The following is a 51,695-nucleotide window of genomic DNA, read 5'->3' on the forward strand; positions in this document are numbered from 1 at the left end:
GGCCCTGCGCGGATCCGCGCAGGGCGCCTTCTCGATGCGGGCTTGTCGTGCGAGCTACTGGGACGACCCCGGCGTACGGATGCCCAGGGCCTGCGTGGTCTCCCGGTTGACGAGCAGCACCAGCGCGCCGATCGACACGGCGGCGAGCGCGATGCCGCCCCCGATGGCCATGCTGTCGGCCTGCAGCAGCGTGTAGGCGACCGGCAGCGCCATGATCTGCGTGATGATCGCGGGGCCGCGGCTCCAGCTCTTGCGGGCGAGCAGTCCGCGCGCGGCGAACAGCGGCAGCAGCGCGAGCACGATGAGCGTGACACCGCCGGTGACGGCCTGCTCCGGGTTGTCGGGGTGCCCCGCCAGACCGGCGATCAGCATGTAGGCGCCGCCCACGACGAGCGCGAGCCCTTCGAGCCCGGCGAGGGCCGCTGCGGCGGTCAGCCGGCCGGGACGCGGGGCGTCGTCTTCGTCGGGCTCGGGGGCGGGGTTCTGCTCTGAGGTCACCTTTGCAGCGTAGCCGCCCGCCGATGCCGCCCCGAAGCCCGGACCCCGCGCGGAATCCGTGTGAACCCTCACCCGACGCCCACCTCGGTCTGGGCGCGATCAAGGGCGCTGGGTACGCTGCCTTGCATGCGTGCACTCCTCGTGGTCAATCCGGCGGCAACCACCACCAGCGCGCGCACGCGTGACGTGCTGATCCACGCGTTGGCGAGCGAGATGAAGCTCGAGGCCGTCACCACCGAGTACCGGGGCCACGCGCGCGACCTCGGCCGGCAGGCCGCGGAGAGCAAGGACATCGAGCTGGTCGTCGCCCTCGGCGGCGACGGCACGGTCAACGAGGTCGTGAACGGGCTGCTGCACAACGGGGTCGACCTCGACCGCCTCCCCGGCCTCGCCGTCGTCCCCGGCGGCTCCACGAACGTCTTCGCGCGCGCCCTCGGCCTGCCGAACCACCCCGTGGAGGCCACGGGACAGCTCCTGGACGCCCTGCGCGAGGGCCGGCGGCGCACGGTGGGCCTCGGCCTCGCCTCGGGCACCGCGGGCACGGAGGACGAGGGTGTGCCGTCCCGCTGGTTCACGTTCGCCTCGGGCCTCGGCTTCGACGCGGGCGTGGTCGGCCGGGTCGAGCAGCAGCGGGAGCGCGGCAAGCGTTCGACCCATGCCCTGTACGTGCGACAGGTGGTGCGGCAGTTCCTCGGCGAGGCCGACCGCCGGCACGGCACGATCACGCTCGAACGGCCGGGCGAGGATCCGGTCACCGATCTCGTGGTCTCCATAGTCAGCAACACGTCGCCGTGGTCCTTCCTGGGCAACCGGCCGCTGTACCCGACGCCCCAGGCGTCCTTCGACACCGGCCTTGACGTGCTGGGACTCAAGAAACTCTCGACTCCCGCGGTGGCCCGCTACGGCACCCAGCTGCTGGCTTCGACACCCGAACGCGGCCCGCACGGAAAGAACGCGGTCACGCTCCACGACCTGACCGACTTCACCTTGCATTCGAAGGCGCCCCTGCCCCTTCAGATGGACGGTGACCACCTGGGACTGCGGACCAGCGTGACGTTCACAGGCGTACGCCGTGCACTGCGTGTGATTGTGTGAGTGGAAGGGACTAAAGTCCTTCATCTCGAACGTTTGGGCTGGCATCCACCCCATGGAAGTACGGCTGTGACCTAGCCGACACCGAGGAATCAAAAAAAACTTTCCAGAAGGGGTTGTATCCGCCGCCGAGGTTTGCGAATCTCTACATGGCGCTCGGGACGGCCCGAAACATCGGCCCCACAGAGAGCCCGAATCCCCTCCCCAAAGCAACGGACACCCGTCGCAGATGTGACGTTCGTCCGGTTCATTTGTTGAGGGATTCGTGAAAGCGTTCACATTCACAAGCAACTTGCACGTAATACCAAGGAGAGGTAGCAGCCATGGACTGGCGTCACAACGCCGTTTGCCGCGAGGAAGACCCCGAGCTCTTCTTCCCCATCGGCAACACCGGTCCTGCGCTGCTGCAGATCGAGGAAGCCAAGGCCGTCTGCCGCCGCTGCCCCGTCATGGAGCAGTGCCTGCAGTGGGCGCTCGAGTCCGGCCAGGACTCCGGCGTCTGGGGTGGCCTCAGCGAGGACGAGCGCCGCGCGATGAAGCGCCGCGCCGCTCGCAACCGGGCCCGTCAGGCCTCCGCCTGATCCCCCACCCCGTTCGAGCCTGAGCCCGGCGGCGCGTACATCGAGTACGCATCTCCCGCCCCCGAGCCGCAGCGCGCAGTACCCCCGATGCTCCCCCAGGCTCAGCCCGGGACATGACCCGAGCAACGCGAGCAGTGAGCCCCGGACCGTACGACGGTCCGGGGCTCACTGCTGTTCGGGCATCGTCGGCCCGCGTCACCGCGCGTGCCGCGTACGGCTATTTGCTGCTGCGTACGGGGATGTCGAGGATGACCTGGGTGCCGCGCTCCGGTGCGGGCACCATGTCGAACGTTCCGCCGAGTTCGCCCTCCACCAGGGTGCGTACGATCTGCAGGCCCAGGTTCCCCGCGCGCTTCGGGTCGAAGTTCTCCGGCAGTCCTACGCCGTCGTCCTGGACGGTGACCAGGAGGCGGGCCTCCTTGCTGGTGCCGCCGCGCACGGCCGACACCTCGACGGTGCCGGTGTCGCCCTGCCGGAAGCCGTGCTCCAGCGCGTTCTGCAGCACCTCGGTGAGGACCATGGACAGCGGGGTGGCCACCTCGGCGTCGAGGATGCCGAAGTGGCCGGTGCGCCGGCCCACCACCTGACCCGGTGAGATCTCCGCCACCATGGCGAGCACCCGGTCGGCGATCTCGTCGAACTCCACGCGCTCGTCCAGGTTCTGGGAGAGCGTCTCGTGCACGATCGCGATGGAGCCGACCCGGCGGACCGCCTCCTCCAGTGCCTCGCGTCCCCGGTCGGAACCGATGCGGCGGGCCTGGAGACGGAGCAGGGCCGCGACCGTCTGGAGGTTGTTCTTCACCCGGTGGTGGATCTCCCGGATGGTCGCGTCCTTGGTGATCAACTCGCGTTCGCGGCGACGCAGTTCGGTGACGTCGCGCAGCAGGACCAGCGAACCGATGCGCGGCCCCTTGGGCTTGAGCGGGATCGCGCGCAGCTGGATCGAGCCCTCCTCGCCCTCGATCTCGAACTCGCGCGGCGCCCAGCCGCTGGCCACCTTGGCGAGCGCCTCGTCCACCGGGCCGCGCGACGGGGCGAGTTCGGCCGTCGTCGTGCCGAGGTGGTGGCCGACCAGATCGGCCTGGAAGCCCAACCGGTGGTACGCGGACAGGGCGTTGGGCGAGGCGTACTGGACCACGCCGTCCGCGTCGAGCCGGATCAGGCCGTCGCCCGCGCGCGGGGAGGCGTCCATGTCGACCTGCTGGTCCGGGAACGGGAAGGTGCCCGCCGCGATCATCTGCGCCAGGTCGGAGGCCGACTGGAGGTAGGTCAGTTCCAGGCGCGAGGGCGTGCGGACGGTCAGCAGGTTGGTGTTGCGCGCGATGACGCCGAGGACCCGGCCCTCCCTGCGTACGGGGATGGACTCCACCCGCACCGGGACCTCCTCGCGCCACTCGGGGTCGCCCTCGCGCACGATGCGGCCCTCGTCGAGCGCGACGTCCAGCATGGGGCGGCGGCCGCGCGGGACGAGGTGGCCGACCATGTCGTCCTGGTAGGACGTCGGACCGGTGTTGGGCCGCATCTGGGCCACGGAGACGTATCGCGTGCCGTCGTGGGTGGGGACCCACAGGACGAGGTCGGCGAAGGAGAGGTCGGAGAGCAACTGCCACTCCGAGACCAGCAGATGGAGCCACTCGAGATCGGAGTCACCGAGGGCGGTGTGCTGGCGGACGAGATCGTTCATGGAGGGCACGAGCCGAGCTTAACCGGCGGGGCGCGGGGGCCCGAAAAGCTCCGGGAGCCGAAGACTCCGGGGGCCGAAAGCTGCGGGGCCCGGAAAGACCGACGGGCCGCGGCGCCGGGGGTCGGGACCCTCAGCCCTTTCCCTGGCACCGCAGCCCTTCAGGTGCACCGGCTTCCAGGTGTGCGGTCCCGGCTGCCGATCGAGGATCCGACGCGGTCAGGGCAGAGAGCGTCGGTTCCTCTGTCCGTCCTCCTGTGCGGGGAGGGCGGAAGCCTCAGTTACGCATTGTGGACTAGACCATTCTCGTATGTCCATGCGTCTGCAGAGGTTTGTTCTCCGCATCCGCACTTGCTCAACGTACGACCTACCTCACGAGTGCCGGGCCGATTCGGTTCACCTGGTCTCCGTCACCTTCGCGAGGGCGCGCGGGGCGTCGGGGTCCTGGCCGCGGGCGATGGTCACCTCGTAGGCGAGGAGCTGGAGCGGCAGGATCTCGAGCACCGGCTGCACCTCCTCCGCCACCCCGGCGGTCGGCAGCACGAAGCCGGCGGAGGCGCGGGTCACCTGGGCCTCGGGGCCGACCACCATCAGATCGGCGCCGCGCCCGCGCAGCCGGTCGAGCACGGGCTGCAGGGCGTCCCCGCCCCGGCCGTCGGTGACCACGGCGATCACCGGAGAGATGTTGTCGACCATGGCGAGCGGGCCGTGCAGCAGATCGGCGCCGGAGTACGCGAGGGCGGGGATGTAGCTGGTCTCCATCAGCTTGAGGGCCGCTTCCTTGGCGGTCGGATAGCCGTAGCCGCGGGAGGTGATCACCATGCGCCCGGCGAAGCGGTAGCGGGCCGCGAGCGTGCGAACCTCGTCCTGGCGGGCCAGGATCCGGTCGGCGTGGTCGGGCAGCACGGCCGCGGCCGCCCCGTCGCCGCCCCGCAGGCCCTCCACGAAGAGGTACAGGGCGAGCAGCGAGGCGGTGTACGTCTTCGTCGCGGGCAGCGCCTTCTCGGGCCCGGCCATGATGTCGATGTGGTGCTCGGAGACGGCGGCCAGCGGGGAGTCCGGATTGTTGGTCACGGCGAGGGTGATCGCGCCGGCCTCGCGGGCGGCCTTCGTGGAGGCGACCAGGTCGGGCGAGCCGCCGGACTGGCTGACCGTGATCACGAGGACGTCGCGGAGATCGGGGCGGGCGCCGTAGGCCGTCGTGGTGGACATCGAGGCGAGGCCGCAGGGCAGACCGAGGCGGATCTCCAGCAGGTACTTGGCGTAGAGCGCGGCATGGTCGGAGGTGCCGCGGGCGGTGAGCAGGACGAAGCGGGGGGCGCGGTCGGCGACGCGGCGGGCCACGTCCTGGATGCGCGGGGCGCCGTCGGCGAGGAGGCGCCGCAGCACGTCGGGCTGCTCGTGCATCTCCCGCGTCATGATCCGGCCGGGGCGCTCCGGGACGGGCGGGGTGGCGGTCATACGGGCACCTCCGGTGGGGCGACGGGGGCCGGGCCGGATTCCGGGTCCCGGGCACCTTCCACTGTGGCCGCACCGTGCCCGCGCCGCCCACCGGACGCTTCGAGGTGCCGGGCCCCGGCGCAGCGCCGAGCATGGACGAAGAGGTGTGGTGAAGGGCCTGACCGGCGGGGTCGCGCTCTGTTAGATTGGTCTATACCACATGTCATCCCGTCTCCTCTGACCAGAACGGCAGGCCCAGCGTGGAAGTTGTGATCGTTCCGGACGCCAAGGCAGGTGGCGAGCTGATCGCCGAGGCCATGGCCCAGCTGCTGCGGCGCAAGCCCGACGCACTGCTCGGTGTGGCCACCGGCTCGACTCCGCTGCCCATCTACGAGGCATTGGCGGACCGGGTGAGCGCCGGTGCGGTCGACGCGTCGAAGGCACGGATCGCCCAGCTCGACGAGTACGTGGGGCTGCCGACCGGGCACCCCGAGTCGTACCGGGCGACCGTGTTGCGGCAGGTCGTCGAGCCGCTCGGGCTGAGCGAGGCGGCTTTCATGGGCCCCGACGGCAGCGCCGCCGACGTGCAGGCCGCATGCGAGGCGTACGACAGCGCGCTCGTCGAGGCCGGGGGCGTGGACCTGCAGCTGCTCGGGATCGGCACGGACGGGCACATCGGGTTCAACGAGCCGTGTTCCTCGCTCGCGTCGCGGACCCGGATCAAGACGCTGACCGAGCAGACCATCGCGGACAACGCGCGGTTCTTCGACGGGGACCTGAGCCAGGTGCCGCGGCATGTGATCACGCAGGGCATCGGGACGATCCTGGAGGCGCGGCACCTGGTGCTGCTCGCCACCGGTGAGGGCAAGGCGGACGCGGTGGCCGCGACCGTCGAGGGGCCGGTCGCCTCCGTGGTGCCGGCCTCCGCGTTGCAGCTGCACCCGCATGCGACGGTCGTGGTCGACGAGGCGGCGGCGTCGAAGCTGAAGCTCGCGGACTACTTCCGGCACACGTACGCCAACAAGCCGGAGTGGCAGGGGCTGTAGGCCCCGCCCCCCCCTACGTGACGGTGCCGGTCACCCCTTTTTCGGGGTGACCGGCACCGTTGCGTGTGCCCGGGAGGCGGGGTGGGCGCCCGTCGAGGGCGCTGGCCGCGCCGGGGTGCCGCCTTGCCCACCCAGCCGCCCAAGGCGGCAGATTGCCCAAGGCGGCAAGGCGGCAAGGCGGCAAGGCGGCAAGGCGGCAAGGCGGCGGATTGCCCAAGGTGGCGGGGCGGGGCGTCAAGCTCCGACGATCGCCTCCGCCGCGGCGACCCCGCAGACCCGCGCCGCACCGTGCGTCGCGATGTGCAGTGCGCCGCGCGGTGCGGCCTGGGGGACTCCCATCTCCACGACGACCGTGTCCGGGCGGGCGGCCAGCAGGTCGTCCAGGGCCCGGGCCATCCACGGGTGCCGGTGCTCGTCGCGGACCACCGCCACCACACGCCGCTCCCCCGCGGCGGCCAGGGCGGCGGAGCCCGCGTCGGGGCCGGTGTAGGAGCCGGTCGTGGTGCCGGGCAGCAGGCGTTCGAGCTCGGCGGCGACGCCCCAGGGGGTCTCGTCGCCGACCGCGATGTTGGCGACGGGCGTGAAGGCCGCGACGTGCACGGGCCCCGTCGCCGCGGCCGTGTGCTCCCCGCGCGTCACCGTGACCGCTCGGCGCGCCGCGTCGAGCCCCACCTCGGGGTTGCTCTCCACGGCCCCGGTACGGGCCGAGGCCGTCGCCCACTTCGACAGCGCGCGGACCCGCGCCGCCGCGTCCGCGAGGCGCTCCTCCGGCAGCTCACCGGAGCGCACCGCGCCCACGAGGGCGTCGCGCAGCCGCAGCACCGTGTCGTCGTCGGCGAGTCCGCCGCCCACACAGATCGCGTCGGCGCCCGCGGCGATGGCGAGGACGCTGCCGCGCTCGATCCCGTACGTGGCGGAGATGGCCTGCATCTCCATGCCGTCCGTGACGATCAGGCCCTCGTAGCCGAACTCCTCGCGCAGCAGGCCGGTGAGGATGCGACGCGACAACGTTGCCGGGTACTCCGGGTCGAGCGCGGGCACCAGGATGTGCGCGCTCATCACGGCCCGCGAGCCCGCCGCGATGGCCGCGCGGAACGGGGCGAGGTCACGGGCGTGCAGCACGTCCAGGCCGGCGTCGATGCGCGGCACGGAGTGGTGCGAGTCGACCGCCGTGTCCCCGTGGCCCGGGAAGTGCTTCGCGCAGGCGGCGACGCCGGCGGACTGCAGGCCCTCGACGTACGCGGCGGTGTGCCGGGCCACCAGGGCGGGGTCCGCGCCGAAGGAACGTACGCCGATCACCGGGTTGTCCGGGTTGGCGTTGACGTCTGCGGAGGGCGCCCAGTTGAGGTTGACCCCGCACTCGGCGAGGCGGCGGCCGAGCTCGGCGGCGACCGCGCGGGTCAGCGCCGCGTCGTCGACCGCGCCGAGCGCGTGGTTGCCCGGGAAGGAGGAGCCGGTGCGGACCTCCAGGCGGGTGACGTCGCCGCCCTCCTCGTCGATGGCGACCAGGACGTCGCCGCGCTCGGACCGCAGCTGGGCGGTGAGGGCGGCCAGTTGCTCGGGAGTGGCGATATTGCGCCCGAACAGCCCGACCGACGCGAGTCCCTCGCCGAGCCGGCGCAGCAGCCAGTCGGGCGCCGATGTGCCGGTGAACCCGGGCTGGAGGACGGTCAGGGCGTCGCGCGTCAGAGTGTCGGTACCACGTGTCAATGTCGTCATCTGGTGGCGTTATCCCTTCACGGCGCCGGAAGTGAGTCCCGTGGCCATCTTCTTCTGGATGAACATGAAGAAGACCACCACCGGCAGAGCGATCATCGTGGACGCGGCCATCAACGCGCCGTAGTCGGTGCCTCGTTCGGTCGTGAACGTCATCAGCCACACGTTGAGCGTGTACTTCGAGTCCTCGTTCATCAGGATGTACGCGAACAGGTACTCGTTCCACGCGTTGACGAGGGCGAAGATCGAGGAGGCGGCGAGGCCGGGGGCGAGCAGCGGGAAGACGACGCGGCGGAACGCGGCCATGCGCGTACAGCCGTCGACCATCGCCGACTCCTCCAGCTCCACGGGGATGTTGACCACGAAGCCGCGGATCATCACCGTGGCGAAGGGCAGCGTGGAGACGAGATAGACGACGATGACGCCCCAGTACTCGTTGAGTCCGCCCATCGCGTTGAGCTGGGTGTAGATGGGGATGAGCATCGCGGTCGGCGGCAGCATCTGGACCAGGATCATCGCCATGAGCAGTGCGCGCCGGCCGGTGAAGCGGAAGCGGCCGATGGCGAGCGCGGCGAGGGTCGCGATGACCATGCCGCCGACGACGGCGGTGATCGAGATGATGAGGCTGGACTCGATCGCGGTGCCGAAGTTCGGCTGCTTCACGGCGCGGGCGAAGTTGTCGAAGGTGATCGACGACGGCCACAGCGTCTGGTCGTAGGACCGGATCTCGTGGTTGGGGCGCAGTGCCGAGATGATCAGCCAGTAGACCGGGAAGGCCATCACGACGGCGATGACGAGCCCGAGGACGTTGAAGCCGAGCCTGGTCTTCTTGCGGTCGGGGCGCAGCCCCTCCTTGACCGGTGCGGTGGAGGCGCTCATTCGACCTCTCCTGTCTTCATGAGCTGGCGCAGGTAGTACACGGCCACCCCGGAGAGCAGCAGCACGGTGATCAGGGCGATCGCGGTGCCCTGGCTGAAGGACGTCGAGGTGAACGCCTTGGAGAAGGAGTAGAGACCGAGGGTCTCGTAGTCGGGTTCGGGCTTGTTGCCGCGCAGCAGCCAGATCTGCCCGAAGACGTTGAAGTCCCAGATCACCGAGAGCGTGGTGACCATGATGAAGACGGGCTTGATGACCGGCCAGGTGACGAAGCGGAAGACGCCGATGGCGGTGGCGCCGTCGAGCTGGGCCGCCTCCTCCAGCTCCGCGGGGACCTGGGTGAGGGCCGCGTACAGGGTGATCACGACGAACGGGACGGCGCCCCAGATGACGAGCGCGGCGATGATCGAGAAGCCCTGCAGGGGGTCGAGGAACCAGTTGTGGCCGAGGAAGTCCTCGCCGGCGACCTTGGCGATGAGCGTGTTGATCAGGCCGTAGTCGGAGTCGGCCAGCCAGCGGAAGATCGACGAGGCGACGAGCAGCGGCATCGACCAGGCGGCGATCAGGGCCGTGGTGAGCGTGAGCCGCACCCAGGTCGACAGGCGCAGCATCAGCAGGGAGATCAGCAGGCCGATCGCCATGGTGAGCGCGACGCAGACCACCATGAAGACCACCGTGCGGACGGTGACCTGCCAGAACTCGGCGTCGCCGAGGATGTTGGTGAACTGGTCGAGGCCGACCCACGGCGGGCTGTCACCCGTCCACAGCTCGCGGCGCCCCATGTCCTGGAAGGACATGAGCACGGTCTTGACCAGGGGGTACGCATAGACGGCGGCCAGCGCGACGATCGCCGGCAGGATCAGGAGGTAAGGGAGCGACGCCCCCTTCTTCCGCGGGGGGCGGCGGCCGGGGCCGCGGGGGCCCTTGCTGCCCTTGATGCCTTTGGTGAGCACGTCCCCTTCCGGGGTGCCCGCCGCGAGGGGCGGTGGCCCGGCGGCCTTGGTGTCGGCGGCAGTCACGTGGCTGACCTTTCTCGTTCTCTGCGAAACGGAGAAGAGGTGGAACGGCGGGGCCGGTCGGTGCCGGCCCCGCCCCTCGCTCCGGAGCCCCGAAGGCTCAGGACTCCTTGTTGATCAGCTCGTCGATCTTGGCGTCGGCCGCCTTGGTGGCCGTGGCGACGGACTTGCCCTTGAGGATGTCGAGAAGCATGTTCTTCAGGACCTCCTCCTTCTCGATCGCGGTCCAGCCCGGGGCGATCGGCGTGAACCAGGCGCTCTCCACCGCGTTGGCCGCGGCCTCGGTCTCCGCCTTCTCCTTGAGCGGCTGCAGCTGCTTGGTGTTGCTCGGCAGCACGTTCTTGGAGGTGAGGACGGACTGGGACTTCTCGCTCGTGAACATGGAGATCCAGTCCTCGGCGAGGTCCGCGTTCTTCGACTTCTGCGTCACCGCGAGGTCGGAGCCGCCGACGAAGGACGGCAGGGTCTTGCCGTTCGGGCCCGGCATGGAGGCGACGGCGATCTTGTCCTTCAGCTTCGGGTTGCCGTTGGCCTTGCCGTCGACGACGGAGCCGGCCTCCCAGCCGTTGCCGTACAGGACGCCGGCCTTCTCGTTGGCCATCACGTTGGCGTGGTCCTGCTCGTCCTTGGTGATGTCGCCCTTGTTGTACTTCTTCACCAGGTCGATGAAGTGCTGGATGCCCTCCTGCGACTTGGCGTCGGAGAGGGTGCCCTTCCACTTCTTGGAGGCGTCGTCGTACGAGGCGATGCTGCCGCCGTACGCCTCGACGTAGGACATGGCGGCGTACCAGTAGCGGCCCGGCAGGTACAGCGACGAGAAGCGCTTGTCCTTCGCGCCCTGCTTCGCCGTCTCCTTGTCCATCGCCTTGAGGAACGCGGCCTCGTCGGTGGGCAGCTTGTCGGAGCCGGTGGCCGACTTCAGCAGGTCCTTGTTGTAGATGGCGACGCGCGCGCTGGAGTAGTACGGGACGCAGTACATCTTGCCCTCGAAGGAGCAGGTGTCCTTGAGGCCCTTGATCCAGGTGTCGCTGTTGTCGTACTTCTTCGGGTCGATCTCGGCGAGCGCCCCGTTGAGGATGTACTGCATGGTCTCGGTGTTGCCGAGCTCGACGACGTCCGGGAACTTGTCGCCGCCCAGGGCGGTGTCGAGCTTCTTGGCCTTGTCCGCCCACTGCTGGTACGAGACGTTGACCTTGACCTTCGGGTACTTCTTCTTGAACTGCGCGTTGACGTCCTTGACCAGGCCGGGCCAGGTGCTCTGCGCGTCCACCATCAGCCAGACCGTGACGTCGCCGGTGCGGTCCTTCGGGTCCTTGCCGGCGTCGCTGCCGCCTTCGCCCCCGCACGCCGCGACCGCGGACATCATGGCCGCGACACCAACGGCCGCTATGAGCTTGCGCTTCATGTCACCCTCCTCAGGGATGCCTGCAACCCCCCACCCACAGCGATGACATACGGCGCAAACGCATCTGCGTACGCGGATACGGCTGATGGGACTGGGACCTGATCTTTAATGGTGTAGACCAGTACGGGGAGCTTGGCCCAGACCAATAGGGCTGTCAAGGGTCGGCGGGAACGGGCTCCGCGTCCGTTATCGGAACGACACCCGGCAGGCGGGACACGGCCGTTGGGCCCTTCGGGCAACTCCGGCGGGTGGACTAGACCAGACGGTCACCGGGCGGTATAAGAAGGGATCACGGTGCGTGCGAGAAGGCTCAAAGGGAGTTCCTCCGAGCGAGCCGTGCCACGATGTGAGCCGTGGCCGACGGGGGCGAAAAGGTCGCATCGGCACCGGAGCCGGGAAGGCGGAGCATGAGCACCGACGTCAGCAGTGTGGAGAACGAGAGCGGGGCGCCCGTCCGCACCGCACGCGTGCCCAAGTACTACCGCCTCAAGAAGCACCTGCTCGACATGACGGAGACGCTGCCGCCCGGCACCCCCGTACCGCCGGAGCGCACGCTCGCCTCCGAGTTCGACACCTCCCGCACCACCGTCCGCCAGGCGCTCCAGGAGCTCGTCGTCGAGGGCCGGCTCGAGCGGATCCAGGGCAAGGGCACCTTCGTCGCCAAGCCCAAGGTCTCCCAGGCGCTCCAACTCACCTCGTACACCGAGGACATGCGGGCCCAGGGCCTGGAGCCGACCTCGCAGCTGCTCGACATCGGCTACGTCACCGCCGACGAGACGCTCGCCCACCTCCTCGACATCACCGCGGGCGGCCGCGTCCTGCGCATCGAGCGACTGCGCCTCGCCAGCGGGGAGCCGATGGCGATCGAGACCACGCATCTGTCGGCCAAGCGCTTCCCGGCGCTGCGCCGCAGCCTCGCCAAGTACACCTCCCTCTACACGGCGCTCGCCGAGGTCTACGACGTGCACCTCGCGGAGGCCGAGGAGACCATCGAGACCTCCCTCGCCACACCGCGCGAGGCGGGCCTGCTCGGCACGGACGTGGGCCTGCCGATGCTGATGCTCTCCCGCCACTCGATCGACGGCTCGGGCCAGCCGGTGGAGTGGGTGCGGTCGGTGTACCGCGGCGACCGGTACAAGTTCGTGGCGCGCCTGAAGCGGCCGGCCGACTAGCCGTCGCAGTGGACCCAACCCCCTTGCCCGATAACGGAGTAGACGCTTTCCGGCACGCGGTGTAGCGCAGCTCACACCCACTGGCTTACGGTCCTCCCGTCGTCGCATGGACGGGGAGGACAGATCGGTGCGTACCGCGTCTCCTAGAACCATCGTTTTGTGGACCGTCGTCGCCCTGGTGGGCGCGGCCGGCTGGTCCGTACTCGCGCTCTCCCGCGGCGAGGAGGTCTCCGCCGCCTGGATGGTGGCCGCCGCCCTCGGGACGTACGCCATCGCCTACCGCTTCTACGCGAAGTTCATCGCGTACAAGGTCCTGAAGGTCGACGCGAAACGGGCCACGCCCGCCGAGCGGCTCAACAACGGCATGGACTTCCACCCCACCGACCGGCGGGTGCTCCTCGGGCACCACTTCGCGGCCATCGCGGGGGCGGGCCCGCTGGTGGGACCCGTGCTCGCGGCACAGATGGGGTATCTGCCGGGCACCATCTGGATCATCGTCGGCGTGATCTTCGCGGGCGCGGTGCAGGACATGGTCGTGCTGTTCTTCTCGACGCGGCGCGACGGGCGCTCGCTCGGGCAGATGGCGCGCGAGGAGATCGGCCCGTTCGGCGGGGCCGCGGCCCTGGTCGCCGCCTTCGCCATCATGATCATCCTGCTCGGGGTGCTCGCCCTGGTCGTGGTGAACGCGCTGGCCGAGTCGCCGTGGGGCACCTTCTCCATCGCGATGACCATCCCGATCGCGCTGCTCATGGGCTTCTATCTGCGGGTGCTGCGCCCCGGGCGGGTCACCGAGGTCTCGCTCATCGGCGTCGCGCTGCTGCTGATCGCGCTCGTCGCGGGCCGCTGGGTCGCCGAGTCCTCCTGGGCGGACACCTTCACGCTCGCGCCGTCCACGCTCGTGATCTGGATGGTGATCTACGGGTTCGTGGCCTCGGTCCTGCCGGTGTGGATGCTGCTCGCGCCGCGCGACTACCTGTCCACGTTCATGAAGCTGGGCACCATCGGGCTGCTCGCCATCGGCGTCGTCGTCGCGCTGCCGACCATGAAGATGGACGCGGTCACCGACTTCGCCTCGCGCGGCGACGGCCCGGTCTTCGCGGGCTCGCTCTTCCCCTTCGTCTTCATCACCATCGCGTGCGGCGCGCTCTCCGGCTTCCACGCGCTGATCTCCTCCGGCACGACGCCGAAGATGATCCAGAAGGAGACGCAGGTCCGGATGATCGGCTACGGCTCCATGCTCATGGAGTCGTCCGTGGCCGTGATGGCGCTCGTCGCCGCGTCGATCATCGACCCCGGCCTGTACTTCGCGATGAACGCGCCCGCCGGAGTCATCGGCGACAGCGTGCAGTCCGCGTCCCAGGCCGTCGCGGGCTTCGGGTACTCGATCTCCCCCGCCGAGCTGGCGCAGGCCGCGAAGAACGTCGAGGAGTCCAGCCTGCTGTCCCGTACGGGCGGTGCGCCGACGCTCGCCGTCGGCGTCTCGGAGATCTTCTCGCAGGTCACCGGGGGCGGGCTGCGCTCCTTCTGGTACCACTTCGCGATCATGTTCGAGGCGCTGTTCATCCTGACCGCGCTCGACGCGGGCACCCGCGTGGGCCGCTTCATGCTCCAGGACATGCTCGGCAACGTCTACAAGCCGTTCAAGAACATCAGCTGGAAGCCGGGCCTGCTGATCACCAGCGCGATCGTCGTCGGCCTGTGGGGCTACTTCCTGTGGGTCGGCGTGCACGAGCCGCTCGGCGGGATCAACCAGCTCTTCCCGATCTTCGGCATCTCCAACCAGCTGCTCGCCGCGGTCGCCCTCGCCGTCTGCACGACGCTCCTCGTGAAGTCGGGGCGGCTCAAGTGGGCCTGGATCACCGGGGTTCCGCTGATCTGGGACACCGTCGTGACGCTGACCGCGAGCTGGCAGAAGGTGTTCTCCTCCGACCCGCGCGTCGGCTTCTTCCAGCAGCGCTCGAACTACCAGGACGCCATCGACGCGGGCAAGATCCTGCCGCCCGCCAAGTCCATGGACGACATGCACACCGTGGTCACCAACTCCACGGTGGACGGCGTCCTTTCGGCCGCGCTCGCCCTCCTCATCGTCGTGGTGGTTCTCGACGCGCTGCGGGTATGCGTGAAGCACGTACGGAACCCGCAGTCCTCGAAGCTGAGCGAGGCGCCGTACGTCGAGTCCACGCTGGTGGCACCGGCCGGGCTCGTCCCCACGCAGCAGGAGAAGGCGGAGGCGCGCGATGCCGGCGTCGGCAGTGCTACGGGTGGCTAGGTATGTCCGCTGGTTCGTCCGGGAGTTGACGGACGAGAGCGCGTACGAGCGGTACGTGGCGCACGTCGGGGAGACCCACCCCGGTGCGCCCGTGCCGTCCCGGCGCGACTTCGAGCGCATGCGGACGGACCGGCAGGAATCGGATCCCCGGCAGGGGTTCCGCTGCTGCTGAACCGGGTTGGGGGCACGTCCGTTATCCGGACGGGGGTTCCGTAGATCAAGACTCTCGCTTAGATTTCCCGCACGTTAAGCATGAGATAAGTGGGATCTCTGATGAGCGAGGGGAACGGAACCGCGAATGTCCGATGCGCCTGAAGTGAAACAACCGGTGGTCACGCCGGTACGCGTGATCATTGCACTCTGTCTGGTCGCACCGTTCGTCGCGATGCTCTGGGTCAGCTCGTACGCCAAGGTCGAACCGGCCCTCATCGGCATCCCGTTCTTCTACTGGTACCAGATGCTCTGGGTGCTCGTCTCGACCGCGCTCACGATGATCGCGTACAAGCTGTGGCAGCGCGATCAGCGCGCCCGTAAGGCCACTTCGGCCACTTCGGAAGGGGCGGGCGCGTGAACGGCGGCGTCAACGGTGTCGCGCTCACCGTCTTCATCTTCTTCTTCGCGGCCGTCACGGTCATGGGCTTCCTCGCCGCGCGCTGGCGGAAGGCCGAGAACGAGGCGTCCCTGGACGAATGGGGCCTGGGCGGCCGCTCGTTCGGCACCTGGGTCACCTGGTTCCTGCTCGGCGGCGACCTCTACACCGCGTACACCTTCGTCGCCGTCCCCGCGGCGATCTACGCGGCCGGTGCCGCCGGCTTCTTCGCGGTGCCGTACACGATCCTCGTGTACCCGCTGATCTTCACGTTCCTGCCGCGCCTGTGGTCGGTCTCGCACAAGCACGGGTACGTGACCACCTCCGACTTCGTGCGCGGGCGCTTCGGCTCCAAGGGCCTCTCGCTCGCGGTCGCCGTCACCGGCATCCTCGCCACCATGCCGTACATCGCGCTCCAACTGGTCGGCATCCAGGCCGTCCTGGACGTGATGGGCGTCGGCGGCGGCGAGGACACCAACTGGTTCATCAAGGACCTGCCGCTGCTGCTCGCCTTCGGCGTGCTGGCCGCGTACACGTACTCGTCCGGCCTGCGGGCGCCCGCGCTGATCGCGTTCGTCAAGGACGGACTGATCTACCTGGTGATCGCGGTCGCCATCATCTACATCCCGATCAAGCTCGGCGGCTTCGAGCAGATCTTCTCGGCGGCGGGCGACAAGTTCGACGCCGCGAACGAGGCGGCGGGCAAACCGGTCGCGGGGCTCGCACCCGGTTCCTCGGGCACCTGGACGTACGCGACACTCGCGCTCGGCTCCGCGCTCGCGCTGTTCATGTACCCGCACTCGATCACGGCGACGCTGTCCTCCAAGAGCCGCAACGTGATCCGCCGCAACACCACGATCCTGCCGCTGTATTCGCTGATGCTGGGCCTGCTCGCGCTGCTGGGCTTCATGGCCATCGCGGCCGGGATCAAGGTGCAGAACGGGCAGTTGGCGATCCCGCAGCTGTTCGAGGACATGTTCCCCGACTGGTTCACGGGCGTCGCGTTCGCCGCCATCGGCATCGGCGCGCTGGTCCCCGCGGCCATCATGTCGATCGCCGCGGCGAACCTGTTCACGCGCAACATCTACAAGGACTTCATCAAGCCGGACGCGACGGCCGCGCAGGAGACCAAGGTCTCCAAGCTGGTGTCGCTGCTCGTGAAGGTGGGCGCGCTGGCCTTCGTCCTGACCATGGACAAGACCGTCGCGATCAACTTCCAGCTGCTCGGCGGCATCTGGATCCTCCAGACCTTCCCGGCCCTCGTCGGCGGCCTGTTCACCCGCTGGTTCCACCGCTGGGCGCTGCTCGCCGGCTGGGCGGTCGGCATGGTGTACGGCACGCTCGCCGCGTACGGCGTCGCGTCGCCGACGCAGAAGCACTTCGGCGGCTCGTCGGCGGAGATCCCCGGCATCGGCCAGATCGGCTACATCGGCATGACGGCGTTCGTCCTCAACGTCGTCGTCACCGTCGTCCTGACCTTCGTCCTCAAGGCGTTCAAGGCCCCGGAGGGCGTCGACGAGACCTCGCCCGAGGACTACACGGCCGACGCGGGCGACAAGGGCGTCCAGGTCGACCTGCCGAAGGTCGGCGCGCAGGCGTCGGGCCACTAGGCACATACCGCTGAACGCTTCGGGCCCCTCCATCGCGGAGGGGCCCGAAGCATTTTCCGGAAACCGTTGCGACCACGGCCGGACGTCGCGTAACGATGGCGTCGTGATCAGAACAGTGCGCCCCGATGAGTACGCCGCGCTCGGCGAGTTGAGTGCCCGCGCCTACCTGGGCAGTGGCCTCCTCGCGTTCGGCGAGGACGACTGGTACGCCGCCGAACTGCGCGACGTCGAGAAACGCGCGCGGCAGGCCGAGGTGCTCGTCGCCGAGGGGCCGGAGGGCCGGGTCCTCGGCGGCGTCACCTACGTCCCCGCGCACGACCAGCCGTACGCGGAGGTCTCCCGCGCCGGCGAGGCCGAGTTCCGGATGCTCGCGGTCGACGTCGAGGCGCGCGGCAAGGGCGTCGGCGAGGCACTCGTGCGGGCCGTGATCGACCGGGCCCGCGCGGCGGGCAAGTCGGCGGTGGTGCTGCGCACCCAGCCGCTCGCGACCGCCTCGCACCGCCTCTACGAGCGGCTCGGCTTCACCCGGATCCCGGACCGCGACTGGGCCCCGATCCCGGAAGTGACGCTCCGCGCGTACGAGTTGAAGCTGGCGGCCGACTGAGACGGCGGGTGCACCAGAGGAACGCCGACACAACATATGGGGCTGACGCGAAAGCCCGACACAACATGTATGCTCGCTCTCGCTGTCACCACAGGGGAATCCGGTGCGAATCCGGAACTGTCCCGCAACGGTGTGCGTAGGCGTACAAAAACGCCCGCGCGAGTCCGATGACCTGTCGACGGCACGCCCGAGCCGTCCGGCCCGGGCGTCGACGACGTCCGGGCCTCGCGGAAAGGGCCGGTGGACGAGGGCCCGCCTTCGCGCGCCCGCGCTGCCACCTCCTCCCCGCAGGCCCCGAGCCGAGCGAGGGAGAGCCTCCACGTGACCATCGCGCCCGCCGAACCGGTCTCAGCCACCCCCCAGGACGGCCCGGGTGCAGCCCTGCTGCGCACCCTGACCGAGCTGACCGCCGACCTCCCCGACGCCGACCCCGGCAGAATCGCGGCGGCCGCGCTGCGCGGCCGTTCGGCGCGGGCCGATGAGGCGGAGCTGCGCGATCTCGCCACCGAGGCCGCGGCCGGGCTTATCTCCGAGGACCCCGCCTACTCCCGGCTCGCCGCCCGCCTGCTCACCCGCGCCATCGCCGCGGAGGCCGCCTCGCAGGGCGTCACGTCCTTCACCGAGTCGGTCGCCGTCGGCCACCGCGAGGGCCTGATCGCGGACCGCACCGCCGAGTTCGTACGGGTGCACGCGGCGCGCCTCGACGCGCTGATCGACGTCGCGGGCGACGACCGCTTCGGCTACTTCGGCCTGCGCACCCTGCACAGCCGCTACCTGCTGCGCCACCCGATCACCCGGCACGTGATCGAGACCCCGCAGCACTTCATGCTGCGCGTGGCGGCGGGCCTGGCGGAGGACGACTCCGTGCGCGCGCTGAAGGAGGTGGAGGCCCTCTACGGCCTGATGAGCCGCCTCGACTACCTGCCCTCCTCCCCCACCCTCTTCAACTCCGGCACCCGGCACCCCCAGATGTCGAGCTGCTACCTGCTCGACTCCCCGCTCGACGAGCTCGACTCGATCTACGACCGGTACCACCAGGTCGCCCGCCTCTCGAAGCACGCCGGCGGCATCGGCCTCTCGTACTCCCGTATCCGCAGCCGCGGTTCGCTGATCCGCGGCACGAACGGGCACTCCAACGGCATCGTCCCGTTCCTGAAGACGCTGGACGCCTCGGTGGCGGCGGTGAACCAGGGCGGCCGCCGCAAGGGCGCGGCAGCGGTCTATCTCGAAACCTGGCACTCCGACATCGAGGAGTTCCTGGAGCTGCGCGACAACACCGGTGAGGACGCGCGCCGCACCCACAACCTGAACCTCGCGCACTGGATCCCGGACGAGTTCATGCGCCGGGTGAACGCGGACGAGCCGTGGTCGCTGTTCTCCCCGGCCGACGTGCCCGAGCTGGTCGACCTGTGGGGCGCGGAGTTCGACGCCGCGTACCGCAAGGCCGAGGCCGACGGGAAGGCGCAGCGGACCATCCCGGCCCGCGATCTGTACGGCCGCATGATGCGCACCCTCGCCCAGACCGGCAACGGCTGGCTGACCTTCAAGGACGCCGCCAACCGCACCGCCAACCAGACGGCCGAGCCGGGCCACACGGTCCACTCCTCGAACCTCTGCACGGAGATCCTGGAGGTGACGGACGACGGGGAGACGGCCGTCTGCAACCTGGGATCCGTCAACCTCGGCTCATTCGTACGCGACGGCGACATCGACTGGGAGCGGCTCGACGAGACCGTCCGCACGGCCGTCACGTTCCTCGACCGCGTCGTCGACATCAACTTCTACCCGACCGACCAGGCGGGCCGCTCCAACGCCCGCTGGCGCCCGGTGGGCCTGGGCGCGATGGGCCTCCAGGACGTCTTCTTCAAGCTGCGCCTGCCGTTCGACTCGGCGGAGGCGAGGGCCCTGTCCACGCGGATCCAGGAGCGCATCATGCTCGCCGCGTACGAGGCGTCCGCCGACCTCGCCGAGCGCAACGGACCCCTTCCCGCCTGGGAGAAGACCCGTACGGCGCGCGGCGTGCTGCACCCCGACCACTACGACGTACAGCTGACGTGGCCGGAGCGCTGGGCCGCCCTGCGGGAACGTATCGCCGACGTCGGCATGCGCAACTCCCTGCTCCTCGCCATCGCGCCCACCGCCACGATCGCCTCGATCGCCGGCGTCTACGAGTGCATCGAGCCGCAGGTGTCCAACCTGTTCAAGCGCGAGACGCTGTCCGGCGAGTTCCTCCAGATCAACGGGTACCTCATCGACGAGCTGAAGAAGCTCGGCGTGTGGGACGCCCAGACCCGCGAGGCGCTGCGCGAGTCCAACGGCTCGGTGCAGGGCTTCACCTGGATCCCCGACGAGGTCCGCGCCCTGTACCGCACGGCGTGGGAGATCCCGCAGCGCGGCCTCATCGACATGGCGGCGGCGCGCACCCCGTTCCTCGACCAGGCCCAGTCCCTGAACCTCTTCATGGAGACGCCGACCATCGGCAAGCTCTCCTCGATGTACGCGTACGCCTGGAAGTCGGGCCTGAAGACGACGTACTACCTGCGCTCGCGCCCGGCGACGCGCATCGCGCGGGCGGCGGGCAACAGCACCGTCCCCGTACAGGCGGCCGACCCCGAGGCCGTCGCCTGCTCCCTGGAAAACCCCGAGTCCTGCGAGGCCTGCCAGTAATGACTGCTCCTACCGAGAAGAACCTGCTCGACCCGGGCTTCGAACTGACCCTGCGCCCCATGCGCTACCCGGACTTCTACGAGCGCTATCGCGACGCCATCAAGAACACGTGGACGGTGGAGGAGGTCGACCTCCACTCGGACGTCGCCGACCTCGCGAAGCTGTCGCCGGGCGAGCAGCACATGATCGGCCGCCTGGTCGCGTTCTTCGCGACGGGCGACTCGATCGTCGCGAACAACCTCGTGCTCACGCTCTACAAGCACATCAACTCCCCCGAGGCGCGCCTCTACCTGTCCCGCCAGCTGTTCGAGGAGGCCGTGCACGTCCAGTTCTACTTGACGCTGCTCGACACCTACCTCCCCGACCCGGAGGACCGGACGGCGGCGTTCGCGGCGGTGGAGAACATTCCCTCCATCCGCGAGAAGGCCCAGTTCTGCTTCAAGTGGATGGACTCCGTCGAGGAGATGGACCGCCTGGAGACGCAGGCGGACCGCCGCCGCTTCCTCCTCAACCTCATCTGCTTCGCGGCGTGCATCGAGGGCCTGTTCTTCTACGGGGCGTTCGCCTACGTCTACTGGTTCCGCAGCCGCGGCCTCCTGCACGGCCTGGCCACCGGCACCAACTGGGTCTTCCGCGACGAGACGATGCACATGAGCTTCGCCTTCGACGTCGTGGACACCGTCCGCAAGGAAGAGCCGGAACTCTTCGACGACGCGCTCCAGCAGCAGGTCACCGACATGCTGAAGGAAGCGGTCGAGGCCGAGCTGCAGTTCGGCCGTGACCTGTGCGGCGAGGGCCTGCCGGGCATGAACACCGACTCGATGCGCCAGTACCTGGAGTGCGTCGCCGACCAGCGCCTCCAGCGCCTCGGCTTCCCGCCGGTCTACGGCTCGGAGAACCCGTTCTCCTTCATGGAGCTCCAGGGTGTCCAGGAACTGACCAACTTCTTCGAGCGCCGCCCCTCTGCGTACCAGGTGGCGGTCGAGGGCTCGGTCGGGTTCGACGAGGACTTCTGACCGGGCCGGCCGGGGTGCTTCGGTGGGCGACGCATATTGAGATGCGCCGCCCACCGGCCCTTCGTCAGACTTGCGGGGCATGACAGCACCCCAGGTCGCAGACGAGGTCCTCGCCTACTACTCCACCCGCTTCGACGAGCACGCCCGGCTGGCATCCTCCGCCGCGGGCGTGCTCGAACTCGTCCGTACGCGGGAGCTGTTGCGGCGGCACCTGCCCGCCGCTCCCGCCTCCGTCCTCGACGTCGGCGGCGGACCCGGCGCACACGCCCGCTGGCTGGCCGGGGACGGGTACCGCGTCCATCTCGTCGACCCCGTGGAGCGGCACGTACGGGAGGCGGCGCACGCCGGGTGCACGGTCGAGCTGGGCGATGCCCGGGCGCTGAGCTGCGCCGACTCCTCGTGCGACGTCGTGCTGCTGCTCGGGCCGCTGTACCACCTGCCCGAACGGGCGGACAGGGAGCGGGTGTTGGCCGAGGCGATGCGGGTCGTGCGGCCCGGCGGGCTCGTCGTGGCCGCCGGGATCCAGCGGTTCGCGGCGCTGTTCGACCACGCCTCACTGGGGCGGCTGCACCTCGACGGGCGCGAGGAGCGGTCGGGGCGGGTGCTCGCGACCGGGAGGAACGAGGGGCGGGAGTTCACCTTCGCCTACTTCCATCGTGCCGAGGAGCTGGCGGCGGAGGTGCGGGGCGCCGGGTTCGCCGGCACCCGGCTGTACGGGGTGGAGGGGCCCGCCGACTCGGTGCTGAAGGCCGCCGAGGCCGCCACCGGGCGGCAGGTCCCCGAGGAGTCCGAGCTGTTCGCCTCGGCGTTGGCGGCCGCGCGGCTCGCCGAGGCGCATCCGGAGCTGGTCGTCGCCAGTTCGCATGTGCTGGCCCTCGGGCACAAGCCCGGTCAGGCCGCCTTCTCGTAGCGGGTGGCGCGGCCCTGCGGGTCGCGGGCCGCGGCGGCCTTCAGCTGCCGGTCGATGCGGCGGTCGTGGACCATCCCGTACAGGGACGGGGCGGCCAGGAGGAGGAAGACGAAGAGGACGGCGAGGTAGTTCAGTGCTGTGTTCATGCCCTCTACTGTCCGCCGGTTCGGCGGCACGCGGCAGTGGCAGGACTGACACTGACCCTCGAATTGCTGCCACGTCTGCGGCACACTGGCAGACATGCTGAAAAACGTGGCCGCCGTGCTGCTGGACGGCGTGCATCCCTTTGAACTCGGCGTCGTGTGCGAGGTGTTCGGCCTCGACCGGAGCGACGCCGGGCTGCCCGTGTACGACTTCGCTGCCGTCTCCACCGAGGGGCCCTCGCTCACCACGCACGTGCCCGGCATGACGGTCTCCACCCCGTACGGCCTCGAACGGCTCGCGGAGGCCGACCTCATCACGATCCCCTCGGCGGGGCGGCGGTTCGGCCAGTACCCGCCGGAGCTGCTCGACGCGCTGCGGCAGGCGGTCGACCGGGGCGCGCGCGTGCTCAGCCTCTGCGCGGGGGTGTTCGTCCTCGGCGAGGCCGGGCTGCTCGACGGCCGCCGGTGCGCGGTGCACTGGCGGTACGCGCGCGAGCTCGCCGTCAGCTATCCGCGCACCCGCGTCGACCCCGACGTGCTGTACGTCGACGAGGGCCCGGTCATCACCTCCGCCGGCACGGCCGCGGGCATCGACGCCTGCCTGCACATCGTGCGGACCGAGCACGGCGCCGAGGTCGCGAACGCCATCGCCCGCCGGATGGTCGTGCCGCCGCACCGGGACGGCGGGCAGGCCCAGTTCGTGGAGCGCCCGCTGCCGGCGACGCGCTGCGACACCGTGGGCGAGGTGCTGTCCTGGATGGAGCGGCACCTGGACGAGCCGGCCACCGTGGAGGAGCTCGCGGCGCGGGCCCACATGTCGCCGCGTACCTTCGCCCGGCGCTTCCAGCAGGAGACGGGCACGACGCCGTACCGCTGGCTGCTGCGCCAACGGGTGCTGCTCGCGCAGGAGTTGCTGGAGCGCACGGACGAGACGGTGGACGCGATCGCCGCGCGCGCCGGGTTCGGCAACGCGGCGGCGATGCGCCACCAGTTCATGAAGGCGCTGGGCACGACGCCCAACGCCTTCAGGAGGACGTTCCGGGTGCGGCTCGCCTCCTAGGAGCCGGACCCCGGAGGTCAGCCGCGGGCCCGCACCCGCAGGTTCCCGTTCTTGGGCCCGATGGTGATGCCCAGCTTCGCCACCGACTCCGTCTCGGGGACCTGCTCGAACCGCCACCGGGACACCAACGTGCCCAGGATCAGGGAGAGTTCGACCATGCTGAAGTGATCGCCCGGGCACTTGCGGTTGCCGGTGCCGAACGGCTGGTGCGCCACGCTCGCCACGTCCGTGACCCGCCCCGGCAGCCACCGGTCGGGGTCAAAGACGTCCACGTCGTCGAAGGAACGCGGGTCGTGCTGCATCGCGTACGGGCTGTAGACGATGTCCGTGCCTGCCGGAATGCGATACCCGCCGAGCTCCGTATCGGCCGCCGATATGCGCGTGAATATCCACACGCTGGGACGAATACGCATCGACTCGGTCAGGAGATTCCGCATATATGCGAGTTTCCCGAGGTCACCGAAAGCCACCTGCCTGCCACCACCGGTAGCGGATTCAACCTCTTCGTACAACCGGCTTTCGTGGTCGGGGTGTTCCGCGAGCAGTCCGAGCGTCCATGCCAGCGTCTTGGAGACATTCTCGCCGCCGGCCAACAGGAGGGCCAGAACCTGATCGTGGATCTCTTGGTCGGTGACCGCTTCACCGTCATCGTCGTGCGCCTCGAGCAATGCCGCGAGAAGGTCCCCGGTGTCGATTCCCTCGGCCGCCTGAGCCCTTCGCTCGACGATGATCTCGTCGACCATGCGGTGCAATTCGGCCATCGCCCGCTCGAAACGCCGATTGGCCGGCAGCGGCAGCCGGTACAGCGGCCCGAAGGACAGGATCATCCGCCGGTACATGCCCGCGAAGACCGTGCCCATCGTCTCGCCGAGGCGGTCCGAGCGGTCGTCCTCCGCGTCGATGTGCAGCATGGCGCGGGCCGTGATCCGGGCCGCCAGGCGGAACATCTCGGCGTTGATGTCGACGGTCTGCCCGTCCTGCCAGCGGTCGGCCGTCGCCTGTGCCTCCTCCGCCATCAGCGTGGCGTAGTCGGCCATCCGCTCGGCACGGAACGCGGGCTGGATGGCGCGGCGCTGGCGCCGGTGCTTCGGCCCGTTGCTGCTCGCCACGCCCTCGCCGAGCAGCACCTCAAGGGCGTCCCACATCGCGCCGCCTATGAGGAAGTCCGGGCTCTTCAGGAGCTTCTCGACCAGTACGGGGTCGCAGACCGCGAAGACCGTCTTGGGGCCGAGCTTCAGCCGGACCACGTCGCCGCCGTCCCGCAGCCGGGTCAGGAAGGCGAGCGGGTCGCGGAGCATCTGGGGGGCGTGGCCGAGCAGCGGCGCGCCGCCGGGCGCGAGCGGCGGCAGCGACGCTCCCGCCTGGCCGGGCGCCGGGGGCGGCAGCGTGGATTCCACGGTCATGCGCACTCACCTGCCTGTTCGGGGACCCCGTCGGGGATCCGGTGGGGGGCCTGCCTCGGGACGCGGCCCGCGCCGGGCCCGGCATCGATGCCGACCGGCTCGTCGCTGACGTACGGCGGATTGCTGCGGTCCTCCCAGTCGTCGACCTGATAGCGGCCCGATTCGTGGTGGAACCAGTAGACGGAACTGAACCAGTTCCGCATGTTCTCCAGACATGACCTCATGGCGACGGAGAGGTCCTTGCCCTTTTCTCCGAGCGTCTCCACGCCGTTCGCGATGTTCTCGACCTCGATTTCCGCCTCAAGGAAGTCGTCGACACATCCGATTACCCGCCGCCGCACTTCCGCGGCGGCTTCGTCGACGGAAAGCCCCTCGTGTTCGATGAGGCTTATCCCGAGGTTGTGGAATTCGTTGCCCGCGAGTTCCTTGGGGAGCGAACACAGGTCGTTGTACCAGGCCGAGAAGTCCTGCACGGCAAGTGCCGCGCGCATGAACGCCGGCGTTTTCCGCACCCATGCCGGGAGTTCGTACTGCGCCGTCGCCTCGAGCAGGTCAATCCAAATCCAGTGCGCGAAGGTCTGCCGGCGCAACTCTATGTACGCGTCGACGCCGGGCACGGTCCCCGTCGTCCGGTTCCTGAACTCCTGGTCGTACGCGTCGATCACCGGGTGGAAGTGCCGTGCGAACCGCACGTTCCAGCTCCGGCTCAGCGAGCCGTAGAACCGCTGGAGGCAGTCGGCGAACCCCGCGACCAGCGGATCCCTGTGGTCCAGATGGAGCTCGGGCGCCTCGGTCGCCGCGTGCAGCTGGGCGACGAGCCGCCGCCAGTTGTCCGCGCGGCCGTGGATCACGTCGCGGTCGTGCCGGTCGTCCCAGGCGAAGAACCACGCGCTGTAGTCGCTGATCGTCGCGAGCAGTTCGTCCGGCGCGCCGATGTAGTAGCCCGCGACCAGGTCCGAATAGCAGAGATCGTCGGCATACTTGGCCACCTTGTCGGGCGGCATGAGCCCCATTTCCAGGAGCCAGGACCTGGTCCTTCCCTGGAGCTTCGGCCAATACGGGTGCAGCCGACGAGGAAACCCACCCTCGATCACCGGAAGCGCCACAGCCGCCGGAACCGACGTATGTGAGAAAGCAGGCACGTAGTAACCCCTCTCTGTGGCCTGCGGCGCGCGCCTCCCGCTGTGCCGGTCGCGCGCCGTCGTGTAACCCCGCGCTTTCTATTCAGCACCATAACTGACCGCCGTGGGAACGGATTTGCTCCCCTCACTACCCCACACTTCCCGATTCTTCACGCGCATGACCGGATTCGGGCGGTACGCGACCGGGCCCCGCGCCCCCTGCCCGCACATGCGAACGGCGCCCGGACGGAGGTCACTTCCGTACCGGACGCCGCTTGACGCCTCAACTCCCCCACGGGGGAGGTCAGTTGCTCAGGCGTTGGGGACCACCGGGTAACGCGGCGTCCCCTCCTCCATCTGCTTCAACGCGCCCTTGCGCTCCCGCTTCGACAGCCGGTCGATGTAGAGGTACCCGTACAGGTGGTCCGTCTCGTGCTGCAGGCAGCGCGCGAAGTAGCCGGTGCCGCGCACCGTGATCGCGTTGCCCTTCTCGTCCCGGCCGTCGACCACCGCGTAGTCGGGGCGCGCGAGTTCGGCGTACGCCGTCGGCACGGACAGGCAGCCCTCGTTGGAGTCGTCGAGGCGCCGCTGCTCGGCGGGCAGCTCGCGCAGGACGGGGTTGCAGACGACGCCGGTGTGCCGCACGCCGTCGTCGTCCGGGCAGTCGTACACGAAGACCTTCAGGTCCACGCCGATCTGGTTCGCGGCGAGGCCCACGCCCTCGGCGGTGTGCTGGCTGGCGAACATGTCGTCGACGAGCTTCGCCAGCTCGTCGTCGAACGCGGTGACGTCCTTGCACTCCTTGTGCAGCACCGGGTTCCCGACGACGGTGATCGGCCGCGACGTGCCGCGCTCCCGGTACGCCGCCTCCCGCGCCTCACAGTCCTCGCTGTCGACGACAAACCCCTCGTCATCCACGGGAAGCACGCCGGCGTGCTGCTGATCGGTGTCCTGCTGAGCCATGGGGGACGAAAGCCTTCCTGGGAAACAAGGGGGTCGAACCCTTACAGGGTACGGGGGCCCCTAGGGGCGCGGGGAACTGCGCAATCTTTTCGGGGGGTCTGGGGGCGCAGCCCCCAGGGACGGGACGGGAAGGGGCGGAGGGGGCGACCCCAAGAACGCACCCCGCGCCTAACAGACCTCTTCGAGATCCCGCCAGTCACGGGAGTCCGGCGAATCCGCCACCCACCCGTCGAGCAGCCCCCGCACCAGAGAGGCCGGCGCAGCCACCCCGCACTCCCGCTCCGGCACCCACAGCTGCCCGTCGGTCCGGTGCCCGAGCGGCCCCGGATGCCCCGGCTCGCTGTGGTCGTGCGGGTCGAGGTGCGTGCCGTCCCCCTCGTCGGACGGCATCCGCGACTCCGAGCACGTCCGGCAGAGCAGCCGTACGGAGGACGACCAGTCCTCGGCGGCGAAGCCCGCGTCGGCGGCGAGCCGCTCCAGCGCGTCCCGGTCGTCCTCGGTGGCGGCCTCGAGGAGCACCACCCAGGTGGGGACCGGCGAGGGCGCCCACAGCTCGATCTCGTCGAAGACCGGGTACGAGTGCCCGGCCGCCGTGGTCCGCTCCCCGTGCGGGACGCCGTCGTGCAGCACGACCTCGCCCCAACGCCGCCCGGACGACGGCAGCGGGATGGAGAGCAGCTCGATGCGCGCGGGGTCGAGTCTGCGCCCCCACACGACCTCCGCCTCGCCCTCCGGGGAGAGCCGCACGGCGGCGCTCCCGAGGTCCATCCCGGTCGGCTCCCCGGCAGCGGCGGCGCCGCCGGGCACCTTCAGCCCGTACGCCTGCCAGGCCCTGCGGGCGAGCGGCCAGTCCTGGAGGGCGGTGGCCGCGATGCCCACGTTCCACCAGTCCGGTGCCCCGCCCTCCTTCTCGAGCAGGGCGACGGCCCGCAGGCCCGTGGTGCGGGCCTGCTCCCAGTCGTGCCGGAACTTGTGCAGCAGCGCGAGGTTGAACCAGGACTCCGACAGCCAGGGCTCCAGGTCGGCGGCCCGCGTGAGCAGCGCTCCCGCGTCCTCGTACCGGCCGTCGCCGATCAGCGTGAACGCGCGATCCGTGGCCTGCCGCCAGGAGGCGGAGGGCCGGTGCCGTCCCTTGCCGAAGATCCTCACGATTCCCGCCTGCCGATACTCGAGGCCTGTGCCCCCGGACGCCGAGTCTTCCGCGTGCCTTGCATGTACTGCCCTGCGTTTTCTGCCTTGCTTCGCATCCAACCACGTACGGTCGCAACGCCGCTCATTACCCATGGGTTACCCAACCGACCCTAGGCTCAGACCGGGCGTGCAGACCACTCTGGCCAGCGCTTCCACGACCTCCGGCTGGTAGTCCCTGCCCGTGGCCAGACGCAGGCTCTCCAGGGCCCTGAGCGGCCCCTGTGGTCCCTGTTCCCTCGCCATCTCGTCGTACGCGTTCGCTGTCCGCACAATCCGGGCGGTGAGCGGCTGCTCGCGGTACGGGTCGGCCTGCCGCTCGACCACCACGGCCACCTGGGTGTCCACCCCGGTCTGGCGGACGACGGCGCCGCCGAGGAGGGCTATCCGGCGCTGCTGAGCGGGCGGCAGCGCGGCGGTGGCGCCCTCGGCCACCGGGTCGACGAGCGAGAGCTGCCCGATGTCGTGCATCAGCGCCGCGTACTCCAGGACCGACAGGTCCGGCTGGGAGAGCCCCAGGTCGCGGCCGACGGCCCGGCTGAGCGCGGCGACCCGGCGGGCGTGCCCGTGCGGGGTGTAGCCGGCGATCTCGGTGGCGCGGGCCAGTGAGGTGATGGTCTGCCGGTACGTGGCCTTGACCACGGCGTACCGGCGGAACGCCAACTGGGTGAGCAGCAGCGGCAGGCTGATCAGGGGCAGCGCCCACAGCCCGGCGACGGCGACGGCGAGCGCCATGACGGCCCCCGTCGCGCACACGGCCGAGCCGATGCCGAGCATCGCCCGCAGCTCGTCGCGCAGCAGCGGGCCGAACGGCCAGCGCGTCCTGGCGTGCGCCATGGCGGCGGCGAGCACGGCGTCGCACAGCGCGGTCAGCACCAGGAGCGCGACGATCAGCAGCGCGTAGGAGGCCCCGTCCCCGAACCACTTCGCCAACACGCCTTCGTTGTAGAGCGGTTGGAAGCAGACGGCGGCGAACGCGACGGTGAGCACGCGCCGGGCCACATGGTCGAGCGAGGCACCCTTGCCGCGTGCCACGTGCGGTATGCAGCCGACGAGCGTGCCCGCGACGACGATCGCGACGACCTGCAAGGTGCCGTGGTGCGTGGGCCGCCCCGCGACCTCCCCGAGCAGTGCGTACGCGAGCGCCCCCGCGGCCCCGAGCGGCGCGGCCTCCCGGTCCTCGGCGCCGCCCCACCGGGCCAGCTCCCCCACGGCGACGAGCACCCCGAACGCCAGCGCGTTCCCCCGGTCGACGACGCCGTGCCACACGGTGTCCCCGAGCGCCACGGAGGCGACCGCCACGGCGGTCCCGAACACCACGACGAGCAACCCGGGCACCCGGCGCGCCCTGGGCGGGCCGGCCCTTTCGGCGCGGTGCTCCGGATCGGCCCCCGTCACCGGGACGCCGCCGGCGGGACGGCGACGCCCTGCGGACGAGGCGCGGGCACCACCGCCTCGTCCGCCGTCACCACGGGATGCCACCCGTCCCGCTCAAGGACCTTCACCAGCGCTCCCACCATCACCGGGTCGAACTGCGATCCGGCACACCGCTCCAGCTCCGCCAGCGCCACCGGGACCGGCCGCGCCCGCGAATACGTACGCGTGGACGTCATCGCGTCGAACGCGTCCGCCACCGCCACCACCCGAGCGAACTCCGGAATCTGCGCCCCGGCGAGACCGTACGGGTATCCGCTCCCGTCGAGCCGCTCGTGGTGGTGCAGGATCGCCGCCCGCGCCTCACCGAGGAACGCGATCCCGCGCACCATCTCGTGCCCGTACTCCGGATGCAGCTGAATGACCTCGCGCTCCTCGGGTGTCAGTGGCCCGTCCTTCCGCAACAGCCGTGTGGGCACGCCGAGTTTCCCCACGTCGTGCAGGATCCCGGCGAACCGCAAAGCCTCCACCCGCTCGCCCGCCATGCCGAGCTCGCGGGCGATCAGCATCGACGCCTGCCCGACCCGCTCACTGTGCCCGCGCGTGTACCCGTCCTTGATGTCGACGGCCTGCACGAGCGCCCGGATCGTGGCCTGGTGGGCCGAGCTCTCGCGCTGGTACTGGGCGAACACCCAGCAGGAGATGTACATCGGCAGAAGCACGAGCAGGGCGGCGATCGGGCCGTACGAACTCGTCCACATCGTCGCCATCACCAGACCGGCGAGCCCGTGCGCGGCCACCGGCGCCAGCATCCGCAGGAAGAGCCCGCGCCAGGCGCTGCGCGGCGGCACCCGCTCCGCGGTGGCGAGCACGCCCCCGTCGAGCACGGTGAGGACGGCGCAGAACGCGAGGACCGCGGCGCCCGCGGGCGCGAGCGCGTACGGGAACCGGGGATCGGCGACCGCGGCGGGGCCGCCGAGCGCGCCGAAGACCCGCGCCGCGGCCCAGCAGGCGAGGGCGAGTTGGGCCGCGCGCCACACCTTGCGCAGCCATGCGGGCCGCCGCTCGACGGAGGCGAGCAGGGCACCGGGCAGGGCGACGAGCGCGGCGGCGGCCGGCGGCAGCAGAAACGCCCCGGCGAGCAGGACGGGAAAGAAGGTGCCCATTCCCCTGGGCGCGCGCCGCCCGACGAGCCGGCAGCGGCCGAGCTGCTCACACCCCGCGTAGAGGAGCGCGAGCAGGGCGACACCGGGCCACCAGGTGGCGGCGGAGAAGGCGGGCGCGGCGCAGACCGCGGCGACACCGGCGGTCAGGAGCACATACGCGCGGGCCACAGGCGGAACCGACCGCATGCCCCAACTCCCTCCCCAAGGCGTCCAGTTCAGGGAGGATAGGACGTGCGGGAAGGCGCTCGCGGGGCATCGCGGGGATTGCCGGGGCCGCGGGCCCCGGATTCGCACGATCGGGTGAACGGGGCCTCGAAGTGCCCCGCCGACCGGCTCAGGCGAGCGGGTTGCCCATGCCCTCTTCGGGCGTGGCCTGGCCGGAGCGGATCACTTCGATCCGGCCCATGACCTTGGCCCGCAGATCGGTGGGCACGTCGTCATGACCGCAGCACCGCTTCACCAGCTTCTTCACGGCCTGCTCCAGGCCGTACTTCTCCAGGCACGGGGAGCACTCCTCGAAGTGCACCTCGAACTTGGTGCAGTCGCTGTCCGGCATCTCGTGGTCGAGGAACTCGTAGAGATGGTCGAGGACTTCACTGCAGTCCGTCTCGTGCGGCTCTCCGCAGCTCATGAGCCCGAGCCTTTCGCTTCGTTCGCCTGACCGGCACCGGCCGGGACGAGCCCGCGGTCACGGGCGTAGTCCTCGAGCATGCCGCGCAACTGGCGACGGCCACGGTGCAGCCGGGACATCACCGTACCGATAGGTGTTCCCATGATGTCCGCGATCTCCTTGTACGCAAAGCCCTCTACGTCCGCGAGATAGACCGCGATGCGGAATTCCTCGGGGATCGCCTGCAGCGCCCGCTTCACGTCCGAGTCGGGCAGGTGGTCGAGCGCCTGCGACTCGGCGGAGCGCAGACCGGTCGACATGTGCGACTCGGCCCGGGCCAGCTGCCAGTCCTCGATCTCCTCGGCGGCACTGCGCTGGGGCTCGCGCTGCTTCTTGCGGTACGAGTTGATGAAGGTGTTGGTCAGGATCCGGTAGAGCCACGCCTTGAGGTTCGTGCCCTCACGGAACTGGTGGAACGAGGCGTACGCCTTCGCATAGGTCTCCTGCACCAGGTCCTCGGCGTCGGCCGGGTTGCGCGTCATGCGCAGGGCCGCCGAGTACATCTGGTCGAGGAACTCCAGCGCGTCCCGCTCGAAGCGCGCGTTGCGCTCGGTGGCGCTCTCCCCGTTCCCGGGGCTCTCGGGGCGCTCCTCCGCCTGGCCGTGCTCGGTCCCTGCGTCGGTCCCTGTGACCGGACCCACCTCCTCAAGCGATGTCGCGGGGACGAACGAGACCCCGCTCGAATCGGAGGATAGACGACGATCCGGTCCGCCCGCCGCCCGAACAGAAGCGGTCTTGGCCGCGCTCAGCACGCTCCACTCCAGGTCAGGAGCGGTGGCACGGCTGGGGCAAGCGACTGAACCCATGCGGCGGACTTCCTCTCGTACGAACTCTGTGCACCGACAGTCCGCACAACAGCAGTCCCGGCCTCAACATTCCCGGCCCCTGGACAAGTGATCCGGTCCACTTAGACGAGTGATCCGGTCCACTTCGTGACCGCGTCGGTGATGACGGCGAGGGCCTCGTCCTGGGTGATGTCCGCGCGCTTCGGAACGGCGAAGCCATGGTCCCCGAAGGGGACTTCGACGAGCTCGTACGCGCCCCGCTCCGGGAACTCCGCGGGCTTTCCGAACGGGTCGTTGCCGCCCTGGACGACGAGGGTGGGCACGCCCGCGCCGAGGAGTTCGTCCGCACGGGACTTCTCCGGCTTGCCGGGCGGGTGCAGCGGGAAGCTGAGCGCGAGGACGGCGGCGGCGCCGAGCTCCCCCGCGGTGCGGCAGGCGACGCGGGCGCCCGCGCTGCGGCCTGCGGCGATCACCGGGAGGCCGGGCTTCTCCAGGGCGGGCCAGATCCCGCGCCACCCCGTGTCGAGCGTCTTCGGCGCGGGCGCGAGCTTCTTCCCCGCGACGCGCCAGGGCTGCTCGACGAGCGCGACGGTCACTCCGTGGGCGGGCAGGGCGGCGGCGAGGGCCTGGAGGTCGCGGGCCTCGATACCGCCGCCGGCGCCGTGGCTCGCGGCCAGGACCAGTTTCGGCTTCTTGGCGGCGTGCCAGGTGATGCGGGCGTCGCCGGTTTCGGTGGGGACGAGTTCAGTGGTGCTGGTCACCCGGCCATCGTGCACCGTGGGCGCCGCCTAGAACAGCGTCCCCTCCTCGGGTCCCTCCAGTTCCTTGAGCAGCTCGGGACCGTTGTTGCGCACATTGCTCACCGCCGTGGACACGGGATACGCCCGCATCAGCCCCTCCGGAGGAGGGGCCAGGAGCGTGCGCAGGTCCTCGACGTCCGTGCGGGCCGGGTCCAGCCAGTCGTCCCACCGGTCCGGCGTCAGCATCAGCGGCATCCGGGGGTGGATGTCGGCGAGCGTGCGCGGACCGTCCTGCGGGGCGACACCGAGCGGCGCGGTCTCCGCCTCCGTGGTGATCACGGAGCACGTCACCCACCAGGCGAGCGGGTGCTCGTCCGGGAGCGTGCGGTCGTGCCAGAACTCGTAGAGCCCCGCCATCGCGAAGACCGAGCCGTCCGCGGGCGTCACGAAGTACGGCTGCTTGCGGGGCCGCTTCTTCTTGCCCTCGACCTCCAGGTCGCGCTCGGCGGCCGCGGTCACCCACTCGTAATAGCCGTCGGCGGGCAGGATGCAGCGCCGCGTGGTGAAGGCCCGGCGGTACGAGGGCTTCTCGTGTACGGTCTCGGCCCGCGCGTTGATCATGCGGGCGCCGCCCTCCGGGGTCTTGGACCACGACGGGACGAGGCCCCACTTGAGCTTGCGCAGCTGGCGAACCGGACGCCGGTCGTCGGCGTCTTTCACCGGGCGGTCGAGGACCGCGTAGACCTCCTTGGTGGGAGCCACATTGAAGTCGGCCTCATAGGCCTCCTCCGGCTCCCACTTCTCGATCTCAAAGATTCCTGCGAGATCCTCGGGCCTGCGACTCGATGCATAACGTCCGCACATACGTGCCACAGTGCCAGATGCCGACCCGCCACCGAACCCGAACGGGAGCAGCCGAAACACATGGACGCCAGCCTCTGGGACCGGATCTTCGGGACCCAGTCCGACCCCGACCAGTGGGTGACGATCGCCACGGCCGTCGTCGCGCTCGCCGCGATCGTCCCGCACACCGTCTGGCGGCTCACCCGTAACGCCATCACGATCGCCCACGAGGGCGGCCACGGCCTGATCGCGCTCCTCATGGGCCGCAAGCTGGACGGCATCCGGCTGCACTCCGACACCAGCGGCCTCACGGTCAGCCGGGGCAAGCCGACCGGGCTCGGCATGGTCCTCACCGCGGCCGCCGGGTACACGGCCCCGCCGCTGCTCGGCCTCGGCGGCGCGGCGCTGCTCTCCGAGGGGCACATCACCCTGCTGCTGTGGCTGGCCACGGCGCTGCTCGTGGTGATGCTGGTGATGATTCGGAACGCGTACGGGGCGCTGACCGTGGTCGTCACCGGCGGCGCCTTCGTCCTCGTCTCCTGGCTCACGGGTCCGCAGGTCCAGGCCGCCTTCGCGTACACGGTCGTCTGGTTCCTGCTCCTCGGCGGCGTACGCCCCGCCTTCGAGCTGCAGCGCAAGCGCCGCAGGGGAGGCGCGGGAGACTCCGACGCCGACCAGCTCTCGCGCCTCACGCACGTCCCCGCGGGCATGTGGCTGTTTTTCTTCCACGCCGTCTCACTGTGCTCACTGATCGGCGGGGGCCGCTGGCTGCTGGGGCTGTGAGCAGGTGCCTTCCCGGGGGCCGACTAGAGTTGGGGCATGACCACGAACCCGGCCCACACCGCCCTCTGGCCCGCCCCTCTCGCGAGCGGAGCCGTCGACGCGACTGTTCAGGTGCCGGGGTCCAAATCCGTCACCAACCGGGCGCTCGTGCTCGCCGCGCTCGCCGCGGAGCCGGGCTGGCTGCGCCGCCCGCTGCGCTCCCGCGACACGCTGCTGATGGCCGCCGCGCTGCGCGAGATGGGCGTGGGCATCGAAGAGGGCGTGGGTCCCGACGGGTCCGGTGAGGCGTGGCGCGTCATCCCGTCCGGCCTTCGGGGGCCCGCCACGGTCGACGTCGGCAACGCCGGCACCGTGATGCGCTTCCTGCCGCCGGTCGCCTCGCTCGCCGACGGCCCGATCCGCTTCGACGGCGACCCCCGTTCGTACGAGCGTCCCCTGCACGGCGTGATCGACGCGTTGCGCGCGCTCGGCGCCCGGATCGACGACGAGGGACGCGGCGCGCTTCCGCTGACGGTGCACGGCGGGGGCGCCCTTGAGGGCGGCCCGGTCGAGATCGACGCCTCGTCGTCCTCCCAGTTCGTGAGCGCCCTGCTGCTGTCGGGTCCGCGCTTCAACCAGGGCGTCGAGGTCCGGCACACGGGCTCGGCGCTGCCCTCCATGCCGCACATCCGGATGACGGTCGACATGCTGCGCGCGGTCGGCGCCCAGGTCGACACCCCGGAGTCGGGCGGCGAGGCGAACGTGTGGCGGGTCACCCCCGGTGCCCTGCTCGGCCGGGACATCACCATCGAGCCGGACCTCTCGAACGCCCAGCCGTTCCTGGCCGCGGCCCTGATCACCGGCGGCAAGGTGACGATCCCGGACTGGCCGGAGCACACCACGCAGCCCGGCGACGCGCTGCGCGACATCTTCACGCGGATGGGCGGCGCCTGCGAACTGACCGAGCGCGGGCTCGAGTTCACCGGCTCCGGCAGCGTGCACGGCCTCGACGTCGACCTGAGCGAGGTCGGCGAGCTGACCCCCGGCATCGCCGCCGTGGCCGCCCTGGCCGACTCCCCGTCCACCCTGCGCGGCGTCGCCCACCTGCGGCTGCACGAGACGGACCGCCTTGCCGCCCTCACCAAGGAGATCAACGAGCTGGGCGGTGACGTGACGGAGACCGCCGACGGTCTGCACATCCGCCCGCGCAAGCTGCACGGCGGGATCTTCCACACGTACGACGACCACCGCATGGCGACCGCTGGCGCGATCATCGGCCTCGCGGTCAAGGACGTACAGATCGAGAACGTGGCGACCACCGCGAAGACGCTGCCGGACTTCCCCGACATGTGGGCCGCGATGCTCGGGACCGACCGGGCGTAGGGGCACACCGCGATGCGCCGCTACGGCAAGCACACCGACGAGGACGACATCCGCCAGCGCCCGAACCGCAAGGGCAACCGGCCGCGGAGCAACATCCGTCCCAAGCACGAGGACGCGGCCGAGGGCATGGTCCTCACGGTCGACCGCGGCCGCCTCACCGTCCTCATCGACGACGTCGCCGTGACCGCGATGAAGGCCCGTGAGCTGGGCCGCAAGGCGGCGGTCGTGGGCGACCGGGTCTCCGTCGTCGGCGATCTGTCCGGCAAGAAGGACACCCTCGCGCGCATCGTCCGCATCGAGGGGCGCAGCTCCCTGCTGCGGCGCACGGCGGACGACGACGACCCGTACGAGCGGGTGGTCGTCGCCAACGCCGACCAGCTGGCCATCGTCACCGCGCTCGCCGACCCCGAGCCGCGCCCGCGCATGATCGACCGCTGCCTGGTGGCGGCGTTCGACGGCGGCCTCACTCCGCTCCTCGTCCTGACGAAGTCGGACCTGGCCCCGCCGGACAAGATGCTCGAGCTGTACGGGGCGCTCGACATCCCGTACGTCGTCACGAGCCGCGCGGAGCTGGAGGACGGCACGGCCGTGGAGCGGGTGCGCGAGCAGCTCGACGGGAAGATCACGGCGTTCGTCGGGCACTCCGGCGTCGGAAAGACGACGCTGGTCAACGCGTTGGTGCCGGACGACCAGCGGCGTACGACAGGGCATGTCAACGCGGTCACGGGCCGCGGCCGGCACACCACGACCTCGGCCCTCGCCCTGCCGCTGTCGGGGGACGCGGGCTGGGTGATCGACACGCCCGGCGTGCGGTCGTTCGGACTGCACCACGTGGACCCCTCGCGCGTCATCCACGCCTTCCCGGACCTGGAGCCGGGCACGGAGAACTGCCCGCGCGCGTGCAGCCACGACGAGCCGGACTGCGCCCTGGACGCCTACGTGGAGGAGGGGCACGCGGATCCGGCCCGGCTGTACTCGCTGCGCCGGCTCCTCGCGACACGGGAGCGCAGGGAAGGCGACTGAACTCGCGCTTGTTTGCTGCCTCGCCGCACAGGTAAGGGCATAATCGCACCAAGCCGGACGCAAGATCGCAGACATTCAGAGATCAGTGGAACGCGGGAGGCACAAGGACATGGCGTGGCTGCTGGTCATCGTCGCGGGGATCCTGGAGACCGGGTTCGCCGTCTGCCTGAAGCTCTCCCACGGCTTCACCCGGCTGTGGCCGACGGTCGCGTTCGCCGCGTTCGCCCTCGGCAGCTTCGGGCTCCTCACGCTCTCCCTGAAGAAGCTCGACGTGGGGCCCGCGTACGCGGTGTGGACCGGCATCGGCGCGGCCGGCACGGCGATCTACGGCATGGTCTTCCTCGGCGACATGGTCTCGGTCCTCAAGATCGTCTCGATCAGCCTGGTGATCGCGGGCGTCATCGGCCTGCAGCTGTCGGGGTCCGCGCACTGAGCACGGCCGTTCCTGCCCGTGCGTGCGTTTCACGGGCGTGCCTACCGGCGTACGACCTCGCGCACCAGCCGCGCGACCCCGCCCTCGCCCGGCGGCGCCAGCACGCACGACAAGGCGAGCCGCACCGCCACCTCGCAGTCCCGCGCCAGCGCCTCCGCCTCGCCCTTCGCCGCCCCCGGCACCCCGAGCGCGGCCACGCTCCGGTCCCGCACGGCGACCACGAAGTCGCCCGGCGCCGGCAGCGGTCCGTCCGCCCTGCGCTGCGCGGGCACGGACGAGGAGGACGGCACGGCGGACAGCGTCGGCGAGGGCAGCCGCTCGCTCCAGCACCCGGTGAGCGCGGCCCGCACGAGCGGGTTGCGCCGCGTGCTGGCGACGGTCCACTCGGCCACGGAGTCGAGCCCGCCCTCCTTCAACGCCCGGTCCACGCCCGCGAGATACGCGTCGGCCTCCCGCCGCACGAGGGCGCGCGCGAGCCCTTCCTTGCTGCCGAACTCGTTGTAGAGGGTCTGCCGGGAGACCCCGGCGACCGCCGCCACGTCGACCATGCGCACCGCGCCCCAAGGTCGCCGCGCGAGCGCCGTATAGGCCGCTTCCAGTAGGGATTCCCGCGCTGCAGGCATTGTCGCCTCCCCGGTTCGCCGGGTTCGTAAGGCCTGTGTGGCCAGAGTTGACGCGCCCGTACGCACTGTCAAGGCCTGTTGCCGAGCGCACCGGGCCCGCCGTCGGATCGGTCCCTGTAGCAGTCGGCGTACCACGATCGATACTGTTCACTCATGCCCGACTACCAAGATGATCTGCGGCTCGCCCACGTCCTCGCGGACGTCGCCGATGCCGCGACGATGGACCGGTTCAAGGCGCTCGACCTGAAGGTGGAGACCAAGCCGGACATGACTCCGGTGAGCGAGGCGGACAAGGCCGCCGAGGAATTGATCCGCGGCAATCTCCAACGGGCGCGACCGCGGGACGCGATCTTGGGCGAGGAGTACGGGATCCAGGGCACGGGCCCGCGCCGCTGGGTGATCGACCCGATCGACGGGACCAAGAACTATGTGCGCGGCGTCCCGGTGTGGGCGACGCTGATCTCCCTCATGGAGGCGGGCGAGGGCGGCTACCAGCCGGTCGTCGGCGTCGTCTCCGCCCCGGCGCTGCAGCGTCGTTGGTGGGCGGCGAAGGGCGCGGGCGCGTACACCGGCCGCAGCCTGACGTCCGCTTCGCGCATCCACGCCTCGAAGGTGGGCCGCCTGGAGGACGCCTCGTTCGCGTACTCCTCGCTGACCGGCTGGGAGGAGCAGGGCAGGCTCGACGGGTTCCTCGACCTGACGCGGGCCGTGTGGCGCACGCGCGGCTACGGGGACTTCTGGCCGTACATGATGGTCGCCGAGGGCTCGATCGACATGTGCGCCGAACCGGAGCTCTCCCTGTGGGACATGGCGGCGCCCGCGATCGTCGTGTCCGAGGCGGGCGGCAGTTACACCGGGCTCGACGGCCGGCCCGGCCCGCACAGCGGCAGCGCGGCGGCCTCGAACGGCCTGCTCCACGACCAGTTGCTGAGCTATCTGCGCGCTTCGGTATGAGCGCGCGCTGAGCTACGCGCGCGCCCGAACTCGCTTCCCGCGCCCCCTTGTTGACGTTCCCCTTACCTGCAACTCTGAGAGTCCCCCCACTTGTGAACTTGTGAACCGTTTCTCGTACCGCACGGGACCGGTGCCGCAAGTACCTCACACAGGAAGGTGGCTCCATCCATGCTCGTCCGTGACGCCATGAGCACGATGGTCCTCACCATCGGCCCCAACCACACCCTGCGCCAGGCGGCCCGGCTGATGTCCGCGCGCCGCATCGGCGCCGCCGTCGTCCTCGACCCGGACGGCAGCGGCATCGGGATCCTGACCGAGCGCGACATCCTCAACTCCCTGGGACAGAACCAGAATCCGGACCTGGAGACCGCCGACGCCCACACCACGACGGACGTCGTCTTCGCCGCCCCGTCATGGACCGTGGACGAGGCCGCCGCCGCGATGGCGCACGGCGGCTTCCGGCATCTCATCGTGCTCGACGGACAGGAGCCGATCGGCATCGTGTCGGTCCGCGACATCATCCGCCGCTGGGCCCCGGCCCGGCGTCAGCCCGCCTCGCTCCCGGCGTAGACCCACGGCGAAGAGGGCCGGCTCCCCGAAGGGAACCGGCCCTCTTTGTTCAACGGTCCGCGATGTTCAACGGTCCGCGATCAGCGCACGTCGAACCGGTCCAGGTCCATGACCTTGGTCCACGCCGCGGCGAAGTCCTTCACGAACTTCTCCTTGGCGTCGTCGCTCGCGTACACCTCGGCGAGCGCACGCAGCTCGGAGTTGGCGCCGAAGACCAGGTCGGCGCGGGTGCCGGTCCACTTGACCTGGCCCGAGGCGTCGGTGCCCTCGAACTCGTCCTGCGCCTTCGTCGTCGACTTCCACTGGGTGTCGATGTCGGTGATGTTGACGAAGAAGTCGTTGCTCAGGACGCCCGGACGCTCGGTCAGGACGCCGTGCTTCGACCCGCCCGCGTTGATCCCGATGGTGCGCAGACCGCCGACGAGGACGGTCATCTCGGGCGCGCTGAGGGTCAGCAGGTTCGCCTTGTCGGTGAGCAGGAACTCCGCCGGGAGGCGGTTGCCCTTGCCCACGTAGTTGCGGAAGCCGTCGGCCTTCGGCTCCAGGGCGGCGAAGGACTCGACGTCCGTCTGCTCCTGCGGGGCGTCGACACGGCCCGGCGTGAACGCCACCTCGACCTCGACGCCGCCGTCCTTGGCGGCCTGCTCGACGGCCGCGGTGCCCGCGAGCACGATCAGGTCGGCGAGGGAGACCTTCTTGCCGCCCTTGGCGTTGAAGGACTCCTGGACGCCCTCGAGTACGCGCAGGACCTGCGCGAGGCTCTCCGGGTTGTTGACCTCCCAGCCGCGCTGCGGCTCGAGGCGGATCCGGGCGCCGTTGGCACCGCCGCGCTTGTCGCCGCCGCGGAAGGAGGAGGCCGAGGCCCAGGCGGCGGACACCAGCTGCGGGACCGTGAGGTCCGAGCCGAGGATCTGCTGCTTGAGCTCAGCGATGTCGGAGGCGTCGATCAGCTCGCCCTCGCGCGCCGGCAGCGGGTCCTGCCAGAGCAGCTCCTCGGAGGGGACCTCCGGGCCGAGGTAGCGGACGACCGGACCGAGGTCACGGTGCGTCAGCTTGTACCAGGCGCGGGCGAACGCGTCGGCGAACTCCTCGGGGTTCTCGTAGAAGCGCCGCGAGATCGGCTCGTAGATCGGGTCGAACTTCAGCGAGAGGTCCGTGGTGAGCATCGTCGGCAGACGCTTGACCGAGGCGTCCTCGGGGTCCGGGATGATCGCCTCGGCGTTCTTCGCCACCCACTGGTTGGCGCCGGCCGGGGACTGCGTGAGCTCGTACTCGTACTCGAAGAGGTTCTTGAAGAAGTAGTTGCTCCACTGGGTGGGCGTCTCGGTCCAGGTCACCTCGAGGCCGGAGGTGATGGCGTCGCGGCCCTTGCCGGAGCCGTGCCCCGACTTCCAGCCGAGGCCCATCTGCGACATCGGGGCACCCTCGGGCTCGGCGCCGACCAGGTCCGCGTCGCCCGCGCCGTGCGTCTTGCCGAAGGTGTGGCCACCGGCGATGAGGGCGACGGTCTCCTCGTCGTTCATCGCCATGCGGCGGAACGTCTCACGGATGTCGCGGGCCGCGGCGATCGGGTCCGGGTTCCCGTTGGGGCCCTCAGGGTTGACGTAGATGAGGCCCATCTGGACCGCGCCGAGCGGGTCCTCCAGGTCACGGTCGCCCGTGTAGCGCTTGTCGTCGAGCCAGATCTGCTCGGGGCCCCAGTAGACGTCCTCGTCCGGCTCCCACACGTCCTCACGGCCACCGGCGAAGCCGAAGGTCTCGAAGCCCATGGTCTCCAGGGCGACGTTGCCGGTGAGGATCAGGAGGTCGGCCCAGGAGATGTTCTGGCCGTACTTCTTCTTCACGGGCCACAGGAGGCGGCGAGCCTTGTCCAGGTTCCCGTTGTCCGGCCAGCTGTTGAGCGGGGCGAAGCGCTGCTGACCGGCGCCCGCGCCGCCGCGGCCGTCGCTGATCCGGTACGTACCGGCGGAGTGCCAGGCCATGCGGATCATCAGCGGGCCGTAGTGCCCGAAGTCGGCGGGCCACCAGTCCTTGGACGTGGTGAGCACCTCGGCGATGTCGCGCTTCACCGCCGCGAGGTCCAGGGAGTTGAACGCCTCGGCGTAGTCGAACTCCTCACCCAGCGGGTTCGCCACGGCCGGGTTCTTCGCAAGGATCTTGAGATTCAGGCTCTCGGGCCACCACTGCCGGTTGCCACCACCCTGCGTCGGGTGCGCCGCCCGGCCGTGCGCGACCGGGCAACCGCCCGCCTCCGCGTTGGGGTCCGTCACAAATTCTTGATTCTCGGACATTGGGTGCCCTTCCCGAGTCGTCCTGTCGCTTGGCTATAGCCGAGCCTGATCCTACAATGGACAATGTCTAAGTCAAGGAAAGCTCCAAAGTCACATCCAATCGGGGCCCAGGTCCCCTGACTGTTAGGCTGGTCCTTATGAGTGACCTGTTGGAACGGCTGCGCGGACGCGGCTGGCGGATGACCGCGCAGCGACGCGTCGTGGCCGAGGTTCTCGACGGGGACCACGTACACCTCACGGCCGACGAGGTGCACGCTCGCGCGACCGCGAAGCTGCCGGAGATCTCCCGGGCCACCGTTTACAACACGCTGGGCGAGATGGTCTCGCTCGGCGAGGTGATCGAGGTCGCGACGGACAAGCGCGCCAAGCGCTACGACCCGAACGCACACCGCCCGCACCAGCACCTCGTCTGCGACGTGTGCGGCCAGATCCGGGACGTCCACCCGACGGGCAATCCGCTGACGGCCCTGCCGTCCGACGAGCGCTTCGGCTTCACGATCTCGGACGTCGAGGTCACGTACCGGGGACTGTGCCCGAACTGCTCCGCGAAGGCGTAGCACTCCGCAACGCTCCATAGCGCTCCACACACCCCGAAAGGCCCGCACCGTACGGTGCGGGCCTTTCGCATTGCATGCGCCAACCACGCACCCCCTTCCGCAATCTGACGGGTCGTCATATTCTCGCGGTCGCCCACGAGAATCCGCCGCACCCCGGAGGGCCCATGCATCCCAAGCTCCAAGCCCGCGCACTCACCAGGACGTTCGGCACCACCCACGCCCTCGGACCGCTCGACCTGACGCTGCCGACCGGCGAGTTCGTCTGCGTGGTCGGCCCCTCGGGCTGCGGGAAGTCCACCCTGCTCCGCATCGCCGCGGGCCTCACCCGCCCCTCCGGCGGCACCCTGGAGATCCGTACGACGAGCCCCCGACCGGCAGCCATGATCTTCCAGGACTACGGGATCTACGACTGGAAGACGGTCCTCGCCAACGTCCGCTTCGGCCTCGACATCCAGAAGGTCCCGCGCAAGGAGGCGAACACCCGGGCCCGCGACTGGCTCGCCCGGATGGGCCTCGCCGACTTCGCCGACGCGTACCCGTCCGCCCTCTCCGGCGGCATGCGCCAGCGCGTCGCCATCGCACGGGCACTCGCGGTGGAGCCGGAGATCCTCCTCATGGACGAGCCCTTCGCGGCCCTCGACGCCCAGCTCCGCACGATCCTCCAGGACGAACTCCTGGCCCTCACGCAGACGACGCGGACCACCACGCTCTTCATCACGCACAGCCTGGAGGAGGCGATCGTCCTCGGCGACCGGGTCCTGGTGATGTCGGCCCGGCCGGGCCGGGTGATCGCCGAGCGCAGGCCACCGTTCGAGCGCCCGCGCACCGGCGAGATCCGCGACACCCCCGAATTCACGTCCCTGAAGGGCGAGCTGTGGGACCTCCTGCGCGGCGAGGTGCACCAGGAGGCGGTCCCGGCATGAGCTCCCTCCCGCCACCCGCCACCGCCCTTTCAACGAATGGGCTGCGCCCATGACCAACCTCACTCCCACCAAAGCCGAGGACGGCCTGCTGGTCCGCGCCCCCGGCCCCGAGGAGATCCACCCCACCCGCGCCCGGCGCAGGCGCCGCGCTCTCGAACTCTCCCTCGCGGTCGCGGTCCCCGTGGTCCTGATCCTGCTCTGGCAGCTCGCGGCCTCCCAGTCCTGGATCGACGAGCGGATCTACCCGGCGCCGTCCACGATCCTCGCCGACGGCTGGCAGCGCGCGGCCGACGGCGAACTGTGGCCGGACGTCTGGGCCACCCTGAAACGGGTCCTCGCGGGCTATGTCATCGGCACGGTGTCGGGCTACCTCCTCGGCCTCCTCATGGGCTCGATCTCCCTGGTCCGCGCGGCACTCGAACCCCTCCTGGACGCCCTCTACGTGGTGCCGAAGCTCGCCCTGCTCCCGATCTTCCTGAACATGTTCGGACTGGGCGAGGGCCCGCAGATCGCGCTCGTCGCGGCGACGGTCTTCTTCTTCGTGTGGATCTCGACGATGGCGGCCGTGATCTCTGTCCCCACCGGCCACCGGGACGCGGGCCAGGTCTTCGGCGCCTCCCCATGGCAGATGTTCCGCCACGTCCTGCTCCCCGCCTCGCTCCCCGCCGTCCTGGTCGGCGCGCGCATCGCGGCGGGCGTCGCGGTCCTGGTCATCGTCGCCTCGGAGCAGATCGCCGCGAACGACGGCCTGGGCCACCTGATCTTCGACGCCCGCGCTCTCTTCCAGAACGACGTGATGTTCGTCGGCATCGTCTGCGTCGCCGCCCTCGGCGTCCTCTTCTCCGAACTGGTGCGCCTGGCGGGCCGGTTCCTCACCCCCTGGGCCCCGCGCGACCGCGGCCGCGGCCAGTCCTGACCTTGTTGTAGGGATCTTTCTTCGTACGGAGGCTCCATGCGCACCAGATACGTGGGTACGACCCTGCTCGCGGCCGGCGCCCTGCTGCTCGGCACGACGTCCTGCGCGAAGAACGACACGCCGTCGGACGCCGCGGCCGAACCCCGGGCGATCAAGGCCGTCGCGGGCTGCGGCCAGAGTTCCTGGACCGATCCGGCGGACCACGCAGCCGATCGCGAGCCGGCCCGCTGCGACAAGGGCGCGCCCGCTCCGCAGAAGCTCGGCAAGCCCCGCAAGCTGACGATCGCGACGGGCACGCTGAGCGCCGAGTACGTGGCCCCGCTCCAAATGGCCGTCAAAAAGGGCGAGTTCAAGAAGGAGGGCCTCGATGTGAAACTGAAGGTCCTCCCCACGCCCGACGCCCTCCCCCTCCTCGCCAAGGGCGACATCGACGCCCAGTGGGCCGCCCCGGAGGCCGCGGTCATGAACGGCATCCTCGGCGGCTTCGACATCAAGTGGGTGTCCGGCAACTTCTCCCCCGACCCCAAGTCCAAGAGCGGCCTGTGGGTGCGCCTCAAGAAGGGGCAGAGCGCGACCCAGGTCCGGATGGCGGGCAAGAAGATGGGCACGCTGATCGGCAAGGGCTCGGTCGCCTCGTACCCGATGAACATCGCCCTGAAGCAGCACGGCGGAGGGCTCGACAAGATCCAGTTCCAACAGCTCGGCTCGGCGGACGTGCTGACCGGCCTGCAGAACGGCGGCGTCGACTCGGCCTGGCTCCTCGACCCGATCTGGCGCAAGGTCGACGGCGACCGGCGCTACGCGTTCCTCGGCGGCCAGCCCCAGGGCGAACCGCTGGGCGGCATGCTGTTCGGCCCGAACCTCCTCACCAAGGACCCGGACGCGGGCGTCGCGCTGCTGCGCGCGTACATCCGCACGGTCAACACGTACTTCCGGGACGACTACAAAAAGGACCCGGCGTTCGTGTCCGAGCTGGCGCGCATGCTGAAGACGGACAAGAAGGTCCTGGAGGAGACACCGTCCCTGCGGATGGACTGGGAGATCCGCTCCGGCACGACGGACCGGTTGCAGGCGGCGTACAAGGCGGCGGGCGTCTCCGAGGGCGATCCGCTGCCCGAGTCGAAGACGGTGAACAGGAGGCTGTACGAGGAGGCGGTGGGCCACAAGCCGTGACGTGTGCCCACACACGCCTGAGGCCCGGAACCATTACTGGTTCCGGGCCTCAGGTCTTGAGTAGCGGGGACAGGATTTGAACCTGCGACCTCTGGGTTATGAGCCCAGCGAGCTACCGAGCTGCTCCACCCCGCGCCGTTGTGTTCACAACCCTACGCGACGCCCCCGACCAGCGCAAACCGCTCCGCTGGGGACAGGGGCGTGGCGGGCGGCAGGTACGCCGGCGCGCCCCACGCCACATCCCACCCACCCGCCCCCTCCGGGGTCATCGGCCCCACGGGGTGCCGCAACCGCCTTGGGTAACCCCTCCGCCAGCACAGCTCCCCGCCCCGGACGGCCAAGGCCCGCCCCGCCTTGGGCAATCTGCCGCCTTGGGCGGCAGGGTGGGCAAGGCGGCGCCCGGTGCCGCGCAACACGGGCGCGGGGCTCGGCCCCGGCGCAGCCGGAAACTCTGGTGCCGGCTGCGCACACGTCGGGCCCGAGCCCCGGCGCAGCCGGACACCCGGTCGAGCCGAGCGCGGCGCTACGCCGACAGCTCCTGCCCCAACGCGTCCCGCAGCCGCCCCGCCCGCTCCGCGACCTCCGCGGGGCCGAGGTCGACCGCCCGGGACGCCCACTTCTGCCCCTCGGCGAGATCACCGCGCCGCGCGCACAGCAGCGCGAGCCGAAGCGCCGCACGCCCGTGCCCGGCATCGGCCGCCCGCGTCCACCACAGCGCCGCCTCCGGCTCGCTGCCCTCCCGGGCGAGCAGCAGCCCCAGGTTGAACGCGCCGTTGCGCGACCCGGCCTCCGCGGCCTCGCGGTACCACCGCGCCGCCTCCACCACGTCGCCCCGCGCGGCGGCGAGCATGCCGACCCGCACCTGCGCACGCCGGTGCCCGTGCTCGGCGGCCCGCTCGTACCACTCCTCGCACTCGCTCTTCTCGGTGACGGGCTCCCCCAGCTCGTGCCGCACCGCGGGCGGGCGCCGCACGTCGAGCAGCGAGGCGAGCCGGTACGCGGCCTCTCCGCTGCCGCCCCCGGCCGCACACCGCAGGTGCCGCTCGGCGGCCTGCTCGTCGCCCTCGCGCTGCCGCGCGATCCCGGCCTGCAGCGCGGCCTCGGTGTGCCCGCCGGCCGCGGCCCGCTCGTACCACTGGAGCGCCGCCGCCTCGTCGTCCCGGCTCGCGTAGAGAATCCCGAGGTTGAACGCCGCGTCGACGCTGCCGGCCTCCGCCGCCTTGGAGAACCAGGGCTCGGCGCCGACCGCGTCCCCGTTCTGCAGGAGCAGCACCGCCAGCGCGTTGGCCGCCTCGCGGTGACCCGCGTAGGCGGCGCGCCGGTACCAGCCCTCGGCCTGCGCGGTGCGCTGCTGCTCGGCGCAGAGCAGGCCGAGGTTGTACGCGCCGTTGTTGTCGCCGGCGTCCATGGCCGCGCGGTACCAGCGCTCGGCGGTCTGCGTCTCGCCGCGCTCGGCGTGCAGGGCGCCCAGCGCGTTCGCCGCGTTGCCGTCGCCGTCCTGGGCGGCCCGCAGCCACCACACGGCGGCGCTCTCCTCGTCGCCCGCGTCGCGCAGCAGGAACGCGAGGGCGCACGCGGCGCGCGCCTCACCGTCCTTGGCGGACATCAGGTACCAGCGCCCGGCCTCCTTCAGCTCGCCGCGCTTCTCCAGGATCGAACCAAGGTGCAGCGCGGCCCGCCGGTGCCCGCGCGCGGAGGCCTGCCGGTACCACTGCTCGGCCTCTTCCGCCGGGTTGCCGCCCTCGCCGGAGACGAGCACATCGGCGCCGCCCTTCCGGTCGAGCGCGCGGGCGAGCCGGTACGCGGCCTCACGGTGCCCGCGCTCCGCGGCGACCCGCATCCAGCGCTCGGCCCCGACGTCGCTGCGGTGCTCCAGGAGATCGGCGAGCGCGTACGCGCCCAGGGTGTGGCCGTGCTCGGCGGCCTGGCGCAGCCAGTACTCGGCGGCGGGCTCGTCGCCGCGCTCGCGGAAGTGCCGGCCCAGGGCGTGCGCGGCGGGCGCGGAGCCCGCGACGGCGGCGACGCGCCACCAGCCCGCGGCCTCGTCCGCGTAGCCGCGCGTGTGGAGCAGGACTCCGAGGTTGTTGGCCGCGGCCCGGTCACCGGCGCCGGTGGCAGCACGAAGAAGGGGCTCGGCTCCGTCGAGATCTCCGCGGCGCAGCAGCATGGCGCCGAGGACGCTCATCGCCTCGACGTCGCCGGCCTCCGCGGCCAGCCGCTGGCGTGCTTCTTCCGCAGCTTCGCCGGGTTCGTCCCGATCTGTCGGCTGCACAAACCGCCCTGTCTCCAACAGAGTTGCCTTGTCCCCCATAACGTCCATCGTCGCACCACCTGCAACCTGGGTACACCTCGTATACCGCAGCCAGTGAGGTCACTTCAGCGTTTTGTCGACATGCCCACAGGGAGACAAGTGAAACACAGATTTCTGAACTCCCCCCGAGGGGAGCATCGTTCGCACATGCTTCGCACATGCCAGTGACTCATGACGGCAGGGGCCCCGACGCACCGAAGGCCCGGAAGCCTTAGCTTCCGAGCCTTCGATCTTCAGTAGCGGGGACAGGATTTGAACCTGCGACCTCTGGGTTATGAGCCCAGCGAGCTACCGAGCTGCTCCACCCCGCGCCGTTGTGTTGAAACCGTACCACGGCGCGGAGGGGTCACTTGACCAGTCAGCCGCCGGCCGCCTCCTTGTCGCTGTTCTTGTCGTTCTTGTTGTCCCCTGCCGCCTTGTCCGCCTCGGTCTGCGCGTCCTCGGCGCGCTGCAGGGCGTCCTGCAGCCGCTCCTGGGCCTCGCCGTAGGCGGTCCAGTCGTTGTCCTTCAGGGCCTCCTGGCCGTCCTTGAAGGCCTCGTCGGCGTCCGCGAGCGCTTCCTTCACCGTCGAGTTCTCCGGCGTCTCGCTCGTGTCCCCGCCGGGCTTCTCCGGCTCGGCCGGCGTGTCACCCTTCACGTCGAAGGCCTGGTTGAGCGCCTCCGGCAGCGAGTCCGCGAACCCGATCTTGTTGCCGTAACTGACCGCGACCTTGCGCATGAGCGGGTACTCGGCATTGCGGCCCTGGGCGTAGATCGGCTCCACGTAGAGGAAGCCCTTGTCGAGCGGCACCGTCAGCAGATTGCCGTACAGGACCGTCGAGTCGGCGCCCTTCATGTCGCGCACCCAGTTGGCCACGGTGCCCGAGGAGTTGAGCGTGTTCTGCACCTGCTCGGGTCCCGCGACCTTGTCCTCGGTGACTCTGAGGAGCCTTATGGCGCCGTAGTCCTTACTGGTCGCGTCGGCGTCGACCGCCATGAACGCTCTCAGGTTGGGCCTGCCGCTCGGCGTGAACGTCGTCGTCAGCGAGAACTGCTGGCTGGTCTGACCCGGCATCTTCATGGACAGGTAGTACGGCGGGACCGCGCTGTTGTCCTTCTTGGTCGGGTCGTTCGGCACCTGCCACGCGTCGGACGCGTTGTAGAACTGGTTCGAGTTCGTCACGTGGTAGAGGCTGAGCAGCTCACGCTGGACCTTGAACATGTCCTGCGGGTAGCGCAGGTGCTCCTTCAGGGAGGTCGGGATCGCGCTCTTGGGCTCGACCGTGCCGGGGAACGCCTTCTTCCAGGTCTTGAGGACCGGGTCCTTCTCGTCCCACGTGTAGAGCTTGACCTCGCCCGTGCCCGCGTCGACGGTCGCCTTCACCGAGTTGCGGATGTAGTTGACCTGGTTCTGCTGGGCCACCACGGCGCGCTGGCTGTCCGCCTCGTTGAGCGAGTCGGCGGTGCTGTCGCCCAGCGTCGTACGGGACGCGTAGGGGTAGCCGTTCGACGTCGTGTAGGCGTCGATGACCCACTTGATCTTGCCGTTCACGACCGTCGGATACGGGTCTCCGTCGATCGTCAGCCACGGCGCGACGGCCTCGACGCGCTCCTTGGGAGTGCGGTTGTAGAGGATCCGCGAACCCTCGCCGATGGCTCCCGAGTAGAGGATCTGCGGCTCACTGAAGGCGACGGCGTACGCGGCGCGGTTGAGCGGGTTCGCCAGATTGACGCCGCCCTTGCCCTTGTAGCTGGTCGTCTTCTGGGTGCCGTCGTCCTGCTCGTAGTCCAGCTCCTTCTGCGGCCCACCGACGATCGAGTACTGCGAGGTCTTCTCGCCGTAGTAGATGCGCTGGTTGTAGTCGCCGAGGTCGCCGGTGGTCGGCAGGCCCGACTCGGTGAACTGCGGGGCGCCGCCGGAGGTCGCCGTGCCCTTCGCCGTCACGGCCCCGTAGCCGTGCGTGTAGACGAAGTGGTCGTTGATCCAGTTGCGCTTGTCGAGCTTGCTCAGGTTGAGCTCGCGCAGGCCGACCACGGTGTCCTGGCCCTTGTACCGGTCCACGTCCAGGGTCGTCGGGAACTGGTAGTACTTCCGCTGCTGCTCGAGCTGCTGGAAGGTCGGCGAGACGATGTTCGGGTCGTTGAGCCGGTAGCTGGCCGCCGAGTCGGACTCCGCCCGCTGCTTCTCGGCGTCGTCCGAACCCTTGCCCTTGTAGTCCACGGGCTTGGCCTTGTCGATGCCGTAGGCCTTACGGGTCGCCTCGATGTTCTTCGTGATGTACGGGGCTTCCTTGGACTGCTCGTTCGGCTGCACCTGGAACTTCTGGACGATGGCCGGGTACAGGCCGCCGATCAGGATCGCCGAGAGCACCATCAGGCCGAAGCCGATGACCGGCAGCTGCCAGGTGCGCCGCCACAGGGTCGCGAAGAAGAGGATCGCGCAGATGACGGCGATGCAGAACAGGATCGTCTTCGCCGGCAGATACGCGTTCGCGTCGACGTACCTGAGGCCCGTCCAGTTGTCGGTCGCCTTGAAGTCGCTCTGCTTCACCGCGAGCCCGTACCGGTCGAGCCAGTACGCGACCGCCTTCAGGGCCACGAACACGCCCAGCAGGACGGACAGGTGCCCCGTCGCCGCGGCCGTGGCGCGCGCGCCCGGGCTGGTGATCCGCAGGCCGCCGTACAGGTAGTGCGTCAGCGCGGCGGCGACCAGTCCGATGACGGCTGCCGCGAACCCGAAGCCGAGCAGGAAGCGGTACCAGGGCAGATCGAACGCGTAGAAGGACACGTCCATGTGGAACTGCGGGTCCTTCTGGTTGAACGGCACGCCGTTCACGAACATCAGCCACGTACGCCACTGGCTGGCGGCCGAGGCTCCCGCGATCAGGCCCACAAGGGCGGTGACACCGACGAGCAGCCACCGCTTGAAGGGCGCGATGCCCATCCGGTAGCGATCGAGGCTCTGCTGCTCCATCGACATGGCGCTCAGCGGCGGACGCAGCCGGTGCGCCAGCCACACGTTCACACCGACGGCGAGCGCCATCAGGAGCCCGAAGACGAAGAAGAGCCCGATCTTCGTCCACAGTTGGGTCGTAAAGACGGACGAGAACTTGACCGAGCGGTACCAGAGCCAATCGGTCCAGAATCCGGCGAACATGACGAAGACCATGCCGAGCACGGCCAGGACGCCCAGCGTCAACAAAAGTGTTCGGGCACGCCGGGAGGGTCGGCCGACTCTGATCCGCGGACCCGTCGGGCCCCCGCCGCGGTCCGGCATCTGGAAAGCCAAGGTGTGCACCTCGAAGTTCGGTATTCGATCGGTCGGTCGGGCCCCCGAGAACGCGGACCCATCACCTATGCAACTTACTCACGCTTTACTCAGTTCCCGGTTCGGGGCAGGAACGAGGCAGGATTGTGACCATGTCCAACACTCCCATGGCAGCGAGCCCCCTCACCCGAGCCGTACTCGAGATCGACGAGTACGCCGCCGGGCTTGGCTGGGACCAGCCCGCTCGCCTCTTCGCCCTCGTCGACACGGCCGCGCTGCGCGCCCAGGAACCCGCTCTCGCCGCCCAGCTCGGGCTCGAGGGCGAGCAGGAGGCCCCCGGCCTCACCCCGATCGAGCAGGACGAGATCCCTGCCGGCAAGCCGCTGGACGAGTTCCTCGGCACCATCGCGTGGCCCGACGCCGTCGTGGGCTGCGCGCTGACGGTCGAGCGCCTCATGCTGCCGCCGTCCGCGGAGGCGTCCGTCCCTGAGGGCCTGAGCGGCAAGAAGCTCACGAAGTGGGTCTCCGAGCACCCGGACCGCCAGGAGGTCCGCATGACGGTCGGCGTGCTGCGCGACGGCACCCGCGACTCGGCGCTGCGGCTGCGCGAGAAGGACGCGACGACGGAGGTCCTCACGGGCTCGAACCTCGTACCGGGTCTCGCGGAGGCCCTGTCGGTGACGTTCGCCGAATGAGCTTTTCCTCGTCTACGTAGAGGGGCGCCACCGGCTCCGTGTCGATCAAGTGGGGCTCCGCCACCGCGATCTCCAAGATCAACATCCGGGAGGCGGCCGGCGCCACCGGTCGCATCGGGTCGTGGCGGGTCGTCAACGCCGACACCGGCGCCGTGCTGACCACCGGCACCGGCGCGGGGGTCATCTCCTT

Annotated in this window: 46 protein-coding genes, 2 tRNA genes, 1 pseudogene and 1 riboswitch; of the genes and pseudogenes, 25 read left to right on the forward strand and 24 right to left on the reverse strand. The window is 70.2% G+C overall.

Going from position 1 to position 51,695, the window contains the following annotated elements; genetic code table 11:
• Positions 1-54: 54 nt before the first annotated feature.
• The gene (locus ACFV9W_RS34540; RefSeq protein ID WP_385769169.1) at positions 55-498 is read right to left on the reverse strand and encodes a hypothetical protein; all 444 of its coding nucleotides are present in this window, start codon (positions 496-498) and stop codon (positions 55-57) included.
• 126 nt (positions 499-624) lie between these two features.
• Between ACFV9W_RS34540 and ACFV9W_RS34545 the strand changes: the two genes are divergently transcribed.
• Both ACFV9W_RS34545 and ACFV9W_RS34550 read left to right on the forward strand, forming a co-directional pair.
• Entirely contained in the window at positions 625-1,593 is a 969-nt protein-coding gene (locus tag ACFV9W_RS34545; RefSeq protein WP_385769171.1) for a diacylglycerol/lipid kinase family protein, read from the forward strand.
• A 320-nt stretch (positions 1,594-1,913) separates the two neighbouring features.
• Positions 1,914-2,171 (forward strand): WhiB family transcriptional regulator, encoded by a 258-nt coding sequence (locus tag ACFV9W_RS34550; RefSeq protein ID WP_016639615.1) that lies wholly within the window; start codon positions 1,914-1,916, stop codon positions 2,169-2,171.
• Between the two features lie 217 nt (positions 2,172-2,388).
• On the opposite strand, the gene ACFV9W_RS34555 is transcribed toward ACFV9W_RS34550, so the two are convergent.
• Both ACFV9W_RS34555 and ACFV9W_RS34560 read right to left on the reverse strand, forming a co-directional pair.
• Positions 2,389-3,855 carry a sensor histidine kinase gene (locus ACFV9W_RS34555; RefSeq protein WP_385769246.1) on the reverse strand — a complete coding sequence of 489 codons (1,467 nt, stop codon included), beginning with the start codon at positions 3,853-3,855 and terminating at the stop codon, positions 2,389-2,391.
• A 393-nt stretch (positions 3,856-4,248) separates the two neighbouring features.
• Positions 4,249-5,313, reverse strand: coding sequence for an SIS domain-containing protein (locus ACFV9W_RS34560; RefSeq protein WP_385769173.1), 1,065 nt, complete (start codon positions 5,311-5,313; stop codon positions 4,249-4,251).
• A 239-nt stretch (positions 5,314-5,552) separates the two neighbouring features.
• On the opposite strand from ACFV9W_RS34560, the gene nagB reads away from it, so the two are divergent.
• A complete protein-coding gene (gene nagB, locus ACFV9W_RS34565; RefSeq protein ID WP_385769175.1) occupies positions 5,553-6,338 on the forward strand; it encodes a glucosamine-6-phosphate deaminase in 786 nt (261 codons plus the stop codon).
• Positions 6,339-6,572: 234 nt separating this feature from the next.
• Here nagB and ACFV9W_RS34570 read toward each other — a convergent pair whose 3' ends face one another.
• From ACFV9W_RS34570 to ACFV9W_RS34585, 4 genes are all read right to left on the reverse strand, one after another.
• Positions 6,573-8,057: a glycoside hydrolase family 3 protein gene (locus tag ACFV9W_RS34570; RefSeq protein WP_385769176.1), complete on the reverse strand. Its 1,485-nt coding sequence runs from the start codon at positions 8,055-8,057 to the stop codon at positions 6,573-6,575.
• A 9-nt stretch (positions 8,058-8,066) separates the two neighbouring features.
• Entirely contained in the window at positions 8,067-8,933 is an 867-nt protein-coding gene (locus tag ACFV9W_RS34575; RefSeq protein ID WP_385769178.1) for a carbohydrate ABC transporter permease, read from the reverse strand.
• Positions 8,930-9,883: a carbohydrate ABC transporter permease gene (locus ACFV9W_RS34580; protein ID WP_385769248.1), complete on the reverse strand. Its 954-nt coding sequence runs from the start codon at positions 9,881-9,883 to the stop codon at positions 8,930-8,932. The genes ACFV9W_RS34575 and ACFV9W_RS34580 overlap by 4 nt, the downstream gene beginning before the upstream one ends.
• Before the next feature lie 163 nt (positions 9,884-10,046).
• Positions 10,047-11,351 (reverse strand): extracellular solute-binding protein, encoded by a 1,305-nt coding sequence (locus ACFV9W_RS34585; RefSeq protein ID WP_385769180.1) that lies wholly within the window; start codon positions 11,349-11,351, stop codon positions 10,047-10,049.
• Positions 11,352-11,758: 407 nt separating this feature from the next.
• Here ACFV9W_RS34585 and ACFV9W_RS34590 point away from each other — a divergent pair, with 407 nt between their 5' ends.
• The 9 genes from ACFV9W_RS34590 (at position 11,759) to ACFV9W_RS34630 (ending at position 22,188) form a co-directional block, all read left to right on the forward strand.
• Positions 11,759-12,523 (forward strand): GntR family transcriptional regulator, encoded by a 765-nt coding sequence (locus ACFV9W_RS34590; RefSeq protein WP_385769182.1) that lies wholly within the window; start codon positions 11,759-11,761, stop codon positions 12,521-12,523.
• A gap of 127 nt (positions 12,524-12,650) precedes the next feature.
• On the forward strand, positions 12,651-14,792 hold the full coding sequence (locus ACFV9W_RS34595) for a carbon starvation CstA family protein (RefSeq protein WP_385769184.1): 2,142 nt from the start codon (positions 12,651-12,653) through the stop codon (positions 14,790-14,792).
• Positions 14,761-14,964, forward strand: a complete 204-nt coding sequence (locus ACFV9W_RS34600) for a YbdD/YjiX family protein (protein ID WP_385769186.1) — start codon at positions 14,761-14,763, stop codon at positions 14,962-14,964. Before ACFV9W_RS34595 ends, ACFV9W_RS34600 begins: the two co-directional genes overlap by 32 nt.
• A gap of 126 nt (positions 14,965-15,090) precedes the next feature.
• Positions 15,091-15,363, forward strand: a complete 273-nt coding sequence (locus ACFV9W_RS34605) for a DUF3311 domain-containing protein (RefSeq protein WP_385769188.1) — start codon at positions 15,091-15,093, stop codon at positions 15,361-15,363.
• The gene (gene mctP, locus ACFV9W_RS34610) at positions 15,360-16,991 is read left to right on the forward strand and encodes a monocarboxylate uptake permease MctP (protein ID WP_385769190.1); all 1,632 of its coding nucleotides are present in this window, start codon (positions 15,360-15,362) and stop codon (positions 16,989-16,991) included. The genes ACFV9W_RS34605 and mctP overlap by 4 nt, the downstream gene beginning before the upstream one ends.
• A gap of 103 nt (positions 16,992-17,094) precedes the next feature.
• Positions 17,095-17,595 (forward strand): GNAT family N-acetyltransferase, encoded by a 501-nt coding sequence (locus ACFV9W_RS34615; protein ID WP_385769192.1) that lies wholly within the window; start codon positions 17,095-17,097, stop codon positions 17,593-17,595.
• Between the two features lie 94 nt (positions 17,596-17,689).
• A riboswitch (cobalamin riboswitch) is annotated at positions 17,690-17,768 on the forward strand.
• Positions 17,769-17,916: 148 nt separating this feature from the next.
• Positions 17,917-20,262 (forward strand): ribonucleoside-diphosphate reductase subunit alpha, encoded by a 2,346-nt coding sequence (locus ACFV9W_RS34620; RefSeq protein WP_385769194.1) that lies wholly within the window; start codon positions 17,917-17,919, stop codon positions 20,260-20,262.
• Complete coding sequence (locus tag ACFV9W_RS34625) at positions 20,262-21,278, forward strand: ribonucleotide-diphosphate reductase subunit beta (protein WP_385769196.1); 1,017 nt, start codon at positions 20,262-20,264, stop codon at positions 21,276-21,278. Before ACFV9W_RS34620 ends, ACFV9W_RS34625 begins: the two co-directional genes overlap by 1 nt.
• A gap of 79 nt (positions 21,279-21,357) precedes the next feature.
• Positions 21,358-22,188: a class I SAM-dependent methyltransferase gene (locus ACFV9W_RS34630; protein WP_385769198.1), complete on the forward strand. Its 831-nt coding sequence runs from the start codon at positions 21,358-21,360 to the stop codon at positions 22,186-22,188.
• Here ACFV9W_RS34630 and ACFV9W_RS34635 read toward each other — a convergent pair.
• On the reverse strand, positions 22,170-22,334 hold the full coding sequence (locus tag ACFV9W_RS34635) for a hypothetical protein (RefSeq protein WP_385769200.1): 165 nt from the start codon (positions 22,332-22,334) through the stop codon (positions 22,170-22,172). The two genes, ACFV9W_RS34630 and ACFV9W_RS34635, sit on opposite strands and share 19 nt — an antisense overlap.
• A 94-nt stretch (positions 22,335-22,428) precedes the next feature.
• On the opposite strand from ACFV9W_RS34635, the gene ACFV9W_RS34640 reads away from it, so the two are divergent.
• Positions 22,429-23,391, forward strand: coding sequence for a helix-turn-helix domain-containing protein (locus ACFV9W_RS34640; RefSeq protein WP_385769202.1), 963 nt, complete (start codon positions 22,429-22,431; stop codon positions 23,389-23,391).
• A 17-nt stretch (positions 23,392-23,408) separates the two neighbouring features.
• On the opposite strand, the gene ACFV9W_RS34645 is transcribed toward ACFV9W_RS34640, so the two are convergent.
• The 10 genes from ACFV9W_RS34645 to ACFV9W_RS34690 form a co-directional block, all read right to left on the reverse strand.
• Positions 23,409-24,794 (reverse strand): cytochrome P450, encoded by a 1,386-nt coding sequence (locus ACFV9W_RS34645; protein ID WP_385769204.1) that lies wholly within the window; start codon positions 24,792-24,794, stop codon positions 23,409-23,411.
• Positions 24,791-25,888: a multidrug MFS transporter gene (locus ACFV9W_RS34650; RefSeq protein ID WP_385769250.1), complete on the reverse strand. Its 1,098-nt coding sequence runs from the start codon at positions 25,886-25,888 to the stop codon at positions 24,791-24,793. The genes ACFV9W_RS34645 and ACFV9W_RS34650 overlap by 4 nt, the downstream gene beginning before the upstream one ends.
• Before the next feature lie 339 nt (positions 25,889-26,227).
• The gene (gene def / locus ACFV9W_RS34655) at positions 26,228-26,878 is read right to left on the reverse strand and encodes a peptide deformylase (protein ID WP_385769206.1); all 651 of its coding nucleotides are present in this window, start codon (positions 26,876-26,878) and stop codon (positions 26,228-26,230) included.
• Between the two features lie 168 nt (positions 26,879-27,046).
• The gene (locus ACFV9W_RS34660) at positions 27,047-28,027 is read right to left on the reverse strand and encodes a hypothetical protein (RefSeq protein WP_266713911.1); all 981 of its coding nucleotides are present in this window, start codon (positions 28,025-28,027) and stop codon (positions 27,047-27,049) included.
• Between the two features lie 138 nt (positions 28,028-28,165).
• A complete protein-coding gene (locus ACFV9W_RS34665) occupies positions 28,166-29,404 on the reverse strand; it encodes an HD-GYP domain-containing protein (RefSeq protein ID WP_385769208.1) in 1,239 nt (412 codons plus the stop codon).
• Between the two features lie 56 nt (positions 29,405-29,460).
• The gene (locus tag ACFV9W_RS34670; protein ID WP_385769210.1) at positions 29,461-30,792 is read right to left on the reverse strand and encodes an HD-GYP domain-containing protein; all 1,332 of its coding nucleotides are present in this window, start codon (positions 30,790-30,792) and stop codon (positions 29,461-29,463) included.
• A 148-nt stretch (positions 30,793-30,940) separates the two neighbouring features.
• Positions 30,941-31,237 (reverse strand): mycothiol system anti-sigma-R factor, encoded by a 297-nt coding sequence (gene rsrA / locus ACFV9W_RS34675; protein WP_351338991.1) that lies wholly within the window; start codon positions 31,235-31,237, stop codon positions 30,941-30,943.
• On the reverse strand, positions 31,234-31,917 hold the full coding sequence (gene sigR, locus ACFV9W_RS34680) for an RNA polymerase sigma factor SigR (protein ID WP_385769212.1): 684 nt from the start codon (positions 31,915-31,917) through the stop codon (positions 31,234-31,236). Before sigR ends, rsrA begins: the two co-directional genes overlap by 4 nt.
• A gap of 266 nt (positions 31,918-32,183) precedes the next feature.
• Positions 32,184-32,822, reverse strand: a complete 639-nt coding sequence (locus ACFV9W_RS34685) for an alpha/beta family hydrolase (protein WP_385769214.1) — start codon at positions 32,820-32,822, stop codon at positions 32,184-32,186.
• Positions 32,823-32,849: 27 nt separating this feature from the next.
• Positions 32,850-33,665, reverse strand: coding sequence for an SOS response-associated peptidase (locus tag ACFV9W_RS34690; RefSeq protein ID WP_385769216.1), 816 nt, complete (start codon positions 33,663-33,665; stop codon positions 32,850-32,852).
• Positions 33,666-33,725: 60 nt separating this feature from the next.
• Here ACFV9W_RS34690 and ACFV9W_RS34695 point away from each other — a divergent pair, with 60 nt between their 5' ends.
• From ACFV9W_RS34695 to ACFV9W_RS34710, 4 genes are all read left to right on the forward strand, one after another.
• The gene (locus ACFV9W_RS34695) at positions 33,726-34,427 is read left to right on the forward strand and encodes a M50 family metallopeptidase (protein ID WP_385769218.1); all 702 of its coding nucleotides are present in this window, start codon (positions 33,726-33,728) and stop codon (positions 34,425-34,427) included.
• A gap of 36 nt (positions 34,428-34,463) precedes the next feature.
• Entirely contained in the window at positions 34,464-35,789 is a 1,326-nt protein-coding gene (aroA, locus tag ACFV9W_RS34700) for a 3-phosphoshikimate 1-carboxyvinyltransferase (RefSeq protein WP_385769220.1), read from the forward strand.
• A gap of 12 nt (positions 35,790-35,801) precedes the next feature.
• Complete coding sequence (gene rsgA, locus ACFV9W_RS34705) at positions 35,802-36,812, forward strand: ribosome small subunit-dependent GTPase A (RefSeq protein WP_385769222.1); 1,011 nt, start codon at positions 35,802-35,804, stop codon at positions 36,810-36,812.
• Between the two features lie 109 nt (positions 36,813-36,921).
• Entirely contained in the window at positions 36,922-37,245 is a 324-nt protein-coding gene (locus tag ACFV9W_RS34710) for a DMT family transporter (protein ID WP_385769224.1), read from the forward strand.
• Between the two features lie 41 nt (positions 37,246-37,286).
• On the opposite strand, the gene ACFV9W_RS34715 is transcribed toward ACFV9W_RS34710, so the two are convergent.
• Entirely contained in the window at positions 37,287-37,868 is a 582-nt protein-coding gene (locus ACFV9W_RS34715; RefSeq protein WP_385769226.1) for a TetR/AcrR family transcriptional regulator, read from the reverse strand.
• A 153-nt stretch (positions 37,869-38,021) separates the two neighbouring features.
• On the opposite strand from ACFV9W_RS34715, the gene hisN reads away from it, so the two are divergent.
• Both hisN and ACFV9W_RS34725 read left to right on the forward strand, forming a co-directional pair.
• A complete protein-coding gene (gene hisN, locus ACFV9W_RS34720; protein ID WP_385769228.1) occupies positions 38,022-38,822 on the forward strand; it encodes a histidinol-phosphatase in 801 nt (266 codons plus the stop codon).
• A gap of 168 nt (positions 38,823-38,990) precedes the next feature.
• Positions 38,991-39,392, forward strand: coding sequence for a cyclic nucleotide-binding/CBS domain-containing protein (locus tag ACFV9W_RS34725; protein ID WP_385769230.1), 402 nt, complete (start codon positions 38,991-38,993; stop codon positions 39,390-39,392).
• Positions 39,393-39,472: 80 nt separating this feature from the next.
• Here ACFV9W_RS34725 and katG read toward each other — a convergent pair whose 3' ends face one another.
• Positions 39,473-41,683 carry a catalase/peroxidase HPI gene (gene katG / locus ACFV9W_RS34730; protein ID WP_385769232.1) on the reverse strand — a complete coding sequence of 737 codons (2,211 nt, stop codon included), beginning with the start codon at positions 41,681-41,683 and terminating at the stop codon, positions 39,473-39,475.
• 137 nt (positions 41,684-41,820) lie between these two features.
• Between katG and ACFV9W_RS34735 the strand changes: the two genes are divergently transcribed.
• The 4 genes from ACFV9W_RS34735 to ACFV9W_RS34750 all read left to right on the forward strand — a co-directional run bounded on the left by ACFV9W_RS34735 (position 41,821) and on the right by ACFV9W_RS34750 (position 45,252).
• The gene (locus tag ACFV9W_RS34735) at positions 41,821-42,240 is read left to right on the forward strand and encodes a Fur family transcriptional regulator (RefSeq protein ID WP_385769234.1); all 420 of its coding nucleotides are present in this window, start codon (positions 41,821-41,823) and stop codon (positions 42,238-42,240) included.
• A 164-nt stretch (positions 42,241-42,404) separates the two neighbouring features.
• On the forward strand, positions 42,405-43,163 hold the full coding sequence (locus ACFV9W_RS34740; RefSeq protein WP_385769236.1) for an ABC transporter ATP-binding protein: 759 nt from the start codon (positions 42,405-42,407) through the stop codon (positions 43,161-43,163).
• Positions 43,164-43,212: 49 nt separating this feature from the next.
• The gene (locus tag ACFV9W_RS34745; RefSeq protein ID WP_385769238.1) at positions 43,213-44,079 is read left to right on the forward strand and encodes an ABC transporter permease; all 867 of its coding nucleotides are present in this window, start codon (positions 43,213-43,215) and stop codon (positions 44,077-44,079) included.
• A 36-nt stretch (positions 44,080-44,115) separates the two neighbouring features.
• Complete coding sequence (locus ACFV9W_RS34750) at positions 44,116-45,252, forward strand: ABC transporter substrate-binding protein (protein WP_385769240.1); 1,137 nt, start codon at positions 44,116-44,118, stop codon at positions 45,250-45,252.
• A gap of 61 nt (positions 45,253-45,313) precedes the next feature.
• On the opposite strand, the gene ACFV9W_RS34755 is transcribed toward ACFV9W_RS34750, so the two are convergent.
• The 4 genes from ACFV9W_RS34755 to ACFV9W_RS34770 all read right to left on the reverse strand — a co-directional run bounded on the left by ACFV9W_RS34755 (position 45,314) and on the right by ACFV9W_RS34770 (position 50,819).
• Positions 45,314-45,387, reverse strand: a tRNA-Met gene (locus ACFV9W_RS34755).
• 388 nt (positions 45,388-45,775) lie between these two features.
• Positions 45,776-47,572, reverse strand: coding sequence for a tetratricopeptide repeat protein (locus tag ACFV9W_RS34760; RefSeq protein WP_385769242.1), 1,797 nt, complete (start codon positions 47,570-47,572; stop codon positions 45,776-45,778).
• Positions 47,573-47,800: 228 nt separating this feature from the next.
• Positions 47,801-47,874 (reverse strand) — tRNA-Met (locus ACFV9W_RS34765).
• 47 nt (positions 47,875-47,921) lie between these two features.
• On the reverse strand, positions 47,922-50,819 hold the full coding sequence (locus ACFV9W_RS34770; protein WP_385769252.1) for a UPF0182 family protein: 2,898 nt from the start codon (positions 50,817-50,819) through the stop codon (positions 47,922-47,924).
• A gap of 143 nt (positions 50,820-50,962) precedes the next feature.
• Here ACFV9W_RS34770 and ACFV9W_RS34775 point away from each other — a divergent pair, with 143 nt between their 5' ends.
• Positions 50,963-51,505: a PPA1309 family protein gene (locus tag ACFV9W_RS34775; RefSeq protein ID WP_385769244.1), complete on the forward strand. Its 543-nt coding sequence runs from the start codon at positions 50,963-50,965 to the stop codon at positions 51,503-51,505.
• 23 nt (positions 51,506-51,528) lie between these two features.
• Positions 51,529-51,695, forward strand: a pseudogene (locus tag ACFV9W_RS34780) (pectate lyase); the annotation flags it as partial.

It is taken from the genome of Streptomyces sp. NPDC059897 (assembly GCF_042730865.1).
Classification (GTDB): domain Bacteria; phylum Actinomycetota; class Actinomycetes; order Streptomycetales; family Streptomycetaceae; genus Streptomyces.

Bases quoted from the DNA above. Each gene is read 5' to 3' on its own strand.
- ACFV9W_RS34545 (WP_385769171.1), top strand. From the start codon at position 625: ATGCGTGCACTCCTCGTGGTCAATCCGGCGGCAACCACCACCAGCGCG.
- ACFV9W_RS34550 (WP_016639615.1), top strand. From the start codon at position 1,914: ATGGACTGGCGTCACAACGCCGTTTGCCGCGAGGAAGACCCCGAGCTC.
- ACFV9W_RS34555 (WP_385769246.1), bottom strand. From the start codon at position 3,855: ATGAACGATCTCGTCCGCCAGCACACCGCCCTCGGTGACTCCGATCTC.
- ACFV9W_RS34560 (WP_385769173.1), bottom strand. From the start codon at position 5,313: ATGACCGCCACCCCGCCCGTCCCGGAGCGCCCCGGCCGGATCATGACG.
- ACFV9W_RS34570 (WP_385769176.1), bottom strand. From the start codon at position 8,057: ATGACGACATTGACACGTGGTACCGACACTCTGACGCGCGACGCCCTG.
- ACFV9W_RS34575 (WP_385769178.1), bottom strand. From the start codon at position 8,933: ATGAGCGCCTCCACCGCACCGGTCAAGGAGGGGCTGCGCCCCGACCGC.
- ACFV9W_RS34585 (WP_385769180.1), bottom strand. From the start codon at position 11,351: ATGAAGCGCAAGCTCATAGCGGCCGTTGGTGTCGCGGCCATGATGTCC.
- ACFV9W_RS34590 (WP_385769182.1), top strand. From the start codon at position 11,759: ATGAGCACCGACGTCAGCAGTGTGGAGAACGAGAGCGGGGCGCCCGTC.
- ACFV9W_RS34600 (WP_385769186.1), top strand. From the start codon at position 14,761: ATGCCGGCGTCGGCAGTGCTACGGGTGGCTAGGTATGTCCGCTGGTTC.
- ACFV9W_RS34605 (WP_385769188.1), top strand. From the start codon at position 15,091: ATGTCCGATGCGCCTGAAGTGAAACAACCGGTGGTCACGCCGGTACGC.
- ACFV9W_RS34625 (WP_385769196.1), top strand. From the start codon at position 20,262: ATGACTGCTCCTACCGAGAAGAACCTGCTCGACCCGGGCTTCGAACTG.
- ACFV9W_RS34630 (WP_385769198.1), top strand. From the start codon at position 21,358: ATGACAGCACCCCAGGTCGCAGACGAGGTCCTCGCCTACTACTCCACC.
- ACFV9W_RS34635 (WP_385769200.1), bottom strand. From the start codon at position 22,334: ATGAACACAGCACTGAACTACCTCGCCGTCCTCTTCGTCTTCCTCCTC.
- ACFV9W_RS34640 (WP_385769202.1), top strand. From the start codon at position 22,429: ATGCTGAAAAACGTGGCCGCCGTGCTGCTGGACGGCGTGCATCCCTTT.
- ACFV9W_RS34645 (WP_385769204.1), bottom strand. From the start codon at position 24,794: ATGACCGTGGAATCCACGCTGCCGCCCCCGGCGCCCGGCCAGGCGGGA.
- def (WP_385769206.1), bottom strand. From the start codon at position 26,878: ATGGCTCAGCAGGACACCGATCAGCAGCACGCCGGCGTGCTTCCCGTG.
- ACFV9W_RS34670 (WP_385769210.1), bottom strand. From the start codon at position 30,792: ATGCGGTCGGTTCCGCCTGTGGCCCGCGCGTATGTGCTCCTGACCGCC.
- rsrA (WP_351338991.1), bottom strand. From the start codon at position 31,237: ATGAGCTGCGGAGAGCCGCACGAGACGGACTGCAGTGAAGTCCTCGAC.
- ACFV9W_RS34690 (WP_385769216.1), bottom strand. From the start codon at position 33,665: ATGTGCGGACGTTATGCATCGAGTCGCAGGCCCGAGGATCTCGCAGGA.
- ACFV9W_RS34695 (WP_385769218.1), top strand. From the start codon at position 33,726: ATGGACGCCAGCCTCTGGGACCGGATCTTCGGGACCCAGTCCGACCCC.
- aroA (WP_385769220.1), top strand. From the start codon at position 34,464: ATGACCACGAACCCGGCCCACACCGCCCTCTGGCCCGCCCCTCTCGCG.
- rsgA (WP_385769222.1), top strand. From the start codon at position 35,802: ATGCGCCGCTACGGCAAGCACACCGACGAGGACGACATCCGCCAGCGC.
- ACFV9W_RS34710 (WP_385769224.1), top strand. From the start codon at position 36,922: ATGGCGTGGCTGCTGGTCATCGTCGCGGGGATCCTGGAGACCGGGTTC.
- ACFV9W_RS34715 (WP_385769226.1), bottom strand. From the start codon at position 37,868: ATGCCTGCAGCGCGGGAATCCCTACTGGAAGCGGCCTATACGGCGCTC.
- hisN (WP_385769228.1), top strand. From the start codon at position 38,022: ATGCCCGACTACCAAGATGATCTGCGGCTCGCCCACGTCCTCGCGGAC.
- ACFV9W_RS34725 (WP_385769230.1), top strand. From the start codon at position 38,991: ATGCTCGTCCGTGACGCCATGAGCACGATGGTCCTCACCATCGGCCCC.
- katG (WP_385769232.1), bottom strand. From the start codon at position 41,683: ATGTCCGAGAATCAAGAATTTGTGACGGACCCCAACGCGGAGGCGGGC.
- ACFV9W_RS34735 (WP_385769234.1), top strand. From the start codon at position 41,821: ATGAGTGACCTGTTGGAACGGCTGCGCGGACGCGGCTGGCGGATGACC.
- ACFV9W_RS34740 (WP_385769236.1), top strand. From the start codon at position 42,405: ATGCATCCCAAGCTCCAAGCCCGCGCACTCACCAGGACGTTCGGCACC.
- ACFV9W_RS34745 (WP_385769238.1), top strand. From the start codon at position 43,213: ATGACCAACCTCACTCCCACCAAAGCCGAGGACGGCCTGCTGGTCCGC.
- ACFV9W_RS34750 (WP_385769240.1), top strand. From the start codon at position 44,116: ATGCGCACCAGATACGTGGGTACGACCCTGCTCGCGGCCGGCGCCCTG.
- ACFV9W_RS34760 (WP_385769242.1), bottom strand. From the start codon at position 47,572: ATGGACGTTATGGGGGACAAGGCAACTCTGTTGGAGACAGGGCGGTTT.
- ACFV9W_RS34770 (WP_385769252.1), bottom strand. From the start codon at position 50,819: ATGCCGGACCGCGGCGGGGGCCCGACGGGTCCGCGGATCAGAGTCGGC.
- ACFV9W_RS34775 (WP_385769244.1), top strand. From the start codon at position 50,963: ATGTCCAACACTCCCATGGCAGCGAGCCCCCTCACCCGAGCCGTACTC.